This is a genomic window from Microvirga lenta (assembly GCF_020532555.1).
In the GTDB taxonomy this organism is placed as follows: Bacteria; Pseudomonadota; Alphaproteobacteria; order Rhizobiales; family Beijerinckiaceae; genus Microvirga; species Microvirga lenta.
In genome coordinates this window covers 54,950-111,290 of sequence record NZ_JAJBBR010000014.1, presented here as the reverse complement: position 1 = coordinate 111,290, position 56,341 = coordinate 54,950, and the positions used below count along the sequence as shown (strand labels likewise).

The following is a 56,341-nucleotide window of genomic DNA, read 5'->3' as shown; positions in this document are numbered from 1 at the left end:
GGGAGAAGGGGCCGGCCTCGATCATCGCCTGGCGATGGGCCTCCAGCCGGCCCAGGCGCTCCACGTTGCCCTGCATGGCCGCGCCCTGGCGGGTGACGAAGCTGTCCGCATTGTTGCGTAGGCGGAGAATGGCGCTGTCCCGGGTCTCGCCGCTCGCTGCGGCATCCGCATCGAAGCGCGTGACGACCTGCCGGAGCTCGTCCACCGCGCCGCCGAGGCGCTGGCGGTACTGCTGGGAATATTCAGGACCCTGGGAGGCCACGAGCCCGCCCAGCAGGCCGAACCCGAATGCGACAATGCGGACGATCCTGGGCAAACGACACCTCCTCAGAGATCAAGAGCGTCGCTGATGTCTTGTTCCACGACCTCGTCCAGGGCCTTGGCGACCTTGTAGGCGCGGGTTTTCGCACCCGGCTCCATCACGAGGATCACGGTCTCCATGCCCGGGCAGGCGGGGTCGGCGCAGACGATCTCGTTGACGGAAAGGACCGTCTCGGACGACGCCCGAAGGGCCTTGCGGGCCCAGCCTTTGACCCGCTCCACGGCCTCCCGGTCGACCTTCTGCCGACCGAAGGCATTCCGCAGGAGCGCTCCGAAACCCGCCATGGCCGGCCTTTAGGCGGGAAGGGTCAGAATGCCGGCCTGGCCGTCCGCGCAGCCGAAGGCAAGCCGCCTGCCGGCCTTGTCCCAGGCCATGGCGGTGATGCCGCTGTCCTTGACGGCGGGACGCACCAGCAGCTCCGAGGCATCGGCCATGCGGATGAGAAGGATGCAGCCGTCCTCGTAGCCGACCGCCAGCACGTAGGTGTTGGGATGGAAGGCGACGCGGCTGACCTTGGCGTGGCGCACGCCGCATTCCCGCGGCTGCTTGCCCATCGGGCCTTCCTTCGATTCGAAGGGCCACACGATGGCGGCCTCGGCGCCCGAGGTGGCGAGCCACTTGCCGTCATGGGACCAGGAGAAGGAGCGCGTCTTCGACGGGTAGCCGCTCATGCGCATGTGCCCCTTGTCGGGGATCAGGCGCCAGCCGTGCAGGGCGTTCTCCTGCATGGAGGTGACGACGAAGCGGGCATCCGGCGACCAGACGACGTCGAGATGCGAGCCCTTCCATTCCAGCACCTCGGGCTTCGTCTCCACGTTGGGAAACCACAGGGTGGCGCCATTGTAATGCGAGATTGCGAGCCGGTAGCCCTTGGGCGCGAAGGCAAGGCCGCGGGCCGTGGAGGGAACCTCGAGGGTCTTCTCCCGCCCCTTGTCGTCACGGGCGATCACGCGCTTGCCGGCACCGTAGGCGAAGGCGCCGCCCGGGCTGATCGCCAGCGAGTCGATCCAGGCGCCCTTGGTCTCGGCCAGGGTCCTGGTGCTGCCGTCCGCCCCGGTCACCGCCACGCGGCCGTCGTCGCCGCCGGTAACGAAGCGCTCGCCGTCGCTGGCGCCGACCAGCACGCCCGCATCCGGGTGGGCCTCGGCGCGATGGGTCTCGCCGTCCTTGGCAAGCACGACGCCGCCGTCTCCGAGACCGAAGGCGGCGGTGCCTTTCAGCCAGCCGAGGGCGGTGACATGCTCACCCGCATCGACAGGGGTGACGCTTTGGGTCAGTGACGGAGCAGTTCCAGCAGTCATTCGGGCAATCCCTTCGGGGGAGAGCGATAGCACAGGATTGTGGTTCGGCGGCAGTGGGGGGAAACCCACCCGCGTCATTCCGGGGCGGCCCGCAGGGCCGGGCCCGGAACCCATAGCCTCAAACGGCGCGATTCGAAGCGGGACGCCGATCGTCCGATGTTGAAGCGCCGATGTTTATGGGTTCCGGGCTCCGCTGCGCGGCCCCGGAATGACCGAGGTGGTATGTCTTCACGCCGCGCAGGACAGGAAACCTTCGCGAATGGCGTCCTCGTCCAGGTCGCGGCCGATGAACACGACCTTGGAATCGCGCTTCTCGCCCGGCTTCCAGTCGCTCTGGACATCGCCGTCGAGGATCATGTGCACGCCCTGGAAGACGAAGCGCTTCGGCTCGTTCGGAAAGGCCACGATGCCCTTGCAGCGCAGGATGTTCGGCCCCTCGACCTGGGTGAGGTTCGAGATCCACGGCATGAATTTCTCCGGGTCGACCTCGCCGTCGATCTTCACCGCGACGGACTGCATGTCCTCGTCGTGGTGATGATGGTGGCCTTCCTCCAGGAAGTCGGGCTCGAGCTCGATGATCCGGTCGAGGTCGAAGGCCTTGCGGTCGAGCACCTCCGAGATCGGAATGGCGCAGTTCTGCGTCCGGTGGACCTTGGCATAGGGGTTGATGGCGCGGATGCGCGCCTCGACCTCGTCCAGCTCCCGGGGGCTGACCAGATCGATCTTGTTGAGGATGATCACGTCCGCGAACGCGATCTGGTTCTTGGCCTCCGGCGCGTCCTTCAGGCGGTCCGAGAGCCATTTGGCATCCGCCACCGTCACGACCGCGTCGAGGCGGGCGGTGTCGGACACGTCCTGGTCCATGAAGAAGGTCTGGGCGACGGGAGCGGGGTCGGCGAGGCCGGTGGTCTCGACGATGATGGCGTCGAACTTGCCCTTGCGCTTCATGAGGCCGTCGAGGATGCGGATCAGGTCGCCGCGCACGGTGCAGCAGATGCAGCCGTTGTTCATCTCGAACACTTCCTCGTCGGCGCCGACGACGAGTTCGTTGTCGATGCCGATCTCGCCGAACTCGTTGACGATCACGGCATATTTCTTGCCGTGCTGCTCGGTGAGGATCCGGTTGAGAAGTGTCGTCTTGCCGGCGCCGAGATAGCCAGTGAGCACGGTGACGGGGATCTTGTCGGACATCGGATGTTCCAAAAAGGCGAAGTTGCGGGTGTCATTCCCGGCGGCCTGCCTTCAGGCCGGGAAGGGGATCCAGCGTCCGGCGCGAGCCGTATCCGGATTCCCTTCCCCGCGCCGCTCGCCGGGAATGACACGCGACGAGCCCGCGAAGGGGATGATCAGCTCGACAAGGCCGAGCTGAAGGCCCTTATATTGTGTCGCATCATGTCAATGTAAGTCCCGGCCGGTCCGCTCGGCTCCGAAAGGGCATCGGAATAGACCTGGCTGCCGACGGCGGCTCCGGTCTCCTTCGCGATGCGCTCCATCAGACGGGCATCGGAGACGTTCTCCACGAAGACGGCCTTGATCTTCTCCTGCTTGATCTGCCGGATGATCTTCGCCACGTCCTTGGCTGAGGCCTCGGAATCGGTGGAGACGCCCTGCGGCGAGATGAACTCGATTCCGTAGGCATCCTCGAAATAGCGGAAGGCGTCGTGGGAGGTGATGATGCGGCGGCGGTCCGCCGGGATCTTGGACACCAGCCCCTTGATCTCCTCCTCGAGCCCGTCGAGCTGCTTGAGATAGGCGGCGGCGTTGGCCTCGTAGACGGCCTTGCCCTCGGGATCGGCCGCGATGAGGGCGTCGCGGATGTTGGTCACGTAGGTCTTCGCGTTGGCGATGCTCTGCCAGGCATGGGGATCGACGCCCGCATGACTATGACCGTGGCCGTGGCCATGTCCGCCGGCCTCCTCCTTCAAGGGCTTCACGCCCTTGGCGGCTTCGGTCACGGCGGCCTTGGTGCCGGAGGACTTGATGAGCCTGTCGATCCAGCCTTCGAACTTGAGGCCGTTGGTGATGACGACCTTGGCCTCCGTCAGGCGCCGTCCGTCCGCCGGGGTCGGGGAATAGACGTGGGCGTCCCCGTTCGGGCCGACGAGGGTCGTCACCTCGGCCCGGTCGCCGCCGACATTGCGCGCCAGGTCCCCGAGAATGGAGAAGGTGGCGACGACTTTCAGCTTGTCGGCGGCCTGGGCCGCGACCGGCAGGGCGGTTCCTGCCAGGGCAAGGCAGCCCAGGACCAGCGAGAGGGCATGTCTGCGAGTCGTCATCGGCGATGGTCCTTCTGTTGCGAAATCAAAGGAAGCGTCAGGCTTCCAGGTGCCTGCCGGGCCATGCGAGCCACAGGAGCCCGCCCTCCCGGCCGAAGATGAGCGAGCCGGCATAGATGATCCCGGCCGCCAGAATGACCGAGGGGCCGGCCGGGAGCTCCACATGAAACGACAGGAGCAGGCCGGCGAAGCCCGACACCATCCCGATCACCACGGACAGGATCATCATCATGGTGATGTCGCTGCTCCAGAACCGGGAGGCAGCGGCCGGCAGCATCATCATGCCGACCGCGAGAAGGGTGCCGAGCGCGTGGAACCCGCCCACGAGGTTGAGCACCACGAGGCCGAGGAAGATCAGGTGCGTCGGCGTTCCGGCCCGGCTGACCGAGCGCAGGAAGGTGGGATCGACGCATTCCAGCACCAGCGGACGGTAGAGAACCGCGAGCGTCAGCACCGTGGCCGACGAAATGCCCGCAAGCAGCAGGAGGGTGCTGTCGTCGAGGGCCAGCACCGTGCCGAAGAGCACGTGCAGCAGGTCCACGTTGGAGCCCCGGAGCGAGACGATCGTGACGCCGAGCGCGAGGGAGAGGAGATAGAAGGCCGCGAGCGACGCGTCCTCCTTCAGGGAGGTGAGCCGCGAGACGAGGCCCGCCGCGACGGCGACGATCACGCCCGCGAACAGCCCGCCGATGGTCATGGCCGGCAGGGACAGGCCCGCGAGGAGATAACCGATGGCGGCGCCGGGAAGGATCGCGTGGGCCATGGCGTCGCCGGTGAGGCTCATGCGGCGCAGCATCAGGAACACGCCGACGGGGCCGCCGCCGAGCGCGATGGCGATCACGCCGACGAGCGCCCGCTGCATGAAGTCGAACTCGGCGAAGGGGCCGTAGAGCATCTCGAACATGTCTGTAACCGTCACGCGGCACCGCGATGGCAGGGGGCTGCGTGGGGATCGTGCGCCTCGACCATCCGGCGGGCCTTCAGGAGGTTCTCTGGGCTCAGGACGTCGCTGGTCTCGCCCCATGCCACGGGTTCCCGGGCGATCAGGAGCGTCTGCGGGAAGACCCGCTTCACCGTGTCGAGGTCGTGCAGCACGGCCACGACCGTGCGGGATTCGTCGTGCCAGCGGCGCACCACGTCGAGGAGGTCGGCGGTGGTCTTGGCATCGATGGCGGTGAAGGGTTCGTCCAGGAGGATCACGGGGGAATCCTGCAGGAGAAGGCGGGCGAACAGGGCGCGCTGCATTTGTCCGCCGGAGAGGGTGGCGATCGGGCGGCGCTCGAAGCCGACGAGGCCGACCGCGTCCAGGGCCTGCTCGACCCGGGCGCGGTCCTTGGCCCCGATGCTGCCGAACAGGCCGGAGCGGGACCAGAGGCCCATGGCCACGAGGTCGTAGACCGAGAGCGGAAACGTGCGGTCGATCTCGGCCGCCTGGGGCAGATAGGCAATGCGCGCATTGGCCGGGCCGGTGAGCCGGATCCGGCCTTCGAGGGGACGCAGGGTGCCGACGATGCCCTTGAGCAGGGTCGACTTGCCGGCGCCGTTGGGGCCGACCACCGCCGTCAGGCTGCCGGGGGCGATCTCCCCGTGCAGATGATGGACGGCGGGCCGCCGGCCGTAGCCGAGGGTCACTTCGTCGAACTGAATCGATGTGGCGGCTGCGGGCATGGTCCTACCCCAGAACCCAGAAGACCAGAAGCCACAAGCCGGCCAGGAGGATCGCGGCCCCTCCGAGACGCTCCCAGGCCGAGAGGCGCAGCAGCGAGAAAGTCGGAGCGGCGGCAACCGCCCGATGGGCATGATCGTGATGGTGGTGGCTATGCGGCATACCGTTCAGATAGAACGGATTTTGCTCCCGTTCCAGAGGGCGTATAGTATTTTATACGCATTTTTTGATTGCATAGTCCGCCACCCGCAACCTTAAAAGGCGGGGTGGTACTGGTAGAGCCAGGTTTCGCTCAGCACCTCGTCGCCGTTTCGCAGGTAGCCGCGCATCTCGACGGGCTCCGTTCCGGTCACGGTGAGGTCGAACTGGGTGCGCCAATGGCCCGGCACGTTGTTGGGGACGGCCTCTGTCAGGACGTTCGAGAACTCGCCGCGGGATGCGGTGAGAACGGGCTGGGGAATGACGCCGTTCGGGAGCTTGGCCAGGGGCGGCCCCAGGAACTCGACCATGAACTTGCGCACGCCCTTGGGGCGTACGGTCCCGGCCTGGCCGCCATTGCCGAAGCGGGTCGCTACGACGCGCGCCAGAGGGGTCGGGTAGGGCTCCTCCGCCGACCAGGACATGCGGTAGCGGAAATCGAAGGACTGTCCCGCCCTGGCCGGCTCCGCCGGCACCCACATGGCCACGATATTGTCGTGGATCTCGTCGTCGGTCGGGATTTCCACGAGCTGGATCGAACCCTTGCCCCAGTTGCCCTGCGGTTCGATCCAGAGGGACGGGCGCCGGTCGTAATAGACGCCGTCGAGATAGTGGTCGAAATTGCGGTCGCGCTGGAGCAGCCCGAAGCCCTTCGGGTTCTCGTCCACGAAGGCCGAGGTGATGATCCGCGGGGGATTGTTGAGAGGGCGCCAGATGCGCTCGCCGCTGCCGGTCCACATGGCAAGGCCGTCGGAATCGTGGATTTCCGGGCGCCAGTCGATCGCCGTCGTCTTGGCCTTCTCCGAATACCAGTACATGGAGGTGAGGGGGGCGATCCCGAGGCGGCTCACGTCCTGGCGCAGGAAGACGGCGCTCTCGATATCCATGATGACCGCCGCCGCCCGCTGCATGACGAAGCGGTAGGCGCCCGTGACGCTCGGGCCTTCGAGGAGGGCGAAGACCGTGACCGTGTCCGAGCCCGGCTGCGGGGTGTCGAAATAGACATGGGTGAAGTCCGGGAACTCCTCGTTCTTGCCGTGGACCGCCACGTCCACCGCCAGGCCGCGGGCCGACAGGCCGTATTGATAGAGTTCGCCGATGGCCCGGAAATAGGACGCGCCCAGGAAGGCGACCCAGTCGTTCTTGCGCCAGTCGAGCCTGCCGTTGCGCGATTCCTGGAAGCGGAAGCCTGCGAAGCCCGAGTTTTCCGGCAGTTTCCGCGCCGGTGAATCCGCCGGCATGTCGAAATAGGCGCTGTCGTAGATGATCTCCCGCGCCTGCCGGTCGCTCACCACGTGCATCCGCACGGGCTTCTGGAAGAAGCGCCCCATGTGGAAGAACGTCACCGGAAACTGGCTCGGCCCGTCGGCCCAGAGCGCGAGGTCCGTCTTGAAGCGGATCTTGCCGTGGGCATCGTAGTCGATCTGCTCCAGCACCTCCGGCGAGGGGCGGGGCGGGGCGGAATAGGGCTCCTTCGCCATCTCCCGCGCCCGCCTTTTCAGGGCTTCGAACGAAAACGGGACGGGCTCGCCCATCTTCAGGCTCTGCTGGGCCAGGGCCTTGGTGGAGAAGCCGGTGGCGGCCAGACCGGCCGTGGCTGTTGCGACTTGGAGAAACTGACGACGGTTGAACATGGAACGACGTATTGACCTGTGGAGACAAGACCCCTACCCACCAAGGCGGCAGGATTAAGACCCTCATAACCTCTTGAGGTTTCGGCGTCAGCCGCCAAAACTAGGCTCACACACAGGCGCCGGAGAACCCGGCGTCGCAAACAGGGAGCTACGCCTATGCGTTCCACCTTCAAGCGCCGCCTCATCGGCGCCGCGACAGCCCTCGCCCTTGCAGGCGCCAGCGTTCCGGCCCAGGCGCAGGACTTCATCAACATCCTGACCGGAGGCACCTCCGGCGTCTACTATCCTCTCGGCGTCGCCATCTCCAAGGTGTTCACCGACAAGATCCAGGGCAGCCGCCCCTCCGTCCAGGCCACGAAGGCCTCGGTCGAGAACCTGACCCTGCTGCAGCAGGGCAAGGGCGAGCTCGGCTTCACCCTCGGCGACAGCCTCGCCATGGGCTGGGCCGGCGATCAGGAGGCGGGCTTCCGCTCCAAGCTGGACAAGCTGCGCGGCGTGACCGCGATCTACCCCAACTACATCCAGATCGTGGCCTCCAAGGATTCCGGCATCAAGACCCTCGCCGACCTCAAGGGCAAGCGCCTCTCCGTCGGCGCCCCGAAGTCGGGCACCGAGCTCAACGCCCGGGCGATCCTGCAGGGCGCGGGCCTGTCCTATGACGACCTTGCCAAGGTCGAGTACCTGCCCTTCGGCGAGTCCGTCGAGCTCATGAAGAACCGCCAGCTCGACGCGACCCTGCAGTCGGCCGGCCTCGGCGTCTCCTCCATCCGCGACCTCGCCACCTCGGTGCCGATCCAGGTCGTGGAGATCCCGGCGGACGTCGTGCAGAAGGTCGGAACTCCCTACGTGACGGCGACCATCCCGCCGAACACCTACGAGGGCCAGACCGCCGCGGTGCCGACCGCCGCCGTGGTGAACTACCTCGTGACCCATTCGGGCGTGAAGGACGAGACCGTCTATCAGATGACCAAGTCCATCTTCGAGAGCCTGCCGGAACTGGCCGCCGCCCACGCGGCCGCCCGGGACATCAAGCTCGAGAACGCCCTGTCGGGCATGCCGATCCCGGTGCATCCGGGCGCGCAGCGCTATTTCGACGAGAAGGGCGTGAAGAAGCAGGGCTCGTAACGCTTCAATCCATTTGACAAAACGGCCGGGGCGGGTGAACTGCTCCGGCTTTTTCATGTTCATCTACAAAGCCCGAATGGGAGACTGCACGCCATGAGTCACGGTGTGAACGCGTCTGAAGTCGCAGAGTTGGAAGCGCCGTCGACTCCTGCGAACCCTGAGCACGGCCTGCCCGAGAATTTCGGCGAGGGCATGCTCGGCAAGCTCCTCTTCTGGATCGCGGTCTCGTTCTCGACCTTCCAGATCGTCACGGCTTTCGGCATTCCCCTCGACCGCCCCATCCTGGCCGGCCTCTCGCTGATCACGATCATCGGCGGGGTCTTCGTGCTCTGGGCGGCGTGGCTCATCTTCTCCCGCATGCGGGGGAGCGACGTGGTCGACGGAGCCCTGGCCCTCCTGGCGCTCGCCGTCACCTACGGCCTCGTCCTCAAGTTTCCCGGCGGCCTGCCGAGCCAGGTCGTCCGCGCCCTCCATGTGGGCTTCCTCTGCCTGGTCGCGGGCGCCATGCTGGCGAACCACCGGGCCCGGAGCCCCGTGACCTATGCCCTCGGCTGGGTCATCGGCCTCATCGGCTTCGGAATCGGCCTCTATCACTGGGCGCTCTATGACGAACTCGTGATCCGGGCGGGCGAGGTCACGCCGGCCGATCTCGTCGTCGGCATTTCGGCCATCGCGGTCCTGTTCTATCTCGTCTGGCGCGTCATGGGCCCGGCCCTCCCGATCGTGGCGGGGCTGTTCCTGGCCTATTGCCTCTTCGGCAATTACCTGCCGGCGCCGTTCGACCACCGCGGCTATTCGCTGGATCAGGTGATCGAGCACATGTCCTTCGGCACCGAGGGGCTCTACGCCACGCCGACCCTGGTCTCGGCCACCTACATCTTCCTGTTCATCCTGTTCGGGGCCTTCCTCGAGAGGGCGGGCATGATCCAGCTCTTCACGGACGTCGCCATGGGCGCCTTCGGCAGCGCCAAGGGCGGTCCGGCGAAGGTGTCCGTGTTCTCCTCGGCGCTCATGGGCACGATCTCGGGCTCGGGCGTCGCCAACGTGGTCTCGACCGGACAGTTCACCATCCCGCTCATGAAGCGGTACGGCTATCGTCCGGAATTCGCAGGCGGTGTGGAAGCAACGGCTTCCATGGGCGGCCAGATCATGCCGCCCGTGATGGGCGCCGTGGCCTTCATCATGGCCGAGACCATCGACGTGCCTTACGTCGAGGTGGTCAAGGCGGCGATCATCCCGGCCATCCTCTACTACGCCTCGGCCTTCCTGGCGGTGCATCTCGAGGCCGGAAAGTCCGGGCTGCGGGGTCTGGCCAAGCACGAGCTGCCGAGCGCCATGAAGGCCCTGAAGGAGAAGTGGCACCTCATCCTGCCGCTCGCGGTTCTCGTCTATCTGCTCTTCTCGGGATACACGCCGCTCTTCGCCGGCTCCATCGGCCTGGCGCTCACGGTGGTGCTCATCCTGGCGGGATCCATGGCTCTCGGAATCCTGAACCAGACCGTCCGCGTCATCTTCTGGATCGGCCTCGGCCTGATCGCCGCCGCGCTGCTGCGGTTCGACATCACCCTGGTTCTGGCCCTCGTGGCGGTTCTGGTCCTGGTCAGCATCTTCATCCGGGGCGGCCCCGAGACGCTGCAGGCCTGCCGCGACGCGCTGGCGGACGGGGCGCGCCAGGCGCTCCCCGTGGGCCTTGCCTGCGCCGTGGTCGGCATCGTGATCGGCACCATGACCCTGACCGGCATCGGAACGATCTTCGGAAACTGGGTGGTCTCCATCGGCCGCGACTCGCTCATCCTGTCGCTGGTGCTGACCATGTTCGTCAGCCTCATCCTCGGCATGGGCATCCCGACGATCCCGAACTACATCATCACCTCGTCGCTGGCCGCGCCCGCGCTGCTGACCCTCGATGTGCCGCTCATCGTCTCGCACATGTTCGTCTTCTACTTCGGCATCATGGCGGACCTCACGCCCCCGGTGGCGCTGGCGGCCTTCGCGGCCGCGCCCATCGCGAAGGCGTCCGGCTTCCGGATCGGCTTCTCGGCCCTGCGCATCGCCCTGCCGGGCTTCGTGATCCCCTATATGGCGGTCTACGATCCGGCGCTGATGATGCAGCAGGCGGGAGGTCTTGAGGGCTGGGCCTTCTGGCTGAAGGTCGCCTACATGGTGGTCAAGGCCGGCCTCGCGGTCCTCCTGTGGGGTGCCGCCTCCGTCGGATACTTCCGCACGACCATGTACTGGTGGGAGAGGGTGATCGCCGTGGCTGCGGCCGGCACCCTTGTCCTGGCCCTGCCCATCACCGACGAGATCGGCTTCGGGCTCGCGGCGATCGTGATCGGCTACCATCTCTGGCGCAGCCGCGGGACCGGTGCCGCGGCCCCTGCGGCACAGCGGTGATCTGCCTCGTCGCAGGCCAGGTGATCGCGCCCCTCATGGCGGGCGCGCTCACCCTGGCCTGGACGCATTCCGTCGAAAAGATCGCCTGGGAGGAGGACTGGCGTTCCGGTCCGGCCGGGCTCGAACTCGTGGAGGCGCGGGTGCGCGGATCGGGCGCGGGCATGGAGCCGCCGCCGGATGCCCGCTTCGACAACGGCGTCTGGAAATGGCGTCCGGCCGTTCCGCCTCAAAAGGAAATCGTCATGCGGCGCTCGGGCGCCACAGCGGATTGGCGGATCTGCATCTCGGGCCAATGCCGGCCGATGGAGGCCTATGTGCCGGCCGGGGCGGACCCGATCGTGATGAAGGTGTGCGACAGGCCTTAGGCGGCTTCGCTGATCGGCTCCACGACGACGCAGCGCCGCCAGAGGATGAGCATGGTGTAGGCGCCGAGGAGGCTGAACAGGACCATCAGGGCGTAACCGACCGTGTCGCCCAGCTCGAACAGGCCCGCAATCGCCCAGCCCGCCGCAACCGCGACGCCGAACACTTCCGTGCCGATCAGGATCAAGAGGCTGATGACGGTAATGAGATTGCGCCAATTGGTGCGGGTCGGCTGTGCCACGGTCGCGTACTCCATTCTTTGACGGAAGGGACTACCCTAAACGCCCCCTTCGGTGCAAGTTTCTCCACCCTCCTCAAACTGTCGCGTCCATGCCCGAAACACCTGTCTTCTCCACCGCCGCGGTTGCCGCACCCCACACCCTCGCCGCCGAGACCGGCCAGACGATCCTCGCCGCCGGCGGAAACGCCGTCGAGGCGATGGTCGCCATGGCGGCCACCATCGCGGTCGTCTATCCGCATATGAACGGATTGGGCGGCGACGGCTTCTGGCTCGTCCGGGAGCCCGGAGGCCGCGTCCATGCCCTGGATGCCTCGGGGCCGGCGGGGGCACTCGCCACGATCAAGCGCTACCGGGACAAGGGCTACGATGCCATTCCCTCGCGCGGCGCCGATTCCGCCCTCACGGTCGCGGGCGCCATCGGCGGCTGGGGCCTGGCGCTCGAACTCGCCAAGGCCCTGGGCGGCCACCTTCCGCTCGATCTCCTGCTCGGGGATGCCATTCGCCATGCCCGCGCCGGCTATCCGGTCTCGGGCTCGGAGGCGCGCTTCAAGACCAGCGAGGAGGCCGCGCTCTACGCCGTTCCCGGTTTCGCCGAAGCCTTCCTGACGGAGGGCAAGCGTACCCCTCCGGGCACGCTGCGGCAGGTGCCGCGGCTCGCGGACACGCTGGAGCAACTCGTCCATGCGGGCCTTGCCGATTTCTACCGGGGCGATATCGGACGGGAGATCGCGGCCGACCTGGAGCGAATCGGCGCACCGATCCTGCGGCGGGATTTCGAGACCTACCGTGCGCGGGTCGTGCAGCCGCTGGAGCTGCGCGTCGGCAATGCGACCGTCTATAATCTCCCGCCGCCCACCCAGGGGCTGACCACCCTGCTCATCCTCGGCATGTTCGAGCGCCTCGGCGCCATCCGGGCGGAGACGCCGGAGCACCATCATGCGCTGATCGAGGCGTCGAAGCGCGCCTTCACCATCGGCGAGAACGTGGTGGCGGATCCGATGAACATGATCCACGATCCGGCGGCCTTCCTGACGCCTTCGGCGCTGGAGAGGGAGGCCGCGGCCATCGACATGCGCCGGGCCGCGCCCTATCCGCTGCCGCGCTCGCCGGAGGGCGACACGATCTGGATGGGGGCCATCGACAAGGACGGGCTGGCGGTCTCCTACATCCAGTCGGTGTTCTGGGCCTTCGGTTCCGGCTGCGTCCTGCCGGCGACGGGCATTCACTGGCACAACCGGGGCTCGGCCTTCTCCCTCAATCCCGCCAGCCATAACGCGCTCGAACCGGGCCGCAAGCCGTTCCACACCCTCAACCCCCCGATGGCGGCCTTCGACGACGGGCGCGTCCTGTCCTTCGGCACCATGGGCGGCGAGACGCAGCCTCAGATCCTGGCCCAGATCTTCACCCGGTACGTCCTGGGCATGGGGCTCGCCGATGCCGTGGACGCCCCGCGCTGGCTTCTCAACAAGGGCAAGGGGACGTCGCCGGCGATCGTAAGGATGGAGGGACGTTTCGATTCCGGCCTCATCCGTGCGCTGTCGGCCCTCGGTCATGAGATCGACGAGAGCCCCGAGCCCTATACGGACAATTTCGGCCACGGAGGCATGCTGGTGAAGCACCCCCGCAACGGCCGGGTGGAGGCCACCCACGACCCCCGCTCCGACGGCGGAGCGCTGGGATTGTAGGGAGGCTCTAGCTCGCGGCGGCTGACGCCCACATGCCGAACAGCAGGCTCAGGCCCAGCACGAGCACGAAGGCCGCCGCCAGAAGCTCGATCCCCGCAATGGCGACCGCGCCGGAGAGGCCGCGGCCGCCCGCGACCCTGAGGGCCAGCGCCTTGGCGAAGACCGCCAGGGCGGCAATCGCCCCGGTGGTGAGCGCGGTGCCGAGCGCCATGGCGAAGGTGGCGGCGATGCCGGCGGCGAAGAGGCCCTGGGAGAGGGCGAAGACCAGCACCACGAGAGCCCCCGCGCAGGGCCGGATTCCGGCGGCGAGGGCGACGCCGGCCATGTCCCGCCAGCGGGTCAGGCGGCGCAGCTCCTCCGGCGGCGGCATGTGCACATGGTCGCACCCGTCGGCCTGCGGTCCGGCGAGAGGGTTCTTCGACAGGGCCAGCACGCCCGTCACCTTGCCGGCCTTGCGCCAGGTGATGGCCGCGCCGAGAAGCGCCACGGCGGCGAAGCTCATCAGCTCGACGCCCTTCGTGACCTCGTTCATGGTGGCGGCCGTGGCCCTGAAGACGAGCGCGATCACGCTCACGAGAAGAATGGCGACCAGGCCCTGGACCAGAGCGGCCGCGAGGCTCAGGCCGAAGCCCTTCCGGAGGGCGCGTTCGTCCGCCACCAGATAGGCCGCGATCACTCCCTTGCCGTGTCCGGGACCGGCGGCATGGAAGACCCCGTAGGCGAAGCCGATGGCCAGGAGCGGCCAGATCGCCGCTCCTTCGCCCTTCAGGGATGCGACCGCCTGCTGCAGGCTTCTGTAGAAGCCGCTCTGAACCTCGAGGATATAGGCGCCGAAGCTGCCCGAGGGCGTGGCCTCGCGCAGGCCCATGCCGAACGGGTTGCGGACGGGCGGCGCCGCTGCGGGCGCCAGCCACCAGGCCAGGACGGCCATAGCGCCGGCGACGATGGCGATGGCTGCCGCCGCAAGGGCGAGGCGCGGCCACAGCCGCGCCCTGTCCGTGGCGGGGAGGGTTGCGGGACTGGCCGTCACGGACATGCGACGATCACCCGGTTGGCGAACTGCACGCCGAAGCTGGAGGCGGCGGTGAGGGTCTCGAAGAAGGATTCCGTGAGGTTCTGCTGCTGGGCGGCCTCGGCGGCCTTGGCCCGGGAGACGTTGGTGGCGCAGCCCTGGGGCGCGCTCGCCAGCTTCACCGCATCATCGCCTTCCGCCAGCGTGAAGGCCACGAAGAAGGTGGGGTCGTAGATCTCCACCGACATGGTCTTGGCGGTCGTCGATGCCTTCAAGGGCAGGAAATAGCTCAGGGTCGCCGCCTCGTCCTGGTAGGTCATGGCATAGTCGCGGGGAGAGGCGAAATCCTGCTTCTTCCCGTTCGCCTTCAGCACGGTGAAATAGTCGAACTCGACCAGGGATTCGGTGTTCTCCTTGGCGAGGTCCCGTAATTCCTCCGCCGTGAGCTTGCCGTCGCCGTTCTTGTCGAGACCCTGGGTCACATAGGCCGAATAGGCCTTGTCGAAGGTCCAGGCATGGCGGACCCCCGTCACCCTTCCCTCCGGATCGTAGATCACCTCCGCCTTGGCGGTCACCCAAACGTGAGGATGGGCGAGGGCGGGCGCGGCCCATATTCCGAGAAGGGCGGCGAGAAGCGAAATGGGACCAAGGCGATGTGTCATGCGTTTATCTCTTATGGCAACGCTGTGAGGAGGCACCGAACCGGCCATCCATCGAGTATGACCCATCATGGTTAATGGAGGCAAAAGAGAGGCCCAGTTGATTGACGTTCTAAACTACATATGTCAGCATTACTGACGTAATCACAAAAGAAGACCGGCCAACCGGCAGCGGGGCGAGGGCTCCAAGGAGGATATCGGCAATGGCCGTAGGTCATGTAGCGCTCCGTGACGTTACTCTCGACGACAAGTACGATCTGACGAAGGACCGTGTCTTCATCACGGGAACCCAGGCCGTGATCCGCATGCTGATGATGCAGCATGAGCGGGACAGGCTGGCGGGATTGAACACGGCAGGTTTCGTGTCCGGCTACCGCGGTTCGCCCATCGGCGGGCTCGACCAGAATCTCTGGCGGGCCAGGAAGTGGCTCGACGCCTCCAACATCGTTTTCCAGCCGGGCCTCAACGAGGAGCTCGCCGCCACGGCGGTCTGGGGCTCGCAGCAGGCCGAGATCCGGGGCGACGGCAAGTATGACGGCGTCTTCGGCCTCTGGTACGGCAAGGGTCCGGGCGTCGACCGCTCGGGCGACGTGTTCCGCCATGCGAACATGGCCGGCTCCTCGAAGCACGGCGGCGTGCTCGCCCTCATGGGCGACGACCACACGGCGGAATCCTCCACGGTCGCCCACCAGTCCGAATTCCACTTCGTCGACGTGATGATCCCGATCCTGAACCCGGCAGGCGTTCAGGAAATCCTCGATTACGGCCTCTACGGCTACGCCATGAGCCGCTTCTGCGGCACCTGGGTCGCCTTCAAGTGCGTGAAGGACAACATCGAATCGACGGCCTCGGTCGACGGCTCCCTCGACCGGGTGAAGATCATCATGCCCGATGACTTCGTCATGCCGCCCGGCGGCCTCAACATCCGCCCGCGCGACGGCGTGCTCGACCAGGAGGCGCGCCTCCAGGACTACAAGCGCGACGCCATGATGGCGTTCGTGCGCGCCAACAATCTCAACCGGATCGTGCTCTCCGGCGGGCGCAGCCCGAAGATCGGCGTCATCACGGTCGGCAAGTCCTATCTCGACGTGCGCCAGGCGATGGACGAGCTCGGCCTCGACGAGGTCAAGGCCAACGACATGGGGCTTCGCCTCTACAAAGTCGCCTGCCCCTGGCCGCTCTCGCAGCGCGAGCTCCTGCAGTTCGCCGACGGCCTCGACCTCATCATCGTGGTCGAGGAGAAGCGCTCCCTCATCGAGGTGCAGGTGCGCGAGGAGCTCTACGGCACGGCGAACCAGCCGCTCTGCATCGGCAAGAAGGACGAGCAGGGCAACTGGCTCTTCCCGGTCAAGGGCGCGCTCGATCCCAACGACATCGCCATCGTCATCGGCGAGCGGCTCCTGAAGTACCACAACAACGACGATCTGCGCGGACGCGTCGCACGCCTGCGCCATGCGCAGGAGGTGCTCGCCATCACCAGCGACGTGGCGACCCGCGTGCCGCATTTCTGCTCCGGCTGCCCGCACAACACCTCCACCAAGGTGCCCGAGGGCATGCGCGCCTATGCGGGCATCGGCTGCCATTACATGGTCCAATGGATGGACCGCTCCACCGACGGCTTCACGCAGATGGGCGGCGAGGGCGCGAACTGGATCGGCGAGGCGCCGTTCTCCAAGCGCGGCCACGTGTTCCAGAATCTCGGCGACGGCACCTACAACCATTCCGGCGTTCTGGCCCTGCGTTGGTCCATCGCGACCAAGACCAACGTCACCTACAAGATCCTCTACAACGACGCCGTCGCCATGACCGGCGGCCAGAAGCACGAGGGCGGCCTCACGGTCGACATGATCGCCCGGCAGGTGCGGGAGGAGGGCGTGGAGCGCATCGCCCTCGTCACCGACGAGCCGGACAAGTATCCGAAGTCGATCCGCTGGCCGTCCGGCATGACGATCCACCATCGCGACGACCTGGACGCGGTGCAGCGCGAGCTCGCCGAGATCCCCGGCGTCACGGTCATGATCTACGACCAGACCTGCGCCTCCGAGAAGCGCCGCCGCCGCAAGCGGGGCGAATTCCCGGATCCGGACAAGCGCGTCATCATCAACGATCTCGTCTGCGAGGCCTGCGGCGATTGCTCGGTGCAGTCGAACTGCGTCGCGGTGCAGCCGGTTCAGACCGAGTTCGGCCGCAAGCGGCAGATCGACCAGTCGAACTGCAACAAGGACTTCTCCTGCGTGAAGGGCTTCTGCCCGTCCTTCGTGACGGTGCACGGCGCCAAGATCAAGAAGGCCGTTCCCGAGACGGTCTCGACCGACGGCATGACGTTCAAGCCGCTGCCCGACCCGGTGATCCCGGCCATCGACCGCACCTTCAACGTCATCGTCACGGGCGTGGGCGGAACGGGCGTCGTGACCATCGGGGCGATTCTCGGCATGGCCGCCCATCTCGAGGGCAAGGGCCTCGGCATGATCGACATGGCGGGCCTCGCCCAGAAGGGCGGCGCGGTCTACAGCCACGTGCGCCTCGCCAACTCGCAGGACGACATCCACTCCATCCGCGTCACCGCGGAGGCGGCCCATCTCGTGCTCGGCTGCGATCTCGTCGTGACCGGCACCAAGAAGGTTCTGGCCTCGGTGAAGAAGGGGCAGACGGCCCTCGTGGTGAACACGGCCGAGGTGATGCCGGGCGAGTTCACCCGCAACGCCGATTTCTCGCTGCCCACGGAGCGTCTGCGGCGCGCGATCACCTCCGCAGCGGGGCCCGAGGGCGTCGCCTTCGTCGATGCGACGGCGATTGCCACGGCGCTTCTCGGCAATGCCATCGCGGCCAATATGTTCACGCTCGGCTACGCCTATCAGACCGGCCATGTGCCGCTAACGGCGGCGGCCATCGAAAAGGCCATCGAGCTGAACGGCGAGGCGGTGAAGATGAACCTCTCCGCCTTCAACTGGGGCCGGCGCGCCGCCGCCGAGCCCGAGGTGGTGGCAAGGCTCATGAACGAGCTGAAGGCGCCGGGCGACGAGTTCACGCTCTCCCAGACCCTGGACGAGGTGATCGACCGCCGCACCGCCTTCCTCGAAGACTACCAGAGCAAGGCCTATGCCCGGCGCTACCGCAACTTCGTCGAGAAGGTGCGTGCGGTCGAGGCGAAGGCCGTTCCGAACGCCACCGCGCTGACCGAGGCGGTGGCCCGTTCGCTGTTCAAGCTCATGTCTTACAAGGACGAGTACGAGGTGGCGCGCCTCTACACGGACGGCCATTTCGAGCGTCAGGTCGCCTCTGCGTTCGAGGGTGAGAACCTCACCTACGAATTCCACCTCGCGCCGCCGCTCTTCGCCCGCAAGGACCCGGTCACCGGCGTTCCGCGCAAGATGAGCTTCGGTCCGTGGATGATGAAGGCCTTCCGGGCGCTCGCGCCGCTGAAGGTCCTGCGCGGCACGCCGCTCGACGTGTTCGGCTACACCCACGAGCGGCGGACAGAGCGCCAGCTGATCCGCGACTTCGAGGCCCTGATCCAGGAGATCCTGGGCAAGCTGACGCCGGAGAACCACGCGACCGCCGTCGGCCTCGCCAACATCCCGCAGAAGATCCGCGGCTTCGGCCACATCAAGGAGCGGAACCTGAAGACGGCAAAGGCCGAGGAGGCGGAACTCCTCGCCCGCTTCCGTCAGCCGGAGCAGCCGCTCCCGATCGCGGCGGAGTAAGTTGCCCACTGTCGTTCCGGAGCCGCATCGCGGCTTCCGGAACGGCCGCCGTGACTAGTCCAGCGGCCAGTCGATGGGCTCCAGCCCCTTTTGCGCGAGCCAGGCATTGGCGCGGCTGAAGGGCCGCGTGCCCCTGAAGTCCCGCAGCCGGTTGAGCGGGGAGGGGTGGCCCGCCTCGATCACGAGGTGCTTGTCCCCGTCGATGAGAGAGACCCGCTTGCGCGCCGGGCCTCCCCAGAGCAGGAAAGCCACGGCCGGCTGGTTGTCGGACACGGCCGTGACCGCCTGATCGACCAGATCCGACCATCCGAATCTCAGATGCGCCCCCGCCTTTCCGGCTTCCACCGTCAGGGCCGTGTTGAGCAGGAGGACGCCCTGCTTCGCCCAGTGGGTGAGATCGCCGGCCTTCGGCATGGGCTGGCCCAGATCCTCGGCCATCTCGGCCAGGATCGTGCGCAGGGAGGCGGGCAGACGCCGCGAACCGCGATAGGAAAAGGCGAGGCCGTGAGCGTCGCCCGGCGTAGGGTAGGGGTCCTGGCCCAGGATCACCGCCTTCACCTCCTCCAGAGGCGTCAGCGTCAGGGCATTGAAGACGGCCTCGGGCGGAGGCAACACCTCGGCTCCGCCCGCGATGGCGTCGTCGACCCGCGCGGCGACCCGCTCCGCAGCGCCGGACGAAAAGAAGGGGAGCCGGCGCCACGCCGCGGTCCTGCCATCGGCGCGAAAGGCCTCGAGAGCCTTGGTGACGGGGCCTGTCATGGGAGCGGTCGCCTTTTCGAAAACGGTGAATTCATGCGCTGGCTAACGGAATGCTTTCCGCGGCTAAGGATCGGTTTTCGGGCGGCGCCGCGACCGCCCGAATACAGGGGCGGTCAAGGCACCGATCCCGTGGCCGGAGGGCGTCGACAGGATGTTACTTCTGTGACACGTTGATGGTCTAGGTTCACCCTTTCCAGATGTGAACCAATCTGATGCGAGGATATTCGACCATGCTGCAAAGCCGCCCCTTCGCCCTGTGGCGCGCCGGCTTCCTGGGCCTCTCCCTGATGATCTCGGGCTCGGCGCTGGCGCAGGAAGCCGTGACGATCCGGTTCGTCCAGACCAACGACATCGATCGCATGGGCCCGGAAAAGGGCCGCGGCGGCTTCGCCCGACTGGCCACGGTGGTGAAGGAGGAGCGCGCCAAGGGCAATGCCTTCTTCCTCCATGCGGGCGACACCATCTCGCCCTCGCTCCTGTCCGGGTTCGACAAGGGCGCCCACGTCATCGACATCCTCAACAAGATCGGCGTCGACGCCATGACGCCGGGCAATCACGAATTCGATCTCGGGCCCGACGCCTTCCGGGCCCGCATGGCCGAGGCGAAGTTCGACGTTCTGGCGACGAACATCATCGACGGCAACGGCCTGCCGAACAACACCAAGCCCGATAAGATCGTGGACGTGCAGGGGGTCAAGGTCGGCTTCTTCGGTCTGACGACCGAGGATACGCCCATCGCCTCCAGCCCCGGCGACATCAAGTTCCGCTCCACCATCGACACGGCCCGGGCCAAGGCCAAGGAGCTGCGCGAGAAGGGCGCCGACATCGTCGTCGCCATCGCCCATACGCCTCTCGAAGTGGACATGATCATCGCCCGCTCGGCCGGCGTGGACGTGATCATCGGCGGTCACGACGAGCACCTCCTCGCCTTCTACGACGGCAAGGTGGCCCTCACGGAGGCCGAGTCCCAGGCCAATTTCGTCGTCGTCACCGAACTCTCGGTGAAGAAGGCCGAGAAGGACGGCAAGACCACCGTCTCCTGGTCGCCCAACTTCCGCATCGTCGACACCGCGACCGTCAAGCCGGATCCGGAGATCGAGGCGGTGGTGAAGGGCTACGAGGACAAGCTCTCCAAGGAGCTCGATGTGGAGATCGGGGTGACCGAAACCCCGCTCGACAGCCGACGGGCGACGGTTCGCGGCGGCGAGGCCGCCATCGGCAATCTCGTCGCCGATGCCATGAGGGCGGCCGTCGGCGCCGACGTGGCCATCACCAATGGCGGCGGCCTGCGCGCGGACAAGCAGTATCAGGCCGGCCAGAAGCTCACCCGGCGCGACCTGCTCTCCGAAATGCCCTTCGGCAACACGACCGTGCTCCTGGAGGTGACGGGCGAGCAGCTCAAGGCGGCATTGGAGAACGGCGTCAGCCAGGTGCGCGAGCTGGGCGGCCGCTTCCCGCAGGTCTCCGGGCTCACCGCCGAGGTCGATCCGAAGGAGCCCGTCGGCAGCCGCGTGAAGTCGGTCAAGGTCAATGGTCAGCCTCTCGACCCGGCCAAGACCTACAAACTCGCCACCAACGACTTCATGGCCCGCGGCGGCGACGGCTACAAGGCGTTCGCCGAAGCCAAGCCGCTGATCGACGCCTCGGCCAGCCAGCTCATGGCGAGCCAGGTGATCGATTACGTCGCGAAGGCCGGAAAGGTGGCGCCCAAGGTCGAGGGACGCGTCGTCCTGCGCTGAGCCACCGTCATGCCTGCCGGGGCTCGCCCTGAGCCCCGGCGCCTCGCGGCGCACCTTTGGTCCAATGTGACTCTGGGGCGCATCGAGTTCGAAACCCGGAAAGGATATGCCCCGGACCGGGTCCGGCTCGCCCAAAGCCTCTCCCGATCCCGGCTTCATACATTCATGGATAATCTCTGCCGTCCCTGATCGGGCGGCATGGCTCCGAGAACCCAGAGCGACCTCCCTTTGCAGGCCACAACGCGTCCGGTTCCCTCAGATTTCGTGAAGAAGCGGCAGCGCCGGTCGGCTTCGCGCGGCCGGTTTTCCGTCATCCTGGGCCTGTTCGGCGTCGCATTCATCTTCCTCACCTTCGGCTACATCGCCTGGGAGCAGCGCAGCCGCCTGCTGCAGCGCCATGAGGAGGATACGAGGAGCAACGCCTTCTTCCTGGCGGACCACGCCGCGCGCCTCTTCGAAGTCACCGATCTGACCCTCAAGCAGACGGCAGCCCTGGTCGAGGACGAGAGCTGGTACACCATCGAGCCTTCGCGGAGGCTGTGGGAGCAGATCCGGGCGATCAAGGAAGCGCTCCCCTACATCGACAACATCTGGCTGAACGACGCGACCGGACGGTTGCGGATGACGTCGGCGCAGTTCCCGACGCCGGAATCCAACGTGGCGGACCGGGATGCGTTCTACGCCCAGTACGCCACGGACAAGGGACTGTTCGTGGGCGAGCCGATCATCGGGCGGGTCACGAAGGAGCCGACCTTCATGGTCAGCCGCCGCCTGCAATACCCGGCGGGCTCCTTCCGCGGCATCGTGTCGGTGACGGTGTCCCTGTCCTATTTCAGCAATTACTGGGGAACGCTGCGCCTGCCGAAGGGAAGCCGGATCACCCTGCTGCGCGGCGACGATTCGAAGGTTCTCGCCCAGTTCCCGGCCCCTAAGGATCTGGCATTCGTCGCCAGCGACAGGGAGGCATTCGAGAACGCGCTCGTCCGCAACAGCCGTGCGGGCACCTACACCTTCCTCAGCGAGGGGAGGGAGCGCATCGGCTCCTATCACCGGGTCGGGGACCTTCCGCTCTACATCCGGGTCAGCATTCCACAGGACGCCTACTGGGCGCCCTGGATCGCGCAGACGCGCCTTTACGGCGCCTTCGCGCTGATCGCCCTCCTGGCGCTTCTGGCGCTGACGGCCCTTGCCTCGCAGCAGTTCCGGGAGCAGGCGGCGAGCGCCGCCTTTCTGGAAAAGGAGGTGGCGGAGCGGACCCGGGACCTCCAGTCGGAGACCAACGCGCTCGAAATCCTCAACCGGACCGGTGCGGCCCTGTCGGCCGAGCTCGACCTCGACCGCGTGGTGCAGAGCATCACGGATGCGGGCGTGGTGCTGACCGGCGCCCAGTTCGGGGCGCTGTTCTACAACGTGGTCGATCCGGGCAACGACCGATATACGCTCTACGCCCTCTCCGGCGCGCCGCGCGAGAAGTTCTCGCAGTTTCCCATGCCGCGCAACACCAAGGTCTTCGGGCCCACCTTCGAAGGGTCCGGCATCGTGCGGTCCGACGACATCACGACGGATCCCCGCTACGGCCAGAACGAACCTCACAAGGGAATGCCCGAGGGGCATCTGCCGGTCAGGAGCTACCTCGCCATTCCGGTGGTCTCGCGCACGGGCGAGGTCTATGGCGGCCTCTTCTTCGGGCACGAGAAGCCGGGCGTCTTCACGGAGCGCGCCGAGCGTCTCATGGTGGGCCTTGCGGCCCAGGCCGCCATCGCCATCGACAACGGCCGCCTGTACCAGGCGGCGCAGCATGAGATCGAGGAGCGCAAGCAGGCCCAGACGCAGCAATCCCTTCTCATCCGCGAACTGCATCACCGGGTGAAGAACACCCTCGCGACCGTTCAGGCGGTGGTCGGCGCCACCGCCCGCTCGACCTCCAACATCGACGAGTTCTACGAGGCCTTCGTCGGCCGCATCATTTCCCTCGCCAACACCCATTCCCTCCTCACCGAGGCGGTGTGGCAGACCGCGTCCCTGCGGGAGATCCTTGAAAAGGAGCTCAGCCCCTACCGGCACGATTCGGGCGAACGCATCGTCCTGGAGGGGCCTGCCGTCGAGCTGCCGTCCGAGGCGGCCGTGCCCATCGGCATGGCGATTCACGAACTGACCACGAACGCCGCGAAATACGGCGCCCTGTCGGTGAGTTCCGGGCGCGTCACGGTGCGCTGGATGTCGGAGCCGCAGGCGGAGGGCGTGCGGTTGAAGCTCTGCTGGACCGAGAGCGGCGGTCCTCCCGTCCAGCCGCCGAAGCGCCAGGGTTTCGGCTCGCGTCTGCTGCACCGGGTGCTCACGACGCAGCTCAATGCCAAGGTCGATATGGAATTCGAGCAGGCCGGGCTGCGGGTGTCCATCGACACCATCCTTAAGGAAGCGACCCTTCTCGATCCGGCCGCGTGACGCCCGAAGATTTCCCATTGCCGTGACACGCCATCACGTTGGCGGAAACAAGCGAAACGATTATCTAGAAATCCTGCAATGAGCGCCGCCGGGTGTCCGGGCCGGCCAAGGGGTGTCCGATGAACGAAACAGTGAAGCTGGCCGATCTCCGGCAGGGCGTGCGCCCGGTGGATCATCCCACCGTCAAAACGGGGCGGGTCGGCGTGCTGCTTCTCAATCTCGGGACGCCCGAGGGGACCAGCTACTGGCCCATGCGGCGCTACCTGAAGGAGTTCCTCTCGGACCGGCGCGTCATCGAAACCCCGCGCCTCCTGTGGTGGCCGATCCTGAACCTGATCATCCTGACGAAGCGCCCCGGCCCCAAGGGCCGCGACTACGCGTCGATCTGGAACAACGAGCGCAACGAAGGCCCCCTCAAGACGATCACCCGAGGCCAGGCCGAGCAGCTCGCGGAGCATCTCAAGGGCATCGCCGGCGACAAGATCACGGTCGACTGGGCCATGCGCTACGGCAAGCCGGAGGTGCGCGAGCGCATTCAGGCCCTGCTCGACCAGGGCTGCGACCGCATTCTCCTCGTGCCGCTCTACCCGCAATACTCGGCCGCCACCTCGGCGACCGCCTGCGATCAGGCCTTCCGGGCCCTGATGGAGATGCGCTGGCAGCCGACCATCCGGGTCTCGCCGCCCTACTACGACGACCCGGCCTATATCGACGCGGTGGTCTCCTCGATGAAGCGGGATCTGGCGAAGCTGCCCTTCGAGCCGGAGGTGATCCTGGTCTCCTTCCACGGCGTGCCGAAGGAGTACCTGCTCAAGGGCGACCCCTACCACTGCCACTGCGTGAAGACCTGGCGCCTGATGCGCGAGGCTTTCGGCTGGCCGGCGGACAAGTTCCGCATGAGCTTCCAGTCCCGCTTCGGCACGGCCGAATGGCTACAGCCCTACACCGACAAGACCGTGCAGGCGCTGGCCGAGAGCGGCGTGAAGCGCATGGCCATCGTGGCGCCGGGCTTCTCGGCCGACTGCCTGGAAACCCTGGAGGAGCTCGACGGCGAGAACCGCGAGATCTTCATGCATCACGGCGGTGAGGAATTCGCCTATCTGCCCTGCCTCAACGACAGCGAGGACGGCATGCGGGTGATCCGACACGTTGTGGAGCGGGAACTGCAGGGCTGGCTCTAGCCCTAGGCGTCGCCGCAGCTTTCGGATAAATCTGGGCTTCGCGCAACAAGGTGGCGTTGCCCGGAGGCCTCATGCCGTTTGGTTTCGATCTTTTCGTGGTGGCCTTCGTGATCGTGGTGATCGTGACGGTCGCCATGGGCGTGAGGACCGTGCCGCAGGGCTATGCCTATACGGTCGAGCGGTTCGGGCGCTACTCGCGAACCCTCGGTCCCGGTCTCGGCCTGATCCTTCCCTATGTCGAGCAGATCGGCAAGAAGGTGAACGTCATGGAGCAGGTGCTCGACGTTCCGAGCCAGGAGGCCTTCACCCGCGACAATGCGGGCGTCACCATCGACGCGGTGGCGTTCTTCCAGGTGCTGGATGCCGCCCGCGCATCCTACGAGGTTTCGAACCTCAATCAGGCTCTCCTCACCCTGACCATGACCAATATCCGCACGGTGGTCGGCTCCATGGACCTCGACGAGCTTCTGTCCCACCGGGACGAGATCAACGAGCGCCTCCTGCGCGTCGTCGATGCGGCCGCGTCGCCCTGGGGCGCCAAGGTCACCCGGGTCGAGATCAAGGATATCGTCCCGCCGGCGGATCTGGCCGGTGCCATGGCGCGGCAGATGAAGGCGGAGCGCGAAAAACGCGCCGCCGTGCTGGAAGCCGAGGGACTTCGTCAGGCCGAGATCCTGCGTGCCGAGGGTGAGAAGCAGTCCCAGATCCTGTCCGCCGAGGGGCGCAAGGAGGCGGCCTTCCGGGACGCCGAGGCCCGGGAGCGTCTGGCCGAAGCCGAGGCCAGGGCGACCGCGATGGTGAGCGAGGCCATCACCCGGGGCGACCTGGCGGCCGCCAACTTCATCGTGGCGGAGAAATACATCGATGCCATTCGCACCCTGGCCTCGGCGCCGAACCAGAAGGTGGTGATCGTTCCCATCGAGGCCGCAGGCCTTGCCGGAACGCTCGGAGGCATTGCGGAACTCACCAGATCGGTCTTCGGCGAGGGAGCGGCCTCCCCGAAACAACCGCGTAGCGTCCCGAGCGTCGCCGGCCCGTCGGAGCGCCCATGATCGCGGATGCCGTCGCCGGGCTCGGAGCCTGGATCTGGATCATCCTCGGGCTCGTCCTGATCGGCCTCGAGCTCCTGCTGCCGGCCAGCTTCTTTATCTGGCTCGGCCTCGCAGCCATCCTGACCGGGCTGCTCGATGCCGCCCTGTCCCTCTCCTGGCAGGCTTGCGCGCTGGTCTTCGCGGCCCTGTCCCTGGCGGCCGCCATCCTGGGGCGGATGATCATGCGTCCCGGCACTCAGCCGGACACGCAGGCGGACCGGCTCAACCAGCGGGGGCAGTCCCTCGTGGGGCAGGTCTTTACGCTGGAGACGCCGATCAAGGGCGGGGAGGGGCGCATCAGGGTCGGCGACAGCTCCTGGCGCGTCACCGGCGCCGACCGGTTCGCGGGCGCAAGGGTGCGCGTCGTCCGGATCGAGGGGACGACGCTCGTGGTGGACGATCCCTGATTGCAGCCGTCTTGAACACATGGCCGGGAAATTGCGAGACCCGGCGCAAGGGCTTGTGTGCTCTTCGAAAATCGTCCCGGTTCGATGACCTTGCGTAACATCCCTTTAAGAATACTGGTCTAGTTCGGCCCACCAGCGGGATGCGCCGTCTTTTGCGGCATAAGGCATCTCATATGGGTGGGCGTAAAACATGAAATTTCTCCGGAATCTCTCGATTCGAACCAAACTCATCGGCGCCTTCGCGTTCCTGGCCCTGCTTCTTGCAGGGCTCGGCGGCCTCGGCCTGCGCGGGCTCCACCAGATCAACAAGCAGACGCACGAGATCGCCGACAACTGGCTCGTGGCCGTGCGGGAAATCGGCGCCCTCAACAACGAAGTGACGACGTTCCGGACTCTCGTCCTCAGGCACGTGATCGCCTCGGCCGACGAGGCGACGGCGATCGAGGGGCAGATCGATAAAAGCCTCAAGACGATTGCGGACGCTGAAGGCGCTTACGCGAAAACCATCGTTCAGGACGAGGATCGGAAGCAGTTCGAACAGTTCGATGCCTTGTGGCAGGCCTACGTGAAGGAAGCCAAGGCGATCCTCGCCCTTTCCAGCAACGGCGAGACCGTCGCGGCGCGCGAGCTCATCTCCGGGAAGGCTGTCCCGCTGGCCCAGCAGATCGACGAGGTTCTGACCAGGCTCGTGAAGTGGAACAGCAGCGAGGCCGATGAAGCCCGGCAGAACGCAGCCAATGTCTATTCCTCGACCTGGAACCTGACGATCGGCGTTCTTGCCGCGGGCCTGGCGCTCGCCGTCGCCCTTGCATTCCTGATCGTGCGCTCCGTGTCGAGCGGGATCTCGTCGGTGGTGGCGCCGATGCGGGCTCTGGCGGCCGGAGATCTCGCCGCCGAGGTGCCGCACCGGGGCGAAAGGAACGAGATCGGCACCATTGCGGATGCGGTCCAGGTGTTCAAGGAGGCGATGATCGCCAAGCGCGAGGCCGACGAGGCGGCGGCGCTCGAAGCCGATGCCAAGATGCGCCGGGCGCAGCGCCTGGACGAGCTCACCAAGCGCTTCGAGGCCAATGTCTCCGCCCTGACGCAAGGGCTTGCCTCCGCCGCCACCGAGATGGAGGTGACCGCCCAGGGCATGACCGGCATCGCCGACCAGACCACCCGCCAGTCCGTGAGCGTGGCCTCGGCCGCCGAGCAGACCTCGGCCAACGTGCAGACGGTGGCGGCCGCCACCGAGGAGATGTCGATCTCGATCCGCGAGATCGCCGCCCAGGTGAACCAGTCGTCGCAGATCGCCGAGCGGGCGGTGCAGGGGGCGCAGCGCACCAACGCCACGGTTCAGGCCCTGGCCGGGACCGCCGAGAAGATCGGCAACGTGATCGCGCTCATCAACACCATTGCGGGCCAGACCAACCTGCTGGCGCTCAACGCCACCATCGAGGCGGCCCGCGCGGGCGAAGCCGGCAAGGGCTTCGCCGTGGTGGCGAGCGAGGTCAAGGAGCTGGCGACCCAGACCTCGAAGGCGACGGACGAGATCGGCAGCCAGATCGCCAGCGTGCAGCAAGCGACCCAGGAGGTGGTGGCGGCGATCCACGAGATCGCGCAGACCATCGGGGAGATGTCGCAGATCTCCACCACCATCGCGGCCGCGATGGAGGAGCAGGGGGCGGCGACGCAGGAGATCTCCCGCAATGTGCAGGAGGCGGCCCGCGGCACCGAGGCGGTGACGGGCAATATCGGCGAGGTGCGTCAGGGCGCGGGCGAGACCGGGGCCGCCGCATCCCAGGTTCTGGGAGCGGCGCAGGAACTGGCGCGCCACTCCGAGGAGCTCGGCCACGAGGTCGCCAGCTTCCTCGCCGGCGTCAAGGCCGCCTGAACCCCACCAATCAGGCATGAAACGCGAGCGGCCGCCGGAGATACCCTCCGGCGGCCGCTCGTATTCCGGAGGCGGGGTTTCTTACGCCGCCCCGGCGCGCAGAAGGTCGAGATAGTGCACGAGGCCGATGGGCCGCCGGTTCTCGACCACGATCAGGGCGGTGATCTTCGAGGTTTCCTGGATTTCGAGCGCCGTCGCGACGAGTTCGTCCGGTGCGATGGTGCGCGGCGTCCGGGTCATGATGTCGGAGACGGGGAGCGTCCGCAGGTCGGGGCGCAGGTTACGGCGCAGGTCGCCGTCCGTGACGATGCCGGCGAGGGTTCCGTCGGCATTGACGACGATCACCGAGCCGAAGCCTTTCCGGCCGATCTCGTCGATGGCCTCGTCCATGCGCGCGTCGATCCCGACGATCGGCAGGCGCTCGTTCTTGTGCATGATGTCGCGGACGAGCTTGAGCCGCGCCCCGAGCTTGCCGCCCGGATGGAAGACCCGGAAATGCTCCGCCGTGAAGCCCCGCTTTTCCAGAAGGGCGATGGCAAGGGCGTCGCCCAGGGCCAGCTGCATGGTGGTGGAGGTGGTGGGCGCCAGCCCGTTGGGGCAGGCCTCCTTCGCCTTGGGCAGGGTCAGGCACAGGTCGGCCGCATGGCCCAGGGTCGAATCGGCGTTCGACGTCAGGGCGATGAGGGGCACCCGGAAGCGCTTGGCATAGCCGATGAGGTCGGCGAGCTCCGCGGTCTCGCCCGACCAGGACAGGGCGATGATCACGTCGTCCGGCTGGACCATGCCGAGGTCCCCGTGGCTGGCTTCGGCCGGATGGACATAGTGCGAGGGGGTGCCGGTGGAGGCGAGGGTGGCCGCGATCTTGCGGGCCACATGGCCCGACTTGCCCATTCCGGAGACGATGATTCGGCCCGGGGCCGCGGCAATCCGGTCGACGGCGGCCGTGAAGACGGGCCCGAGCCCGTCGCCGATGGCGGCCATCAGGATGGTCAGCCCGTCCCGCTCGGTGGCGAGGGTCCGCAGGGCCGATGAGACGGCCTGGTCGGGGGAGGGGTTCGTCGGTTGTGCAAGTGCCATGGCCGCCCTCTAGCACAGAGCGGCGGCCACGCGGAACCCGGAAAACCGGCTTACTTCTGTCGCAGGAACGCCTCGAGCTCCTGGCGAAAGGCGGGGCCGAGGTCCTCGCGCTCTAGGGCATAGGCCACGTTCGCCATCAGGAAGCCCACCTTCGAGCCGGTGTCGTAGGTGCGGCCCTGATACTTCATGCCGTAGAATTTCTGGTCCTTCATCAGGCGGATCATGGAATCCGTGAGCTGGATCTCGTTGCCGGCGCCGCGCTGCTGGTTGGACAAAAGATCGAAGATCTCGGGCTGGAGGATGTAGCGGCCGGAGATGATGTAGTTGGAGGGCGCGCTGCCCTTCGGGGGCTTTTCCACCATGCCGGTGATCTCGAAGGTCTGGCCGAATTCCTCGCCCACGGACACGATGCCGTATTGATGGGTCTGGTCCTCGGGGACCTCCTCGACCGCGATGACGTTGCCGCCATGCCTGTCGTAGGCGGCGATCATCTGTTCCATGGAGCCCCGGCTCAGCATGTCGGGGAGGAGAACCGCGAAGGGCTCGTCGCCCACGAGATCCCGGGCGCACCAAACCGCGTGGCCGAGCCCGAGGGGCTCCTGCTGGCGGGTGAAGCTGGTCTGGCCCGCCTGCGGCTGGTCCCTCATCAGGGATTCGAGCTCCTTCGTCTTGTTCCGCTCCGCCAGGGTGCGGTTCAATTCGTAGGCGATGTCGAAATGGTCCTCGATCACCGCCTTGTTGCGGCCGGTGACGAAGATGAAATGCTCGATTCCGGCGGCACGGGCCTCGTCCACCACATGCTGGACCACGGGACGGTCGACGACGCAGAGCATCTCCTTGGGAACGGCCTTGGTGGCCGGAAGAAACCGGGTCCCGAGACCGGCGACAGGAAGGACTGCTTTGCGGATGCGCTTCATTGAGGGAGCCATGGTGAGCAGGAACTTTGGATACTGAAGGAAGGTGGGGATGCAGAAACTGTCAAGGTTCGATCTCTATAACGCTTGAAGGCCGGCCTTGTTGCATTGCATCAGTCTCAACCTAGCGGGTATGGACCTGAATTGAAGCTGAAGCGTTGTGGTTAGCTGCTCGGAAGCGGCGGTTCAGGAGGACATGGGAAATGGCGGTACTGGTGACGGGTGGGGCTGGCTATATCGGCAGCCATATGGTTCTCGAACTCCTCGATGCCGGCGAGAAGGTGGTCGTCCTCGACGATCTGTCCACCGGGTTCCGCTGGTCGGTCCCGCCCGAGGCGACCCTGGTCGTAGGGGATGTGGGCGATCAGGCTCTCGTCTCCCGCATCGTCGACGAGCACGGGATCGAGAGCATCCTTCATTTCGCGGCCAAGATCGTCGTGCCGGAATCGGTTGCGGATCCGCTGACCTACTACCTGAACAATACCGTCAAATCCCGGGCCCTGATCGAGGCCGCGGTCACGACCGGCGTGAAGAACTTCATCTTCTCCTCCACGGCCGCCGTCTACGGCAACGCGGAGGCCGAGCTTCTGTCGGAGGACGTGCCCGTCTCCCCCATCAATCCCTACGGGCGCACGAAGCTGATGACCGAATGGATGCTGGAGGATGCGTCCCGGGCCCATGGCCTGCGCTATGCGGTCCTGCGCTACTTCAACGTGGCCGGCGCCGACCCGAAGGGCCGCTCGGGCCAGTCCACGCCCCAGGCCACGCACCTGATCAAGGTGGCGGCTCAGGCGGCCCTGGGCCAGCGCCCCCATCTCGAGGTGTTCGGGACGGATTACGACACGAAGGACGGCACCTGCGTGCGGGACTACATCCAGGTCACCGATCTCGCCCGCGCCCATCTGGCGGCCCTGCGTCATATCCGCCACGGCGGCGACTGCATCACCATGAATTGCGGCTACGGCCACGGCGCCTCCGTCCTCGACGTGATCAACGTGGTCAAGAAGGTCTCAGGAAGCGATTTCGAGGTCCGCTACAGCCCGCGCCGCCCGGGCGATCCCGCGGCCCTCGTGGCCAAGGTGAGCCGGATCCGCAGCCTCGGCTGGGAGCCGCAGCACGACGATCTCGAGGAAATCGTGGATCAGGCCCTGCGCTGGGAGCGGTCCCTGGCGGAACGGAAAGCCGCATAGACCCCCCTCTATCAACGGCCTGTTAACCCTCTTAATGTCGCATGGCAGGACGAAAACCCTGTCCTGTCCATGAGCGACCCATATGCAGCAGCCGATTCGATTGGCGCGCAGCCTCTGCAGCGCCCTCATTCTTGGTCTGAGCCTCAATCTTGGTTTGGGTGCCGGCACTTCGCCCGCTCAGGCCCAAGGGACCTCCCAGGCCGACTTCCAAAGCTTCGTCCAGAGCCTCTGGCCGGCGGCCAAGGCGCGGGGGGTCTCGCGCGGAACCTTCGACGAGGCGTTCCGCGGGGTCACTCCTGACCCGAAGATCATCGCCCTCACGAAGAAGCAGTCCGAATTCGTCCGGCCGATCTGGGATTACATCAACGGCGCCATCTCGGCCCAGAGGCTCGACCGGGGCCGGAAGATGGCGGCCGAATGGTCCAAGACCCTGGCGGCGGTGGAGCGCACCTACGGCGTTCCCCGCTCCATCGTGCTCGGGGTCTGGGGCATGGAGACGAATTTCGGCAGCTTCACCGGCTCGATCTATGCGGTCCGGGCGCTGGCGACCCTGGCCCATACGGGCTATCGGGGCGAATTCTTCCAGGAGGAGCTGCTGACGGCGCTGCAGATCCTGGAGCAGGAGCATGTGAGCCGCGACAAGATGCTCGGGTCCTGGGCCGGCGCCATGGGGCACACGCAGTTCATGCCGTCGAGCTACATGAAGCACGCGGTCGACGGCAACCGGGACGGGGTGCGCGACATCTGGACCTCGGTGCCGGATGCGCTGGCCTCGACGGCCAATTACCTGCGCCAGCACGGCTGGCAGCCCGGGCTTCCCTGGGGCTTCGAGGTCAAGATCCCGCAAGGGTTCGACTTCCGCAACCTGCGGCAGGGCTTCGCCAGCTGGCAGGGCCTGGGGCTGCGCCGCATGGACGGCAAACCCATGCCCCGCTCGGGAGAGGCGACCCTGTACCTGCCGGGCGGCGCCGGCGGACCGGCCTTCCTGGTCACGGACAACTACAACGTGATCAAGGCCTACAACTCGTCGGACGCCTATGCCATGGGCGTGGCCTATCTCGGCGACCGCCTCATGGGCGGGATGCCGATTCAGGGCTCCTGGCCCAAGAACGAGCCCATGCTGGACAAGGACCAGCGGCAGGAGCTGCAGAAGCGGCTGGCGGGGCTCGGGTTCTACGACGGCGAGGCGGACGGGAAGTTCGGCTCCAAGACCCGCGAGGCGGTGAGGAACTTCCAGCTCAGGCGCGGCTTGATCCCGGACGGCTATGCCGATTTCGCGGTGCTGCGAGAATTGCGTTCAGCCCGCTGACTAAATTCCGGCACAACTCTATTGTAGGGCCAGTCGGGACGAAGTGGAGTTTCCCATGCGCTTGACGCTGATCCTACGCTCGCTCTTGTTGGCCTTGCTGTTCCTGGCAGGCGGCGGCGCCTCCGTACTGGCGCAGCCGGGCTACTATCAGCAGCGGCCGCAATATGGCTATTCGCAGCCGCAGGGGTATCGCAATCCCCAGGCCTATCCGCCTGGCTACTATCCCGGAAAGCTGGTCCAGCCGGCGCAGCCGCAGCAGGGCTTCAGCATCCGCCGGTTGTTCGGCGCGCCGGAGGAGCCGCCGCCGCCGTCCCGCAAGCCGGTCGCCAAGCCGCGCAAGCGGGCTCCGCCGCCGGTGGCCACGGCCAAGCAGGAAAAGCCCAAGACGAACCCGACCGTCCACGTGGTCGTGTTCGGGGACGTGCTGGCCGACTTCGCCGGCCAGGGCCTCGACGACATGTTCTCCGATGATCCGGACGTCGCGGTCGTCCGCAAGGTCAAGGCGGAGGGCGGCCTTGCCCGGGGCGAGGCCGACGACTGGCCGGCCTTCATCAGGGAAACCCTCGACGGAGGCCAGAAGGCGACCGTGGCCGTGGTGATGTTCGGGGCCAACGACCGGCAGGCCATCAGGAACGGGGAGCAGAACCTCGAACTTCTCTCCGAACGGTGGAAGGACGCCTACCGGCAGCGGGTCGACGGCGTCCTGCGCACGCTCCAGGAGCGCGCCGTTCCCGTGGTCTGGATCGGCCTTCCGCCCATGAAGAACAGCAAGCTCACGGAAGATCTGCTCGCCATGAACGAGATCTACCGGGAGAGCGTGCAGCGCCACGGATCCGCCTATGTGGACGTCTGGCCCGGATTCGTGGACGAGGACAACCGCTACACCGCGACGGGACCGGACGTGGATGGGGAGCCTGCGAGGCTGCGGACGAACGACGGCGTCCTGTTCACCAAGGCGGGCGCCCGCAAGCTCGCCCATTTCGCCGGGACGGACATCAAGCGCATCATCGCGAACGGCCCGCCCGCCGTAGCAGCCCAGCCTCCGCCGGCGAACGGCGCCGTCGATCAGGCATCCATCGAGGCCGCGCTTCCGGCACCGCCCGACCCGGCGACTCCGGCCTCGTTGCCGTCGAAGCCGCTGGTCGGGCCCGTGCTTCCGCTGACCCGGCCCGAGGTCGCGCCCGGAGGCGCGCTCGTATCCGGTGCACCGAAGCTGAGCGGCGACCATGCCTATCCGGTGCAGCGCGCCTACCGGGCCGGAATCGCGCCGAGCGCGAGGCCGGGACGGGCGGACGACTTCCGCTGGCCGGCGTCCCAGTCCCAGTAGGGCAGGGCGGCGCCGGTCAGACCGGCAGCGTGCTCGAGCCCATCAGGTAGGTGTCGATGGACCGGGCCGCCTGCCGGCCTTCGCGGATGGCCCAGACCACGAGGGACTGGCCGCGACGCATGTCGCCCGCTGCGAAGACCTTCTCGCTCGAAGCCCGGTAGTCCCTGTCGTTGGCGACCACGTTGCCGCGCCGGTCCATGGCGACGCCCGACTGCTCGAGCAGCCCTTCCTTCACCGAACCGGCGAACCCGATGGCGAGGAAGACGAGATCGGCCTTGAGCATGAATTCGGTGCCGGGGATGGGCTGGCGCTTCTCGTCGACCCGGGCGCATTGCACGCCCACGACGCGGCCCTTCTTGCCCTCGATGCCCAGGGTCGCGGCCTGGAACTCGCGCTCCGCACCCTCGGCCTGGCTCGACGACGTGCGCATCTTGGTCGGCCAGTACGGCCACACGGTGAGCTTGTCCTCCTGCTCCGGCGGCTTGGGCCGGATGTCGAGCTGGGTGACCGAGAGGGCGCCCTGGCGGAAGGCGGTGCCGACGCAGTCCGACGCGGTGTCGCCGCCGCCGATCACGACCACATGCTTGCCCCCGGCCAGGATCGGCTCGTCCGTCACCTCTTCGCTGCCGACGCGCTTGTTGGACTGGGTCAGATAGGGCATCGCGTAATGCACGCCGGCCAGATCCTGGCCCGGCAGGTTCGGATTGCGCGGGTCCTCCGCGCCGCCGGCGAAGAGCACGGCGTCGAACTCGTTGTGCAGGGACGCGAAGGACTTGGTCACGCCCACGTTGACCCCGCAATGGAAGGTGACGCCCTCGGCCTCCATCTGCTTCACGCGGCGGTCGATGTGGTACTTCTCCATCTTGAAGTCCGGGATGCCGTAGCGCAGCAGCCCGCCGGGCTTGGCCTGGCGCTCGAACACGTGCACCTCGTGGCCCACCCGGGCGAGCTGCTGGGCCGCCGCCATGCCGGCGGGGCCCGCCCCGATGATGGCGACGCGCTTGCCCGTGGTCACCGAGGCCGGTTCCGGCTTGACGAAGCCCATCTCCCAGGCCTTGTCGGCAATCGCCTGCTCGATGGTCTTGATGGTGACCGGCTGGTTCTCGAGGTTGAGCGTGCACGCCTCCTCGCACGGAGCCGGGCAGATGCGGCCGGTGAATTCCGGGAAATTGTTGGTGGAGTGCAGGTTGCGCGCCGCCTCCTCCCAATCGCCCTGCCAGACCAGATCGTTCCAGTCCGGAATCTGGTTGTGCACCGGACAGCCGGTCGGCCCGTGGCAGAAGGGGATGCCGCAATCCATGCAGCGCCCCGCCTGCTTCTTCAGGTCGTTGTCGTCGAGCGGCAGCGTGAACTCGCGGAAGTGGCGAACGCGTTCGCCCGCGAGCTGATACTTCTGCTCCTGGCGGTCGTATTCGAGAAAGCCTGTGACCTTGCCCATGGATCTGCCCCTTTGTCCTTACTCTGCCGCCTGCAGGGTTCTCAGGCGGTCCATTTCCTGGAGCGCCCGGCGATACTCGACCGGCATGACCTTCACGAACTTCGTCCTGTAGGCCGCCCAGTTGTCGAGGATCTCCTTGGCGCGCGTGGAACCCGTATAAGTGTGGTGGTTGGTGATGAGCTGCATCAGGCGCTCTTCATCGGGACCGGACATGTTGGCCAGGATGTCGATGCGGCCCTTGGTCTCCAGATCGCCGCCATGGTGGTGGAGGCGGCGCATCAGGTCCTCCTCCTCCTCGACGGGCTCCAGATCGACCATGGACAGGTTGCAGCGCTTGGCGAAGGTGCCGTCCTCGTCGAGCACGTAGGCGATGCCGCCCGACATGCCGGCCGCGAAGTTGCGGCCGGTCTGGCCGAGCACGACCACGAGGCCGCCGGTCATGTATTCGCAGCCGTGGTCGCCCGTGCCCTCGACGACCGCGATGGCGCCGGAATTGCGCACGGCGAAGCGCTCGCCCGCGACGCCGCGGAAATAGGCCTCGCCCGCGATGGCGCCGTACATCACCGTGTTGCCGACGACGATGGAATGCTCCGGAACGGCCCGGGAATCCGCCGACGGCCTGATGATGAGCTTGCCGCCCGACAGGCCCTTGCCGACATAGTCGTTGGCCTCGCCCTCGAGGGTGAGCGTCACGCCCGCGGCGAGCCATGCGCCGAAGCTCTGGCCGGCGGTGCCCTTCAGGTTCACCGTGATGGTGTCGTCGGGCAGGCCCTCGTGGCCGTAGCGCTTGGCGACCTCGCCGGAGAGCATCGCGCCCACCGTGCGGTCGGCGCTGCGCACCCCGGCCTCGATCGTGACCGGCTCGCCCTGCTCCAGGGCCGGTCCGGCCTGGGCGATCAGGGTGTGGTCGAGCACGTCCGCGATGGGATGGACCTGGCGCTCCACGTGGCGGACCGGCACGTCCGGACCGACCTCCGGCTTGTGGAACAGCTTGGTGAAGTCGAGCCCCTTGGCCTTCCAGTGGTCGATGGCCTCGTTCTTGTCGAGGAGCTGGGACTGGCCGATCATCTCGTCGATGGTCCGGAAGCCCATCAGGGCCATCATCTCGCGCACTTCCTCGGCGACGAAGAAGAAGTAGTTGATGACGTGCTCAGGGAGTCCCTTGAAGCGCTTGCGCAGCACCGGGTCCTGGGTCGCGACGCCGACCGGGCAGGTGTTCAGGTGGCACTTGCGCATCATGATGCAGCCGGCCGCGATCAGCGGAGCGGTCGAGAAGCCGAACTCGTCGGCGCCGAGCAGCGCCGCGATCACCACGTCGCGTCCCGTGCGAAGGCCCCCGTCCGCCTGAAGGGCCACGCGGCCGCGCAGGCGGTTGAGCACCAGGGTCTGCTGGGTCTCGGCGAGGCCGAGCTCCCAGGGCGAGCCCGCATGCTTGAGGGACGTGAGCGGCGAAGCGCCCGTGCCGCCCTCGAAGCCGGAGATCGTGATGTGGTCCGCCCGCGCCTTGGCGACGCCCGCCGCGACGGTGCCGACGCCGACCTCGGAGACGAGCTTCACCGACACGTCGGCCGCCGGGTTCACGTTCTTGAGGTCGAAGATGAGCTGGGCCAGATCCTCGATGGAGTAGATGTCGTGGTGCGGCGGCGGCGAGATCAGGCCGACGCCCGGCGTGGAGTGACGCACGCGCGCGATCTTCGCATCGACCTTGTGACCGGGCAGCTGGCCGCCCTCGCCGGGCTTGGCGCCCTGCGCGACCTTGATCTGCATCATGTCCGCGTTGACGAGGTACTCCGTCGTCACGCCGAAGCGGCCGGAAGCGACCTGCTTGATGGCGGAACGCTTGGAGCGTCCGTCGGGGAGCGGGCGGAACCGGTCCGGCTCCTCGCCGCCCTCGCCGGTGTTCGACTTGCCGCCGATGGCGTTCATGGCGAGCGCCAGGGTCTCGTGCGCCTCGCGGGAGATCGAGCCGAAGGACATGGCGCCGGTCGAGAACCGCTTCACGATCTCGTTCGCCGGCTCCACCTCGTCCAGGGCGACCGGCGCGCGGCCGGCTTCCTCGGCGAGTTTGATGCGGAACATGCCGCGGATGGTCTTGAGCTCGTTCTCCTGGTCGTTCACGAGCCGGGCATATTCGCGGTAGCGCTCCTGGGCGTTGAGGCGCACCGCGTGCTGCAGGGTTGCGACCGTGTCCGGGTTCCAGGCATGGGCCTCGCCGCGCAGGCGGTAGGCATATTCGCCGCCCACGTCGAGCGCGGTGCGATAGACCGGCGCATCGCCGAAGGCGTCCCGGTGGCGGCGCACGGTCTCCTCGGCGACCTCGTCCATGCCGATGCCCTCGATGATCGTGGCGGTGCCGAAGAAGTCCCGGTTCACGAAGTCGGAGCGCAGGCCCACGGCGTCGAAGATCTGCGCGCCGCAATAGGATTGGTAGGTCGAGATGCCCATCTTCGACATGACCTTGAGCAGGCCCTTGCCGATGGACTTGATGTAGCGCTTGATCGCCTCGCCCTCGTCGACCTCGCCGGGCAGTTCGCCCGCCTCGTGCATGGCCGCGATGGTCTCGAAGGCGAGGTAGGGGTTGATCGCTTCCGCGCCGTAGCCGGCAAGGCACGCGAAATGGTGGATCTCACGCGGCTCGCCGGATTCCACCACGAGGCCGACCGAGGTGCGAAGCCCCTTGCGGATCAGGTAGTTGTGCACGGCGGCGGTGGCGAGCAGCGCCGGGATCGGGATGCGGTCCGGGCCGACCATGCGGTCGGACAGGATGATGATGTTGTAGCCGCCATGGACCGCCGCCTCGGCGCGGTCGCACAGGCGGTCGAGGGCGCCGTCGAGCGCCGCGGCGCCCAGCTCCGACGCATAGGTGATGTCGAGCGTCTTGGTGTCGAACCGGTCCTCGAAATGGCCGATGCAGCGGATCTTCTCCAGGTCCTCGTTGGTGAGGATCGGCTGGCGCACCTCCAGGCGCTTGCGGCGCGAGGTGCCCTCCAAGTCGAGGATGTTCGGGCGCGGGCCGATGAACGACACCAGGCTCATGACGAGCTCCTCGCGGATCGGGTCGATCGGCGGGTTCGTCACCTGGGCGAAGTTCTGCTTGAAGTAGGTGTAGAGCAGCTTCGACTTGTCGGAGAGGGCCGAGATGGGGGTGTCGGAGCCCATGGAGCCGACCGCCTCCTGGCCCGTCACCGCCATGGGCTGCATGAGGAGCTTGAGGTCCTCGGCCGTGTAGCCGAAGGCCTGCTGGCGGTCGAGCAGGGACACGTCGGTGCGGGACTCGCGCGCCTGGACGGGCTTGAGGTCCTCGAGCACGATCTGGGTGCGCTTGAGCCACTCCTTGTAGGGGTGGGCCTGGGACAGCTGCTGCTTGATCTCGTCGTCGGAGACGATGCGGCCTTCCTCGAGGTCGATGAGGAGCATCTTGCCCGGCTGCAGGCGCCACTTCTCGACGATCCTCTCCTCCGGGATCGGCAGCACGCCCATCTCGGAGGCGAGCACTACGAGGCCGTCGTCGGTCACGAGGTAGCGGGCCGGGCGAAGGCCATTGCGGTCGAGGGTCGCGCCGATCTGCTTGCCGTCGGTGAAGCACACGGCCGCGGGGCCGTCCCACGGCTCCATGAGGGCGGCGTGATACTCGTAGAAGGCGCGCCGGTCCTCGTCCATGAGCGGGTTGCCCGCCCAGGCTTCGGGGATCAGCATCATCATGGCGTGCGAGAGCGTGTAGCCGCCGCGCACGAGGAATTCGAGGGCGTTGTCGAAGCAGGCGGTATCGGACTGGCCTTCGTAGGAGATCGGCCAGATCTTCGAGATGTCGTTGCCGAAGAGCTCCGAATCCACGGAGGCTTGGCGCGCCGCCATCCAGTTCACGTTGCCGCGCAGCGTGTTGATCTCGCCGTTATGGGCGACCATGCGGTAGGGATGCGCGAGCTGCCAGGTCGGGAAGGTGTTGGTGGCGAAGCGCTGGTGAACGAGGGCGATGGCGCTCTCGAAGCGCGGGTCCTGGAGATCCTTGTAGTAGCCGCCGAGCTGGCCCACGAGGACCATGCCCTTGTAGACGACGGTGCGCGAGGACAGGCAGACCGGGTAATAGCCGGCCGTGCGCGGGTCCTTCATGTCGTAGACCGCGTTGGAGATGACCTTGCGGGCGAGGAACAGGCGACGCTCGAACGTCTCCTGGTCGTCCATGCCCTTACCCTTGCCGACGAAGATCTGCCGGTGCTGGGGCTCCGAGGCCTTCACGCTCTCGCCGAGGTCGCTCGAATCCACCGGCACGTCGCGCCAGCCGAGAAGCTGCAGGCCCTCGTCCGCGATGGCCTTCGTGACGATCTCCTCGACGAGGGCGAAACCCTCGGGTTCGCGCGGCATGAAGAGGTGGCCGACGCCGTACTCGCCCTCGTTGGGGAGCCAGATGCCGAGCTTGGCGCATTCGGCGGCGAAGAACTTGTGCGGGATCTGGACCAGGATGCCGCAGCCGTCGCCGGTCTTCGGATCGGCGCCGACCGCGCCGCGATGGTCCAGGTTCAGGAGGATCTGCAGGCCCTGCTCGACGATGGCGTGGGTCTTGCGGTTCTTCATGTCGGCGATGAAGCCGACGCCGCAGGAATCCTTCTCATGGGACGGATCGTAGAGGCCCTGAGGCGCGGGAAGGGCCGGATCGCGCACGATCCTCACCGTATCCGCCTTGGCGGCCGTGCGGGTCGAGGCTTCGATTTCCAGGCTCTTTTTCGACACGTCGCTCATGCCAGATCCTCACATCCATTCGAACACGTCATCAGGGTTCATTGAGGCGGCTTTTGGGTCCGCCGGATGATCGGATCGTCCGGATGCCCACCGCTTCTTGGTTTTTGAGGCTCGGGTCCTGTCGGGAGCCCGCTCCTCGCGGGCATCCTCGGCTGAAGTTCAGCCGCGATAAGCCCGCTCCGCCCACGTTTTGCGGGCAGGTTTTTTGGTATCTCGTTTCGTTCGCGTCTGGCGAAGCATCAAGAAAACCTCGGGCCGGGGGTGCGGGCACCCCAAATGGGACAGCATCGCTGTCCTAATGCGGGCAAACTGCCAGAGAATAGCTCCCCACACAAGGGGGATTAGAAAGATTTTAGACAAAAGTTTCACGGCGGAGCGTCCGTCGGCAACAAAGCTATGTTTTGCCGCAGCGGAGACGAAAGTCTTCTCCGATAGGTCAATGACCTTGACATGAGCGCTCCGGTCGGGAGGCTGCACGCCAAGGAGATGATTCATGAATTTTGCGAGCGACAACATCGTGGGCGCCAGCGCCCCGGTCCTGCAGGCCATCGTCGATGCCAACAGCGGCGCGCTGCCGGCCTACGGCAACGACGAGATCACGAAGCGCATCAAGGCGCGCTTCGCGGAGATCTTCGAGCACGAGGTATCGGTCTTTCTGGTGACGACCGGAACGGCCGCCAATGCGCTCGCGCTCTCGTCGGCGGTTCCCCCGTGGGGTCTGTGCGTGTGCCACCAGGAGGCCCACGTGATCGACGACGAGTGCGGCGCGCCGGAATTCTTCATGCACGGGGCCAAGCTCGCGGGTCTTCCGGGCGTGGGAGGCAAGCTCGCCGCGCAGGACGTTTCCGCCTATCTCCGCAGCCTGCCCAAGGCGGTGAAGCAGATGCCGCCCAAGGCGCTTTCGATCTCGCAGGTCACCGAGTGCGGCACGGTCTACAGCCTGGACGAGATCGCCTCCTTGAGCGCGGTCTGCCGCGAGCACGGCCTGTCGCTGCACATGGACGGGGCCCGCTTCGTGAACGCGCTCGTGTCCCTGGGTTGCACGCCCGCCGAGATGACCTGGAAGCAGGGCGTCGATATTCTCTCCTTCGGGGCCACCAAGAACGGCTGCCTGATGGCCGAAGCCATCGTGGTGTTCAAGCCGGAGCTCGCTGAGGCGCTGGACTACCGGGCGAAGCGCGCCGGGCAGATCATCTCCAAGGGGCGTCTCATCGCGGCGCAGCTCGAAGGCTACTTCGCCAACGACCATTGGTACGACAATGCCCGCCACGCCAACCGCATGGCGAAGCTTCTCTCGGAGGGGCTGCTGGGGCTTCCGGGCGTGCGGATGGCATGGCCGACCCAGGCCAACGAGGTCTTCCCGATCGTCCCGAAGGCCGTGGACCAGGCCCTGAAGGCGGCCGGGCTCCAGTACCTCCACTGGACGGAGGCGAGCCTTCCCGAGGGTGAGGCCGTCGGGCCGGACGAAGCCCTGATTCGCCTCGTCGTCTCCTTCGCCACAAAGGAGGAGGAGATCCGGCAGGCCCTGGAAATCGCCCGTTCGGCGCTGTCCCGGCAGGCGGCAGAGTGAAATTAGCGGCGGCTTTGCCCTATCCGTGCCGCATTCTCCCCCGATCTATCCCTCGAGACCGTTGACCAAAGGGGTGTCCTCCAAGCCCCCGCGGGACTTCAAGGGACCAGGTTTCAAACAATAAGAAAGCGCCCCGGACGAACCGGGGCGCTCTTTTTTTGCTCTCGAAGACGGGTTACGCGGCCTTCTTGGCCTCGATCGTCCGAGCGCTGTCGGTGGAAATCGGGATCAGCTTCGGCTTCTTCGTCTCAGGGATCTCGCGCACGAGGTCCACGTGGAGAAGGCCGTTCTCGAGGCTCGCGCCGACCACCTGGACACCGTCCGCGAGCTGGAAGCGACGCTCGAAGGTGCGCGCTGCGATGCCCTGATACAGGACGTCGGACTTGCGCTCTTCGGCATTCTGCTTCTCGCCGCGGACGGAGAGGGTGTTTTCCTTCACCTCGATGGTGAGATCACGGTCGGTAAAGCCGGCGACGGCGACGGAGATGCGATAGGCATTCTCGCCGGTGCGCTCGATGTTGTAGGGTGGGTAGCTGGGGGCCGCATCGACGCCGACGAACTGGTCGAGCATCGAGAAAAGGCGGTCGAAACCGACCGTATTGCGGTACAGGGGAGCAAGATCGTACTGACGCATGGCATATCCTCCGAGTGAAGCAACATGCAGAAGGTCCACCTCGACAGGCTGGACCGTTGGGTTCGTACCGCCGTCATGGCCGGTACCAACTTGATGTGGGAACGGGCATTTTTACTGTCAAGGGACGCATGGCAACGGCCGTGAATGCCCTATAAAGGGCATGAAGTCCGTTCGATCGAGATCCAGTTCCGTGCAGCTCTACGAGACCGCCGACAACCCCATCCCCGCCGAACCGACGCTCAAGAGCGTGACGACGGAGGACGGCCTGACCCTGCGGGCGGCCTACTGGCTGCCCGACGGCGAGACGCCGAAGGGCACCGTCTGCATCCTCCAGGGCCGGGCGGAGTTCATCGAGAAATATTTCGAGGTGGTCGGGGAGCTGCTCGGGCGCGGCTTTGCCGTGGTGGCCTTCGACTGGCGGGGGCAGGGGTTATCCAGCCGACAGGTGCGCAATGCGCGCAAAGGGCATGTCCGGCGCTTCTCCGATTACCGGCGCGACCTGGACGCCATCCGCGACCAGATCCTCGTTCCGCACATGCCGGAGCCCCATTTCGGCCTGGCCCATTCCATGGGCGGGGCCATCGCCCTGAGCGCGGCTCATGAAGGCTGGCTCCCGTTCAGGCGCCTCGTCACCACCACGCCCATGATCGGCCTGTGCATCGTCAGTCATTCGCTCGCCGTCGTGGGGACGGTGCGGATCCTGAAATATCTCGGCTTCGGCAAGTCCTTCGTGCCGGGCGGCGGCGAAACCTCGATTTCGACCCTGCCCTTCAAGGGCAACCGGCTGACGAGCGATCCGGTGCGCTACGCGCGCAACGCCCAGGTCGCCCACACCATCGGGGAAGGGGCCGTCGGCGCGCCGACGGTGTCCTGGCTCGATTCCGCCTTCCGCTTCATGAAGCGCTTCACCGATCCGCGCTATGCGCTGAGGATCCGCCTGCCGACCCTGGTCCTCGCCGCCGGGGCGGACCCGGTCTGCGCGACCCCGGTCACCGAGCGCTTCGCCGCGCGTCTGAAGGCCGGGCACGCCATCGTCATCCCGGGCGCCCGCCACGAGATCCTGATGGAGACGGATGCGATCCGCGAGCAGTTCTGGGCCGCCTTCGACGCCTTCGTCCCCGGCAGCCCCGACCGGAGCCCCCGGGAGGAGCCGGAGGCCGCGAAGCCGGAATCAGCGGCTGAGCAGCTCGACGGCGGCGGCGTGGACACGGCGGTCGCCCGCAGCGACGATGCGCCCGCCCTCAGCGGCTGAACCGCCGTCCCAGGCGGTGACGATGCCGCCCGCTCCCTCGATGATCGGGATCAGGGCCACGATGTCGTAGGGCTTGAGGCCCGATTCGACGACGAGGTCGATATGGCCTGCGGCCAGCATGCAGTAGGCATAGCAGTCGCAGCCGTAGCGGGCGAGGCGGGCGACGCTCTCCACCCGGTCGTAGGCCCGCAGGTCCTCGCCGGCGAAAAGCTTCGGGCTCGTGGTGGAAATGACCGCATCCCTGAGGGAGGCGCAGCGGCGCGTCATGAGCTTGCGCTCGCCGCCGGGCCCCCTGTAGGTGGCGCTGCCGCCATCCCCGAAGAAGCGCTCGCCGGTGAAGGGCTGGTGCATCATGCCGAAGACGGGCCGGCCGTTGCGGGTCAGGCCGATGAGGGTGCCCCAGGTGGGAAGCCCGGCGATGAAGGCCCGGGTCCCGTCGATGGGATCGAGCACCCAGACATATTCCGCGTCGGTGCGCTCGGACCCGAATTCCTCGCCGACGATGCCGTGGGTCGGGAAGGTGCGCTTGATGAGCTGGCGCATGGTCGCCTCGCCCGCGCGGTCCGCTTCCGTCACCGGATCGAAGGCGCCGCCGCGGGACTTGTCCTCGGTGGCGATGCTGGTGCGGAAGAAGGGGAGAATCGCCTGGCCCGACAGGGTCGCGAGCTCGTTGACGAAATGCTTGAAGTCGATGAGCCCCATACCGTCTGATATCCTCTGTCATTCTTGCGGGCGGTCTTGGCGACCCGTTCCCGATCCGCTTTTATCAACCGCTCTTCGCGCGGCAAGCGATTCCAGCACAAGACGCCGCTTTCGCCTGATCGGACATCGCACGGCATGAATTCTTCCTCCAGCGTCGCCCCGGCCCGCTCCGAAACCGCTCTCCTGTTGATCCTGGCGCTCATCGCGATCTATGCCGTGAGCCAGTTCCTTCGGAACTCCATCGGCGTGATCGCGCACGATCTGGCCCGGCAGCTCAACCTTACGGCAACCCAGATCGGCCTTCTCTCCAGCACCTTCTTCTTCTCCTTCGCCGCCGCTCAGATCCCCGTGGGCATCGCCATCGACCGCTACGGGCCGAAGCGGACGATGCTGGCGACGGCGGTCCTGGCGGTGGTCGGAACCGCGCTCTTCGCCATGGCGCCCTCCGCCGCCACCCTGATCGCCTCCCGGGCCGTCATGGGGCTCGGCTGCTCCACTTTCTTCATGGCGCCGCTCGTGATCTACGCCCGCCGCTTTCCGCCGGAGCGTTTCGCCGGGCTGACGAGCCTGCAGATGGGCTTTGCCAATATCGGCACCCTGTCCGCCACGGCGCCGCTCGCCGCCTCGGCGGCGCTGTTCGGCTGGCGCGCCTCCTTCCTCGGGGTCGCCGTCCTGACCGCCCTCGTGGCCCTGGCCATCGTCTGGGCGGTGCCGAAGGACACGGTTGCGGGCCGCGGCGAGCAGGAGAGCTGGGCCTCGACCTTCCGCGGCGTGGGCAAGGCCCTCAGGGTGCGCTCGTTCTGGCCGGTCTTCTTCGTGCACCTGACCGCCTATTCCTGCTTCGCGACCATGGTCGGCCTGTGGGGCGGCCCGTGGCTGACGGACGTGCACGGGGCCGATCTCACGGCCCGGGGCAACATCCTCCTCATCGGCGCGGCGGCGCAGATGATCGGCCTCCTCCTGTGGGGCGTCATGGACCGCTATTGGGGGAGCTACAAGCGGCCCGTGCTGTTCGGCGGCGGCGCCACGGTCCTCCTGCTGGCCATCGTGACCCTTTTCCCCCTCGACAGGACGTCGGCCACGGTCTGGTTCGGCCTGTTCGGCCTGTTCGTGGCCTTCACGCCGATCCTGACCGCGCACGGCAAGTCCCTGTTCCCGCCGGAACTGACGGGGCGGGGCATCACGCTCATGAATATCGGCTCGATCGGCGGAGCCTTCCTGTCCCAGAGCGTGACCGGCCTTCTCATGGATGCGGTCGGCCGGGCGGAGAACGGGGTCTATCTGCCGGAGGGGTATCGCGTGGTCTTTGCCTCTTTGGGAGGCTGGCTGCTTCTCAGCCTGCTCTTCTACAGGGGCGCCATCGATCCACATCCGAGCAGGCATGCAGCGTGAGCATGACAAAAAGCCGGATTTACTGTTGCAAATTGTGCGGCGCGGTGTAATTGTTGCAGTGCGATATGGCGATGGCGTCGCCGTATCGCTGCCCTTCTTGGGCGTTTCCTCCCTAAACTTTGGGCCGCTGGCAACAGCGGCCTTTTTTCTTATCTAGGGCACGGCGGACCGTTTCAAGGTTACTCGGCGGCGATCTGGCGGGGCATGAGATCGCCGGAGAGTTCCGCGATCACCTGGGCGAAGGTCTCGGTCATGTCCGCCGCGACCGTAGCGAAGCGCGGCTTCTTCTGCAGGGTGCGCTCGTCCATGTAGATGGCCCGGTTGATCTCGATCTGCAGCGCATGCCGCCCCAGGGCCGGCTCCCCGTAATGCTCGGTGATGAAGCCGCCCGCATAGGGCTTGTTGCGCACCACCGTATAGCCGCGGCCGCGCAGGGCCGCCTCCACCAGATCGATCAGGATAACGGCGCAGCTGGTGCCGTAGCGGTCGCCGAGAACGATGTCGGCCTTGGCGCCGTCCTCGCGGCTCACGCTGCTCGAGGGCATGGAATGGCAGTCGATCAGGATGGCGTGGCCGAAGCTCTGCGAGGTCCGGCGGATCATCTGGCGCAGCACGCGATGATAGGGCTTGTACAGCCATTCGATGCGGTGCAGGGCCTCCTCGACCGGGAGGCGTCCGCGGTAGATCTCCTGTCCGTCCGCCACGATGCGCGGAATCGTCCCCAGCCCGCCGGCCACCCGCATGGAGCGGGTATTGGCGAAGGGCGGCAGCCTTCCATCGAACATGCGGGAATCGAGTTCGTAGGGTTCGCGGTTCAGGTCGAGATAGGCGCGCGGGAAGCGCGCCGTCATGAGAGGGGCCCCGAGCTCCACCGTGGAGGCGAACAGCTCGTCCACGAATGCATCCTCGGAGCGGCGCAGCGCCATGGCGTCGAGGCGCGATTCCGCCAGGAAGGAGGCCGGGTAGACCGCGCCCGCATGGGGCACGTTGAACACGAAGGGAGCCGTCTGCCCCGAGGGCTCGACAACGATGTAGGGGGGATCGAACTCGTCAGCGATAACTGGCCGCATCAAGCTTCAAATTCTGCCGGAGAGTGGAAAACAAGAGACCGGAGCAGTGTAAGGCAGCCCTTGCGTGTGTCCATGACTATATCGCCTATAATCTGCGTCCTTCTTTCACGGCTTATTTACCGTATGGGCGCATGAAGGCTCACAGACATCCGCCACGATTCGGGGTTGGCAACCGATGAAGATTCTTCTCGCCGAAGACGACAACGACATGCGGCGCTTTCTTGTGAAGGCGCTGCAGAACGCAGGCTACGACGTGGCCTCGTTCGACAACGGCCTCTCGGCCTACAACCGCCTGCGGGAGGAACCGTTCGAGCTCCTGCTGACGGACATCGTCATGCCGGAGATGGACGGCATCGAGCTGGCCCGTCGGGCCACCGAGCTCGATCCGGACATCAAGGTGATGTTCATCACCGGCTTTGCCGCGGTTGCGCTGAACCCGGATTCGCAGGCCCCTCGCGACGCGAAGGTCCTGTCGAAGCCGTTCCACCTGCGCGATCTCGTCAACGAGGTCGAGAAAATGATGGCAGCCTGAAAAAGGTTGTCATCACGGCTTGCGTCCTGGGGCACTTGCCGGTATATCGCCCTCCACACCGAAGCGAGACCTCAAAAATCATCGTTTCTAGGGCGCGTAGCTCAGCGGGAGAGCACTACGTTGACATCGTAGGGGTCGCTGGTTCGATCCCAGCCGCGCCCACCATTTGCTTTTTTCCGGCCTTCCCGAAGGGCCGCAGGAGACCGGATATGAAGATCCGTAACTCGTTGAAGTCGATCCGCGGCCGTCACCGCGACAACCAGCTGGTTCGTCGCAAGGGCCGGGTCTACATCATCAACAAGACCCAGAAGCGCTACAAGGCTCGTCAGGGCTAAGCCGCGCTGCGGCAATGCCGCACACACTTTTATGAATTGACGCCGCATGCCGGGATCCTAGAATCCCGGCATGCGCTTTTTTGCGAGCCTTCTGACCGTATCGCTGAGCTTCGCCGCCGCGCTCCCCCTGGGGGCGCAGGAAAACGCGCAGCCCAAGGATCCCGCACCGTCCGCCCGTCCCGCACCGCGCGCGTCGAATCTGGACGATCTGTTCGACCGCCTGTCCAAGGCCGAGTCGGAAACGGAAGCCGAGGGCGTCGTTAGGCTCATCGAGCGCCGGCTCTCCCGCTCCGGGTCTGACACGGCCGACCTCCTCCTGAGCCGGGCGACGGAGGCTTTCCAGAAAAAGGATTATCCGCTCGCCGTCGAGCTTCTCGATCGCATCCTTGCGCTCGAGCCCGATTGGGCCGAGGCATGGTATCGGCGGGCGACGCTGTTCTACCAGCTCGACGACCCGGTCGGCGCCATGGCCGACCTGCACCGCGCCCTGACCCTCGAACCCCGCCATTTCAGCGCCTGGACGGGCCTGGGCCACATTCTCATGTCGTCCGAGGACAAGCCGCGCGCCCTCGAAGCCTTCCGCCGGGCGCTCGCGATCAATCCGCAGATCTCCAAGCTTCAGACCATCGTCACCCGTCTCGACACCGAGGTCGGCGGGCAGGATCTCTGACGGGCCAAGCTTCCATTGATGCAAGGAAGACCGTTCGGGCCGGCGACGTCGCCACCGGCCCGACGGGATGTCGTCACGCCTGTGCGGCGTGTTCCTGGTTCACGAAGGCGATGCGCACCATGTTGGTGGCCCCCGGCGTGCCGAAGGGAACGCCCGCCACGATGATGATGCGGTCGCTGACCTGGGAATAGCCCTCGCGCACGGCGAACTTGCAGGCGCGGAACGCCATGTCGTCGAGGTCGCTGGCGTCCTTCGTGCGAATCGGATGCACGCCCCAGACGAGGGCGAGGCGCCGCGCCGTGTCCATGCTCGGCGTCAGGGCGATCACGGTCGAGTTCGGCCGCTCGCGGGCGATGCGGAAGGCGGTCGAGCCGGAGAAGGTCCAGGCGGCGATGGCCTTCAGGTTGAGCGTGTCGGCGATCTGGTGCGCGCCGGCCGCGATGGCGTCCGAGCCGGTCGCCTCCGGTTCGGCGTTCAGGGTCCGCATGATCGACCAGTAGCTCTGATCCTGCTCCACCTCTTCCGCGATCCGGTTCATGGTCGAGACCGCCTCCACCGGGTACTGGCCCGAGGCGCTCTCGGCCGAGAGCATCACCGCGTCGGCGCCGTCATAGACGGCGGTCGCCACGTCGGAGACCTCGGCCCGGGTCGGCACCGGCGAGGTGATCATGGATTCCAGCATCTGGGTCGCGACCACCACCGGCTTGCCGAGGCGCCGCGCCGCGCGGATGATGCGCTTCTGGATGCCCGGCACCTTTTCCAGCGGCATCTCCACGCCGAGGTCGCCGCGGGCGACCATGACCGCGTCCGAGATTTCCATGATCTCGTCGAGGCGGGTGATGGCCTGGGGCTTTTCCAGCTTCGCCATCACGAGGGCGCGGCCGCGCGCCACCTTCTTCACCTCGGCCACGTCCTCCGGACGCTGCACGAAGGAGAGGGCGATCCAGTCCACGCCGGCATCGAGCGCGGCTTCCAGGTCGGAGCGGTCCTTGTCGGTCATGGCCGCGACCGGGATCACCGTGTCCGGCAGGCTCACGCCCTTGCGGTTGGAGATCTTGCCCGCGACCTCGACCTCCGTGGTGGCCGAGCCCTTCTTCACGCTCTTGACGCGCAGCCGCAGCTTGCCGTCGTCGATGAGGACCGTGTGGCCCGGCTCCAGGGAGGAGAGGATTTCCGGATGGGGCAGGTGGACGCGGTCGGTGCCGCCGGAAGCCTGATCCGCATCGAGGGTGAAGCTCTGCCCCTTCACCAGCATGGCGCTGTCGCCTTCGAACATGCCGACGCGCAGCTTCGGGCCCTGGAGATCCGCCAGGATGGCGATGGGGCGCTTGAACTTGGCCTCGACGGCGCGGATCATGTCGACGCGCTCCTTCAGCCGCTCCCGCGACAGGTGGCTCATGTTCAGCCGGAAGACGTCCGCGCCCGCCTGGAACAGCTTGGCGATCATCTCCGGATTTTCGGAGGCCGGACCTAAGGTTGCGAGGATCTTCGTGCGCCGTGCGCGTCTCATGGTGTCATTGCCCCCCTGGGCGGTTCGAATCGGTCAGCTGGATCGTCCAGCTCTTCTGTTCGCCTGTATCGACTTCGAAGAAGCCGCTGCGGTCGAAGCCGCGGGCCAGGCAATCCTCGGTCCCGCGAATCGTGAATTCGCGCTCGCGGGTGCACATGAAGGAGCGTCCGCTCCATTCTCCGCCCCGGTCATAGTCGATCGCGTAGATATAATAGAAGCGACCCACGAGCTGGCCGGTGAGAAGCGTCTCGCAGCCGCGGGCGTTCAGGTTCCACCAGCCTTCCGTGACCCAGCCCTGCCCGTCGCGGTAGCCGAGGGCGATGCCCACCCGGCTCGGAGTCATGTTGCACAGGCGCAGGTCGGCCCATGCAGGGGAGGAGGACAGAAATCCTGCGCCGAGAACGGCGATTGCGAGCCCAAGGCTTCGCCGCCGGCTGGGAGCGGATAGGAAAGATGCGGCCTTCATGGATGTTGGTTCGGGTCGATTCGGTATGAACGAGATCGCACAATGCTTCGAGAAGTATGTCGAATCGTTGTCGGCCAGAAGCGCCGCCGCATCAAGCCCCGGCTGCGGGATTGATGCGAATTTAGCCTGCTAAGGTTGCGTTTCCGTGGCGCGAAAAGACCTGTCGCGGGCGCTTTCCTGTCTGTTCAGGTAGGAAAACAAGGCTCGGGATCCGCTATCCGATCGGCGCTTCCGGCTTGGGCCTCGCCGCCCAGATGCCGATCAGGATCAGCGCGCCGCCGAGGCTCTGGACGAGCGTGAGGGCCTCGTTGAGAATCAGCCAGCCGAACACGGCCGCGGCCACCGCTTCGAGAAAGATCACCAGGGACGAGAACACCGCCGGCAGACGCCCGAGGGCGATCACGAGGAGGCCTTGCCCGCCCGCCTGGCTGATGAAGGCCATGGCGGCCAGCGCCATGGCGCCCTCCCAGGTATGGGGCACCACCCGGCTGTCGAAGAGCACCGCGATGACGAGCAGCACGGCGCTGGTGACCACCCCGGCCTCGAACGTCACCTGGGCGGCGCCGGCCGTCTTCCGCGCCTCGCCCACGGTGAGGAAGTAAAGGCCGAAGAAGAAGGCGGTGACGACCCCGAAGAGGTCGCCCTGGATGCGGGCGGGATCGACCTGCAGGCTCTGCCCGATCAGGGCCGCGCCGCCGAGGAGGCAAAACAGCAGGCCGACGACGGTGCCCCGCGACACCCGCTGCTTCAGAACGAGCCAGGTGATCAGGATGACGAAGAGCGGCGCCATGGTCGCGAAGAAGGTGGCGTTGGCGACTGTCGTGCTGAGGATCGACAGGTGCCAGAAGAAGAGGTCTCCCGCGAAGGCGAGGCCCGCCAGGATGGAGGCCTTCCCGAAGGAGGAGCGGGGCGCGCCGGCCGGGGCCCTCGCAATCTCGACCCGCATCCAGGCATAGAGGATCGGCAGGGACAGGGCGACGCGCCAGAACGCGCTGGCGAAGGGGCCCACATCGGCGGCCGCGAAGCGCACGAAGATGGGCGAAATGCCCATGGCGACCGCTCCCAGGCAGAGCGCCGCGAAGGCCGAAGCGAAGCCCGTCTCCAGGCGCGCCGTTGTCGAAGGGGAGGACATGGATGTTGTATAATGTTGCGCGAATGGTCGCGTTGTCTTGCTTACGGGGCCAGTTTAAGGCTTTTCTTCAACTCTCCAACCATTCTCTTCCCAGCCCATGTCTCCTTCCGCCGCGCTGAAGCTCGCCGATCCCGCCCTTGAGCCCTGTCCCGTCGAAACCATCGACGGAGCCGTCGATTCCGGGGTGCTGATCCTGTGCGATCACGCCTCGAACGCGGTGCCGCCGGATCTCGGCGACCTCGGCCTGCCCGCGGCGGAGTTCGAGCGTCACATCGCCTACGACATCGGCGCCGCGGCGGTCACGCGGTCGCTCGCCCGCCGCCTCGGAGCGCCGGCGATCCTGACCCGGTTCTCCCGGCTGATCATCGATCCGAACCGGGGCCGGGACGACCCGACCCTGGTGATGCGCCTCTCGGACGGCGCCGTGGTGCCGGGCAACGCCCATGTGGACGAGGCCGAGGTCGCCCGGCGTATCGAGCGTTTCTACGACCCCTACGACGCCGCCATCGCGGCCGCGATCGGGCGGGCCATGGCAGCCGGGCACCCGCCCGTCATCGTGACCGTCCACAGCTTCACCCCGATCTGGCGCGGCTGGCCGCGCCCGTGGCATGTGGGCATCCTGTGGGATGCGGACGCTCGCTTCGCGAAGCCGCTCCTCGAAGGGCTGCAGGCGGAGGAAGGACTCGTCGTCGGCGACAACGAACCCTATGATGGGGCGCTGGCCGGCGACACCATCGACCGCCACGCGACCGAGCGGGGGCTCGCCAACGCCCTGATCGAGATCCGGCAGGACCTGATCGCCTCGGACGAGGGTGCCGAGGAGTGGGCGGAGCGCTTCGCCCGTCTCCTGAAGCCTCTCGCCGCCCGGGAGGGCCTCCGCACGCCCCAGGTCCACGCCTCGCGCACCCGCGACCGGCTGCGCCGCCACTGAGGAAGAAGGCCATGAACGATTTCGACGCCGCGACCCGGACCGAGCTGGAGGCCGCCGCCTTCCGCAGGCTCCTCGAACATCTGCGCCAGCGCACCGACGTGCAGAACATCGACCTGATGAACATGGCGGGCTTCTGCCGCAACTGCCTGTCGAACTGGCTCAAGGATGCCGCCGACGAGCGCGGCCTCGCGCTCTCGAAGGACGAGAGCCGGACATATGTCTACGGCATGCCCTACGAGGAGTGGAAGGCGCGCCACCAGCGCGAGGCCACCGCGTCGCAGCTCGAGAGCTTTGAGGAATCGAAGCCGTCGCATTAAAGCGGCCTCAACCAAATGGACGTAACCCTGGCTCCAATGCCACCAATCAAAGGCTAGTTTCATGGACGACGCAGCATTTCAAACCGAATCGGTCGCGGCCGACCAGCTCAAGGCCTTCATCGAGCGCATCGAGCGCCTGGAGGAGGAGAAGGCGGGAATCGCAGGCGACATCAAGGACGTCTACGCCGAGGCCAAGGGCAACGGTTTCGACACCAAGGTGCTCCGCAAGATCATCGCCCTGCGCAAGCGCGACTACGCCGAGCGCCAGGAGGAGGAGGCCATCCTCGAACTCTACATGCAGGCCCTGGGAATGGTCGGCTGATCCTTCGACGCCGCGCCGGGACCGATCCGGCGCGGCGCTTTTCCGGGCGATTCCGCCCGAAAACACGCCTCGCTCCGGCATGAGGCCCGATAGTCCGGCTAGGATAGCGCCCGATCGTCCGCGCCCGCCGATACCGTCTCCCAGATTCTGCAAGAACGCCCGCCGTCTCCGCCTGACGCGCCGAAGGCGAGTTCCGCCATGGGCCCGCGCCGACCTTGGAACTCGGTACGGTGGAGGTCCGGCCTTGTCCTAGGATAACGACAGCCGCTGTTTACCGCTGCGTGATGAGGCTCTAGGCTCCCGGCAAAGCAATTTGGAGAGTGGAGTTGTCGCGGCTGGTTGTGGTTTCTAATCGGGTAGCCGTTCCGGATCCTACGGGAAAAGGGGCTGCCGGTGGTTTGGCTGTTGCGTTGCGTGAGGCCTTCGAGGCCTATCAGGGCATCTGGTTCGGATGGAGCGGGAAGGTGGCGGCTCAGCCGTCCACCCAGCCGAAGATCGTGAACAGGGAGCGCGTGCAGTATGCGCTCATGGACCTGACGTCCCTCGACCGTCAGGAATACTACAACGGGTTCGCCAACCGGGCCCTCTGGCCCATCATGCATTACCGGATCGGCCTGTCGGAGTTCTCGCGGGCGGATTACGCGGGCTACCTGCGGGTCAACCGCAGTTTCGCCAATGCCCTCGCCCAGATGGTGCAGCCCGACGATCTCGTGTGGGTGCACGATTACCACCTCATTCCCCTGGCGGCGGAGCTGCGGGCCTTAGGGATCACCAACCGGATCGGGTATTTCCACCACATCCCCTGGCCCGCTCCCGAGGTGCTGGGCACCTTGCCGGGCAGCCGTGAACTCCTGCGGGCGATCACCGACTACAACCTCATCGGCGTGCAGACGGAGCGGGATGCCGATAATCTCAGGCGCTGCCTCGTGCAGGAACTCGGCGCCGTCCACCGCAAGGGCGACGTGGTGGAGCTCGGCAACCACCAGACCCGGGTGAAGGGTTTCCCCATCGGCATCGACGTCCGCGGATTCGAGCAGGCCGCCCTGCGCTCCAGCTCGCACCGGCTCGTGCGCCAGACGACGGCGGGGCTGGGCTCCCGCCGCCTCATCATCGGCGTGGACCGTCTGGACTACTCGAAGGGCATTCCCGAGCGCATGGAATCGTTCGAGCGCTTCCTCGTGGGCAATCCTGACCAGCGCGGGCAGGTCACCTATCTCCAGATCACTCCCACGAGCCGCAGCGAGGTGCCCGAATACGCCACCCTGAGCCGGGAGGTGAACGAAACCCTCGGGCGGATCAACGGCTCCCTCGGCGAGCCCGGCTGGGTTCCGATCCACTACGTGAACAGCACCTATCCCCGGTCCGTCCTGGCCGGCCTCCACCGCCTGTCGCGGGTCGGCCTCGTCACGCCCATGCGCGACGGCATGAACCTCGTGGCCAAGGAATATGTCGCGGCTCAGAACCCGGACGATCCGGGCGTCCTCGTCCTGTCAAAGTTCGCCGGCGCCGCCGAGCAGCTCACCGATGCCCTCCTCGTCAACCCGAACGACAAGTTCGAAGTGGCCGAAGCCATCCGCGACGCCCTCTATATGGGCCGCGACGAGCGCATCGCCCGGTGGACGCGGATGATGGGCACCATCCGGCAGACGGACGTGTCGTGGTGGGCCTCCACGTTCCTGAAGGATCTGGCGGGCGGAAAGAACGCGGGCCGCCCCCGCATCCAGGTCGGCGTCTGACGAAAGGGCCCTCGGACCTGTCGAACGGCAAAAAGGCGGGGTCGAAGCCCCGCCTTTTCTCATCGCAGCACCCGGAGCGGCTTGACCGCAGGACCCGTGAAGCGGTTCGTCGCGAGGTCGCCCAAGGGCTTGTCGGAAAAGCCCATGCTCAGGCTCGGCTGCGCCGAAAGCAGGGCGCTCAAGGCGGTCACCGGCGGGTTCTTCGCCGCCTGGGGAGGCTTCTCCGCCGCCGCGGGCTGAGGTTTCGGCTTTTCCGCCTTGGGCGGATTGCGGCCCGTCGATCCCGTGGTCACGGGGATGTCGACCGGGGCCGCCGCCGCGACCACAACCGGCTGCAGCTCCGGCCGCGGCGGAGGCAGCGGGTGGGGCGCCGGCGAGAGGCTCGCCACGTCGGTCGAGCCGCGCAGCTCCGGAATGCCGGGAATGGGGTTCGTCTCCGCGAGGATGCTCGGGCGGGCCGGCGGGAGGGGCGCATAGGCGAGCGCCGCCGTCTCCGCGACCACGTCCGCATCGGGCCGCGGCGGCGGCATCGGAGCGAACGCCACCTCCTTGCCGATGCCGAACTCCGACCGGGTCGGCATCTGGCCCGCCGGTCCCTGCTGCCAGTTGAGCGTCGGGCCGGTGGGGGTCTGGACCGTGCTCGGCAGGCCGGCGATCCGGGTCGGCGGAAGCGGGGGAGGCGAGAGGTCCTCACGCAGGGCCGGGGCAATGGAGGCGGGCACCGGCGGTGCGGGCTGCGGAATCGGCTCCGGCCGCGGCTGCACGACGGCGACCTGGCGCGCCACGGGCTGCGCCGGGGCCTGGCCCGGGGCGGCCGTGCGCATGGCGGCATAGACCGAGGCGTTGGAGTCGCTCGCATAGTAGTCGTTGGGCGCGCTCGGAGCGCGGCCGGCTGCGACGAGGCGCTGGCCGGGACGGGAGGCGACGCGGATCTCCTCCTCGTCCTCGTCCTCGTCGCTGCCTCCGAACAGGGTGGCCCACAGGCTCTTGCGGCGGCTCGGAGCGGCAACGGCATCGTCCTCGCCATAGGCCACCGCCGTGTAGCCCGCCACGGTGCCGCCTTTGGCCAGGACCTCGGCCCGCGCCTCCTCGTACCGGGGGAGCGGACTGCCGTCGGCCGGGATGTGCACGGTCTTGCCGTCGGGGAAGATCCGGGCGAGCTGGTCGCGGGTCATGCGCGGCCAGGCGCGCACGCTACCCACGTCGAGATGGACGAAGGGCGTGTAGGCGTTGGGATAATAGCCGACGCCGCCGTTCTGCAGGCGCATGCCGATGGCACGCAGGCGCGCGGCCGGAACGTCGGGCAGGTAGAAGTCGAGCGCCTTGCCGAGCATGTGCTGGCTGTTCTTGGCCACCGCCCGCGAGCGGCGGCGGAGCATGGAATTGGTGTGGGGGGAGCGGTAGGCCGAGTTCACATGCACCGGCGCGCTCGATCCGACCTCGCGATAGACCTCCCACACCGTGTCGAAGAGGCGGGGATCCATGCGGGTCGCTTCGCCGCGCCGCCAGTCGCGCAGGAACCAGTTGAGCTGCTGCAGCGCCCCGGAATCGTACTGCCCGTTGCGCCGGAAGGTGACCGTGAGGCTCTCCTTCGTGTTGTTGTGGTAGAAGGTGAGGGTGCGCGTGTCGCCATTGGCGACGGCATCCTGCGTGCCGCGGGTTCCTCCGGCCATCACCGCCAGAAAAACCGCCAGGCCGAG

Annotated in this window: 47 protein-coding genes, 1 tRNA gene and 1 pseudogene (2 of these 49 cut by a window edge); 25 read left to right on the top strand and 24 right to left on the bottom strand. The window is 66.8% G+C overall.

The features are described from left to right. The 9 genes from LGR44_RS19265 to LGR44_RS19225 form a co-directional block, all read right to left on the bottom strand. A protein-coding gene (locus LGR44_RS19265) for a DUF2937 family protein (protein ID WP_226742335.1) crosses the window boundary here: on the bottom strand, positions 1–316 show its 5' portion. 206 nt of this gene lie to the left of the window's left edge; only the first 316 of its 522 coding nucleotides appear in the window; its start codon is at positions 314–316; its stop codon lies beyond the left edge, outside the window. 11 nt (positions 317–327) lie between these two features. After that, complete coding sequence (locus LGR44_RS19260; protein WP_226742334.1) at positions 328–606, bottom strand: hypothetical protein; 279 nt, start codon at positions 604–606, stop codon at positions 328–330. A gap of 9 nt (positions 607–615) precedes the next feature. Further along, a complete protein-coding gene (locus tag LGR44_RS19255) occupies positions 616–1,623 on the bottom strand; it encodes a WD40 repeat domain-containing protein (protein ID WP_226742333.1) in 1,008 nt (335 codons plus the stop codon). Between the two features lie 228 nt (positions 1,624–1,851). Next, complete coding sequence (locus LGR44_RS19250; RefSeq protein ID WP_226742332.1) at positions 1,852–2,814, bottom strand: CobW family GTP-binding protein; 963 nt, start codon at positions 2,812–2,814, stop codon at positions 1,852–1,854. A 155-nt stretch (positions 2,815–2,969) separates the two neighbouring features. Continuing rightward, the gene (locus tag LGR44_RS19245; RefSeq protein WP_226742331.1) at positions 2,970–3,899 is read right to left on the bottom strand and encodes a metal ABC transporter substrate-binding protein; all 930 of its coding nucleotides are present in this window, start codon (positions 3,897–3,899) and stop codon (positions 2,970–2,972) included. A gap of 37 nt (positions 3,900–3,936) precedes the next feature. Beyond that, positions 3,937–4,803, bottom strand: coding sequence for a metal ABC transporter permease (locus LGR44_RS19240; protein ID WP_226742368.1), 867 nt, complete (start codon positions 4,801–4,803; stop codon positions 3,937–3,939). A gap of 11 nt (positions 4,804–4,814) precedes the next feature. Continuing rightward, positions 4,815–5,567 carry a zinc ABC transporter ATP-binding protein AztA gene (aztA, locus tag LGR44_RS19235; protein ID WP_226742330.1) on the bottom strand — a complete coding sequence of 251 codons (753 nt, stop codon included), beginning with the start codon at positions 5,565–5,567 and terminating at the stop codon, positions 4,815–4,817. Between the two features lie 4 nt (positions 5,568–5,571). Next, on the bottom strand, positions 5,572–5,727 hold the full coding sequence (locus LGR44_RS19230) for a hypothetical protein (protein WP_226742329.1): 156 nt from the start codon (positions 5,725–5,727) through the stop codon (positions 5,572–5,574). 92 nt (positions 5,728–5,819) lie between these two features. Further along, positions 5,820–7,397: a glucan biosynthesis protein gene (locus tag LGR44_RS19225; protein ID WP_226742328.1), complete on the bottom strand. Its 1,578-nt coding sequence runs from the start codon at positions 7,395–7,397 to the stop codon at positions 5,820–5,822. Between the two features lie 156 nt (positions 7,398–7,553). Between LGR44_RS19225 and LGR44_RS19220 the strand changes: the two genes are divergently transcribed. The 3 genes from LGR44_RS19220 (at position 7,554) to LGR44_RS19210 (ending at position 11,281) form a co-directional block, all read left to right on the top strand. Then, entirely contained in the window at positions 7,554–8,522 is a 969-nt protein-coding gene (locus LGR44_RS19220; protein ID WP_226742327.1) for a TAXI family TRAP transporter solute-binding subunit, read from the top strand. A 93-nt stretch (positions 8,523–8,615) separates the two neighbouring features. Continuing rightward, complete coding sequence (locus LGR44_RS19215; RefSeq protein WP_226742326.1) at positions 8,616–10,916, top strand: TRAP transporter permease; 2,301 nt, start codon at positions 8,616–8,618, stop codon at positions 10,914–10,916. Positions 10,917–10,936: 20 nt separating this feature from the next. Next, positions 10,937–11,281 carry a DUF1850 domain-containing protein gene (locus tag LGR44_RS19210; protein WP_226742325.1) on the top strand — a complete coding sequence of 115 codons (345 nt, stop codon included), beginning with the start codon at positions 10,937–10,939 and terminating at the stop codon, positions 11,279–11,281. On the opposite strand, the gene LGR44_RS19205 is transcribed toward LGR44_RS19210, so the two are convergent. Next, complete coding sequence (locus LGR44_RS19205; RefSeq protein WP_226742324.1) at positions 11,278–11,535, bottom strand: hypothetical protein; 258 nt, start codon at positions 11,533–11,535, stop codon at positions 11,278–11,280. The two genes, LGR44_RS19210 and LGR44_RS19205, sit on opposite strands and share 4 nt — an antisense overlap. Positions 11,536–11,609: 74 nt before the next feature. Here LGR44_RS19205 and LGR44_RS19200 point away from each other — a divergent pair, with 74 nt between their 5' ends. Then, complete coding sequence (locus LGR44_RS19200) at positions 11,610–13,205, top strand: gamma-glutamyltransferase family protein (protein WP_226742323.1); 1,596 nt, start codon at positions 11,610–11,612, stop codon at positions 13,203–13,205. Between the two features lie 7 nt (positions 13,206–13,212). Here LGR44_RS19200 and LGR44_RS19195 read toward each other — a convergent pair whose 3' ends face one another. Both LGR44_RS19195 and LGR44_RS19190 read right to left on the bottom strand, forming a co-directional pair. Then, positions 13,213–14,241, bottom strand: a complete 1,029-nt coding sequence (locus LGR44_RS19195) for a nickel/cobalt transporter (RefSeq protein ID WP_226742322.1) — start codon at positions 14,239–14,241, stop codon at positions 13,213–13,215. After that, positions 14,232–14,879: a DUF1007 family protein gene (locus LGR44_RS19190; protein ID WP_226742321.1), complete on the bottom strand. Its 648-nt coding sequence runs from the start codon at positions 14,877–14,879 to the stop codon at positions 14,232–14,234. Before LGR44_RS19190 ends, LGR44_RS19195 begins: the two co-directional genes overlap by 10 nt. A 200-nt stretch (positions 14,880–15,079) precedes the next feature. On the opposite strand from LGR44_RS19190, the gene LGR44_RS19185 reads away from it, so the two are divergent. Next, positions 15,080–18,580, top strand: coding sequence for an indolepyruvate ferredoxin oxidoreductase family protein (locus LGR44_RS19185; RefSeq protein ID WP_226742320.1), 3,501 nt, complete (start codon positions 15,080–15,082; stop codon positions 18,578–18,580). A 54-nt stretch (positions 18,581–18,634) separates the two neighbouring features. Here LGR44_RS19185 and ung read toward each other — a convergent pair whose 3' ends face one another. Further along, on the bottom strand, positions 18,635–19,339 hold the full coding sequence (gene ung, locus LGR44_RS19180; protein WP_226742319.1) for a uracil-DNA glycosylase: 705 nt from the start codon (positions 19,337–19,339) through the stop codon (positions 18,635–18,637). 230 nt (positions 19,340–19,569) lie between these two features. Between ung and LGR44_RS19175 the strand changes: the two genes are divergently transcribed. The 6 genes from LGR44_RS19175 (at position 19,570) to LGR44_RS19150 (ending at position 28,078) form a co-directional block, all read left to right on the top strand. Beyond that, a complete protein-coding gene (locus LGR44_RS19175) occupies positions 19,570–21,078 on the top strand; it encodes a bifunctional metallophosphatase/5'-nucleotidase (protein ID WP_226742318.1) in 1,509 nt (502 codons plus the stop codon). Between the two features lie 264 nt (positions 21,079–21,342). Beyond that, a complete protein-coding gene (locus tag LGR44_RS19170; RefSeq protein ID WP_226742317.1) occupies positions 21,343–23,523 on the top strand; it encodes a sensor histidine kinase in 2,181 nt (726 codons plus the stop codon). A 119-nt stretch (positions 23,524–23,642) separates the two neighbouring features. Beyond that, positions 23,643–24,704 carry a ferrochelatase gene (gene hemH, locus LGR44_RS19165; RefSeq protein WP_226742316.1) on the top strand — a complete coding sequence of 354 codons (1,062 nt, stop codon included), beginning with the start codon at positions 23,643–23,645 and terminating at the stop codon, positions 24,702–24,704. 71 nt (positions 24,705–24,775) lie between these two features. Next, entirely contained in the window at positions 24,776–25,756 is a 981-nt protein-coding gene (locus LGR44_RS19160; protein WP_226742315.1) for an SPFH domain-containing protein, read from the top strand. Next, positions 25,753–26,202 (top strand): NfeD family protein, encoded by a 450-nt coding sequence (locus LGR44_RS19155; protein WP_226742314.1) that lies wholly within the window; start codon positions 25,753–25,755, stop codon positions 26,200–26,202. The genes LGR44_RS19160 and LGR44_RS19155 overlap by 4 nt, the downstream gene beginning before the upstream one ends. Before the next feature lie 190 nt (positions 26,203–26,392). Further along, the gene (locus tag LGR44_RS19150; RefSeq protein WP_226742313.1) at positions 26,393–28,078 is read left to right on the top strand and encodes a methyl-accepting chemotaxis protein; all 1,686 of its coding nucleotides are present in this window, start codon (positions 26,393–26,395) and stop codon (positions 28,076–28,078) included. Between the two features lie 81 nt (positions 28,079–28,159). Here LGR44_RS19150 and LGR44_RS19145 read toward each other — a convergent pair whose 3' ends face one another. Beyond that, positions 28,160–29,155: a KpsF/GutQ family sugar-phosphate isomerase gene (locus LGR44_RS19145; protein ID WP_226742312.1), complete on the bottom strand. Its 996-nt coding sequence runs from the start codon at positions 29,153–29,155 to the stop codon at positions 28,160–28,162. 50 nt (positions 29,156–29,205) lie between these two features. Next, complete coding sequence (gene galU / locus LGR44_RS19140; RefSeq protein WP_226742311.1) at positions 29,206–30,072, bottom strand: UTP--glucose-1-phosphate uridylyltransferase GalU; 867 nt, start codon at positions 30,070–30,072, stop codon at positions 29,206–29,208. A 200-nt stretch (positions 30,073–30,272) separates the two neighbouring features. Between galU and galE the strand changes: the two genes are divergently transcribed. The 3 genes from galE (at position 30,273) to LGR44_RS19125 (ending at position 33,895) form a co-directional block, all read left to right on the top strand. Then, a complete protein-coding gene (galE, locus tag LGR44_RS19135; RefSeq protein ID WP_226742310.1) occupies positions 30,273–31,259 on the top strand; it encodes a UDP-glucose 4-epimerase GalE in 987 nt (328 codons plus the stop codon). An 82-nt stretch (positions 31,260–31,341) separates the two neighbouring features. Beyond that, positions 31,342–32,568: a lytic murein transglycosylase gene (locus LGR44_RS19130; protein WP_226742309.1), complete on the top strand. Its 1,227-nt coding sequence runs from the start codon at positions 31,342–31,344 to the stop codon at positions 32,566–32,568. Positions 32,569–32,623: 55 nt separating this feature from the next. Then, positions 32,624–33,895 carry an SGNH/GDSL hydrolase family protein gene (locus LGR44_RS19125; RefSeq protein WP_226742308.1) on the top strand — a complete coding sequence of 424 codons (1,272 nt, stop codon included), beginning with the start codon at positions 32,624–32,626 and terminating at the stop codon, positions 33,893–33,895. Positions 33,896–33,911: 16 nt separating this feature from the next. Here LGR44_RS19125 and LGR44_RS19120 read toward each other — a convergent pair whose 3' ends face one another. Then, positions 33,912–35,333, bottom strand: a complete 1,422-nt coding sequence (locus LGR44_RS19120) for a glutamate synthase subunit beta (protein WP_226742307.1) — start codon at positions 35,331–35,333, stop codon at positions 33,912–33,914. A gap of 18 nt (positions 35,334–35,351) precedes the next feature. Beyond that, positions 35,352–40,070 (bottom strand): glutamate synthase large subunit, encoded by a 4,719-nt coding sequence (gene gltB / locus LGR44_RS19115; RefSeq protein ID WP_226742306.1) that lies wholly within the window; start codon positions 40,068–40,070, stop codon positions 35,352–35,354. A 493-nt stretch (positions 40,071–40,563) separates the two neighbouring features. Between gltB and LGR44_RS19110 the strand changes: the two genes are divergently transcribed. Beyond that, positions 40,564–41,640: a threonine aldolase family protein gene (locus LGR44_RS19110; protein WP_226742305.1), complete on the top strand. Its 1,077-nt coding sequence runs from the start codon at positions 40,564–40,566 to the stop codon at positions 41,638–41,640. Positions 41,641–41,815: 175 nt separating this feature from the next. Here LGR44_RS19110 and LGR44_RS19105 read toward each other — a convergent pair whose 3' ends face one another. After that, positions 41,816–42,274 (bottom strand): Hsp20 family protein, encoded by a 459-nt coding sequence (locus LGR44_RS19105; protein ID WP_226742304.1) that lies wholly within the window; start codon positions 42,272–42,274, stop codon positions 41,816–41,818. A gap of 160 nt (positions 42,275–42,434) precedes the next feature. Here LGR44_RS19105 and LGR44_RS19100 point away from each other — a divergent pair, with 160 nt between their 5' ends. Further along, positions 42,435–43,526 carry an alpha/beta fold hydrolase gene (locus LGR44_RS19100; protein ID WP_264196639.1) on the top strand — a complete coding sequence of 364 codons (1,092 nt, stop codon included), beginning with the start codon at positions 42,435–42,437 and terminating at the stop codon, positions 43,524–43,526. Here LGR44_RS19100 and hisN read toward each other — a convergent pair. After that, positions 43,446–44,228, bottom strand: a complete 783-nt coding sequence (gene hisN / locus LGR44_RS19095) for a histidinol-phosphatase (RefSeq protein ID WP_226742302.1) — start codon at positions 44,226–44,228, stop codon at positions 43,446–43,448. The genes LGR44_RS19100 and hisN overlap by 81 nt on opposite strands. Positions 44,229–44,363: 135 nt before the next feature. Between hisN and LGR44_RS19090 the strand changes: the two genes are divergently transcribed. Beyond that, a complete protein-coding gene (locus LGR44_RS19090) occupies positions 44,364–45,620 on the top strand; it encodes an MFS transporter (protein WP_226742301.1) in 1,257 nt (418 codons plus the stop codon). A 179-nt stretch (positions 45,621–45,799) separates the two neighbouring features. Here the strand turns inward: LGR44_RS19090 and LGR44_RS19085 are convergent, their stop codons facing one another. Further along, positions 45,800–46,690, bottom strand: a complete 891-nt coding sequence (locus LGR44_RS19085; RefSeq protein WP_226742367.1) for an N-formylglutamate amidohydrolase — start codon at positions 46,688–46,690, stop codon at positions 45,800–45,802. Between the two features lie 175 nt (positions 46,691–46,865). On the opposite strand from LGR44_RS19085, the gene cpdR reads away from it, so the two are divergent. The 4 genes from cpdR to LGR44_RS19065 all read left to right on the top strand — a co-directional run bounded on the left by cpdR (position 46,866) and on the right by LGR44_RS19065 (position 48,227). Beyond that, positions 46,866–47,222, top strand: a complete 357-nt coding sequence (gene cpdR, locus LGR44_RS19080) for a cell cycle two-component system response regulator CpdR (RefSeq protein ID WP_114771384.1) — start codon at positions 46,866–46,868, stop codon at positions 47,220–47,222. 90 nt (positions 47,223–47,312) lie between these two features. Next, a tRNA-Val gene (locus LGR44_RS19075) sits at positions 47,313–47,387 on the top strand. 44 nt (positions 47,388–47,431) lie between these two features. Next, on the top strand, positions 47,432–47,557 hold the full coding sequence (gene ykgO, locus LGR44_RS19070; protein ID WP_009763379.1) for a type B 50S ribosomal protein L36: 126 nt from the start codon (positions 47,432–47,434) through the stop codon (positions 47,555–47,557). 70 nt (positions 47,558–47,627) lie between these two features. Continuing rightward, positions 47,628–48,227, top strand: a complete 600-nt coding sequence (locus tag LGR44_RS19065; RefSeq protein WP_226742300.1) for a tetratricopeptide repeat protein — start codon at positions 47,628–47,630, stop codon at positions 48,225–48,227. A gap of 73 nt (positions 48,228–48,300) precedes the next feature. Here LGR44_RS19065 and pyk read toward each other — a convergent pair whose 3' ends face one another. The 3 genes and pseudogenes from pyk to LGR44_RS19050 all read right to left on the bottom strand — a co-directional run bounded on the left by pyk (position 48,301) and on the right by LGR44_RS19050 (position 51,335). After that, complete coding sequence (gene pyk / locus LGR44_RS19060; protein WP_226742299.1) at positions 48,301–49,737, bottom strand: pyruvate kinase; 1,437 nt, start codon at positions 49,735–49,737, stop codon at positions 48,301–48,303. Between the two features lie 7 nt (positions 49,738–49,744). Then, positions 49,745–50,203: pseudogene (locus LGR44_RS19055) on the bottom strand (DUF1036 domain-containing protein); the annotation flags it as partial. Between the two features lie 214 nt (positions 50,204–50,417). Further along, positions 50,418–51,335: a DMT family transporter gene (locus tag LGR44_RS19050; RefSeq protein WP_226742297.1), complete on the bottom strand. Its 918-nt coding sequence runs from the start codon at positions 51,333–51,335 to the stop codon at positions 50,418–50,420. Positions 51,336–51,432: 97 nt separating this feature from the next. On the opposite strand from LGR44_RS19050, the gene LGR44_RS19045 reads away from it, so the two are divergent. The 4 genes from LGR44_RS19045 to otsA all read left to right on the top strand — a co-directional run bounded on the left by LGR44_RS19045 (position 51,433) and on the right by otsA (position 54,641). Then, positions 51,433–52,266, top strand: a complete 834-nt coding sequence (locus LGR44_RS19045; RefSeq protein ID WP_226742296.1) for an N-formylglutamate amidohydrolase — start codon at positions 51,433–51,435, stop codon at positions 52,264–52,266. Between the two features lie 11 nt (positions 52,267–52,277). Further along, positions 52,278–52,583 carry a DUF1244 domain-containing protein gene (locus LGR44_RS19040; protein ID WP_226742295.1) on the top strand — a complete coding sequence of 102 codons (306 nt, stop codon included), beginning with the start codon at positions 52,278–52,280 and terminating at the stop codon, positions 52,581–52,583. 61 nt (positions 52,584–52,644) lie between these two features. After that, positions 52,645–52,905: a DUF2312 domain-containing protein gene (locus LGR44_RS19035; RefSeq protein ID WP_114184860.1), complete on the top strand. Its 261-nt coding sequence runs from the start codon at positions 52,645–52,647 to the stop codon at positions 52,903–52,905. Between the two features lie 326 nt (positions 52,906–53,231). Continuing rightward, positions 53,232–54,641 (top strand): alpha,alpha-trehalose-phosphate synthase (UDP-forming), encoded by a 1,410-nt coding sequence (gene otsA, locus LGR44_RS19030; RefSeq protein WP_226742294.1) that lies wholly within the window; start codon positions 53,232–53,234, stop codon positions 54,639–54,641. Positions 54,642–54,700: 59 nt separating this feature from the next. Here the strand turns inward: otsA and LGR44_RS19025 are convergent, their stop codons facing one another. Continuing rightward, a protein-coding gene (locus tag LGR44_RS19025) for a DUF882 domain-containing protein (RefSeq protein ID WP_404809956.1) crosses the window boundary here: on the bottom strand, positions 54,701–56,341 show its 3' portion. The gene runs 60 nt beyond the window's last position; only the last 1,641 of its 1,701 coding nucleotides appear in the window; the start codon falls outside the window, past its right edge; it ends in the stop codon at positions 54,701–54,703.

Bases quoted from the DNA above. Each gene is read 5' to 3' on its own strand.
- LGR44_RS19255 (WP_226742333.1), bottom strand. From the start codon at position 1,623: ATGACTGCTGGAACTGCTCCGTCACTGACCCAAAGCGTCACCCCTGTC.
- LGR44_RS19190 (WP_226742321.1), bottom strand. From the start codon at position 14,879: ATGACACATCGCCTTGGTCCCATTTCGCTTCTCGCCGCCCTTCTCGGA.
- LGR44_RS19085 (WP_226742367.1), bottom strand. From the start codon at position 46,690: ATGCGGCCAGTTATCGCTGACGAGTTCGATCCCCCCTACATCGTTGTC.
- ung (WP_226742319.1), bottom strand. From the start codon at position 19,339: ATGACAGGCCCCGTCACCAAGGCTCTCGAGGCCTTTCGCGCCGATGGC.
- aztA (WP_226742330.1), bottom strand. From the start codon at position 5,567: ATGCCCGCAGCCGCCACATCGATTCAGTTCGACGAAGTGACCCTCGGC.
- LGR44_RS19065 (WP_226742300.1), top strand. From the start codon at position 47,628: ATGCGCTTTTTTGCGAGCCTTCTGACCGTATCGCTGAGCTTCGCCGCC.
- LGR44_RS19155 (WP_226742314.1), top strand. From the start codon at position 25,753: ATGATCGCGGATGCCGTCGCCGGGCTCGGAGCCTGGATCTGGATCATC.
- LGR44_RS19220 (WP_226742327.1), top strand. From the start codon at position 7,554: ATGCGTTCCACCTTCAAGCGCCGCCTCATCGGCGCCGCGACAGCCCTC.
- galU (WP_226742311.1), bottom strand. From the start codon at position 30,072: ATGAAGCGCATCCGCAAAGCAGTCCTTCCTGTCGCCGGTCTCGGGACC.
- ykgO (WP_009763379.1), top strand. From the start codon at position 47,432: ATGAAGATCCGTAACTCGTTGAAGTCGATCCGCGGCCGTCACCGCGAC.
- LGR44_RS19205 (WP_226742324.1), bottom strand. From the start codon at position 11,535: ATGGAGTACGCGACCGTGGCACAGCCGACCCGCACCAATTGGCGCAAT.
- LGR44_RS19225 (WP_226742328.1), bottom strand. From the start codon at position 7,397: ATGTTCAACCGTCGTCAGTTTCTCCAAGTCGCAACAGCCACGGCCGGT.
- LGR44_RS19090 (WP_226742301.1), top strand. From the start codon at position 44,364: ATGAATTCTTCCTCCAGCGTCGCCCCGGCCCGCTCCGAAACCGCTCTC.
- cpdR (WP_114771384.1), top strand. From the start codon at position 46,866: ATGAAGATTCTTCTCGCCGAAGACGACAACGACATGCGGCGCTTTCTT.
- LGR44_RS19125 (WP_226742308.1), top strand. From the start codon at position 32,624: ATGCGCTTGACGCTGATCCTACGCTCGCTCTTGTTGGCCTTGCTGTTC.
- LGR44_RS19185 (WP_226742320.1), top strand. From the start codon at position 15,080: ATGGCCGTAGGTCATGTAGCGCTCCGTGACGTTACTCTCGACGACAAG.
- hisN (WP_226742302.1), bottom strand. From the start codon at position 44,228: ATGGGGCTCATCGACTTCAAGCATTTCGTCAACGAGCTCGCGACCCTG.
- LGR44_RS19230 (WP_226742329.1), bottom strand. From the start codon at position 5,727: ATGCCGCATAGCCACCACCATCACGATCATGCCCATCGGGCGGTTGCC.
- LGR44_RS19050 (WP_226742297.1), bottom strand. From the start codon at position 51,335: ATGTCCTCCCCTTCGACAACGGCGCGCCTGGAGACGGGCTTCGCTTCG.
- LGR44_RS19130 (WP_226742309.1), top strand. From the start codon at position 31,342: ATGCAGCAGCCGATTCGATTGGCGCGCAGCCTCTGCAGCGCCCTCATT.
- LGR44_RS19215 (WP_226742326.1), top strand. From the start codon at position 8,616: ATGAGTCACGGTGTGAACGCGTCTGAAGTCGCAGAGTTGGAAGCGCCG.
- LGR44_RS19200 (WP_226742323.1), top strand. From the start codon at position 11,610: ATGCCCGAAACACCTGTCTTCTCCACCGCCGCGGTTGCCGCACCCCAC.
- hemH (WP_226742316.1), top strand. From the start codon at position 23,643: ATGAACGAAACAGTGAAGCTGGCCGATCTCCGGCAGGGCGTGCGCCCG.
- LGR44_RS19195 (WP_226742322.1), bottom strand. From the start codon at position 14,241: ATGTCCGTGACGGCCAGTCCCGCAACCCTCCCCGCCACGGACAGGGCG.
- gltB (WP_226742306.1), bottom strand. From the start codon at position 40,070: ATGAGCGACGTGTCGAAAAAGAGCCTGGAAATCGAAGCCTCGACCCGC.
- galE (WP_226742310.1), top strand. From the start codon at position 30,273: ATGGCGGTACTGGTGACGGGTGGGGCTGGCTATATCGGCAGCCATATG.
- pyk (WP_226742299.1), bottom strand. From the start codon at position 49,737: ATGAGACGCGCACGGCGCACGAAGATCCTCGCAACCTTAGGTCCGGCC.
- LGR44_RS19040 (WP_226742295.1), top strand. From the start codon at position 52,278: ATGAACGATTTCGACGCCGCGACCCGGACCGAGCTGGAGGCCGCCGCC.
- LGR44_RS19110 (WP_226742305.1), top strand. From the start codon at position 40,564: ATGAATTTTGCGAGCGACAACATCGTGGGCGCCAGCGCCCCGGTCCTG.
- LGR44_RS19045 (WP_226742296.1), top strand. From the start codon at position 51,433: ATGTCTCCTTCCGCCGCGCTGAAGCTCGCCGATCCCGCCCTTGAGCCC.
- LGR44_RS19150 (WP_226742313.1), top strand. From the start codon at position 26,393: ATGAAATTTCTCCGGAATCTCTCGATTCGAACCAAACTCATCGGCGCC.
- LGR44_RS19145 (WP_226742312.1), bottom strand. From the start codon at position 29,155: ATGGCACTTGCACAACCGACGAACCCCTCCCCCGACCAGGCCGTCTCA.
- LGR44_RS19120 (WP_226742307.1), bottom strand. From the start codon at position 35,333: ATGGGCAAGGTCACAGGCTTTCTCGAATACGACCGCCAGGAGCAGAAG.
- LGR44_RS19035 (WP_114184860.1), top strand. From the start codon at position 52,645: ATGGACGACGCAGCATTTCAAACCGAATCGGTCGCGGCCGACCAGCTC.
- LGR44_RS19250 (WP_226742332.1), bottom strand. From the start codon at position 2,814: ATGTCCGACAAGATCCCCGTCACCGTGCTCACTGGCTATCTCGGCGCC.
- LGR44_RS19245 (WP_226742331.1), bottom strand. From the start codon at position 3,899: ATGACGACTCGCAGACATGCCCTCTCGCTGGTCCTGGGCTGCCTTGCC.
- LGR44_RS19105 (WP_226742304.1), bottom strand. From the start codon at position 42,274: ATGCGTCAGTACGATCTTGCTCCCCTGTACCGCAATACGGTCGGTTTC.
- LGR44_RS19260 (WP_226742334.1), bottom strand. From the start codon at position 606: ATGGCGGGTTTCGGAGCGCTCCTGCGGAATGCCTTCGGTCGGCAGAAG.
- LGR44_RS19240 (WP_226742368.1), bottom strand. From the start codon at position 4,803: ATGTTCGAGATGCTCTACGGCCCCTTCGCCGAGTTCGACTTCATGCAG.
- LGR44_RS19100 (WP_264196639.1), top strand. From the start codon at position 42,435: ATGAAGTCCGTTCGATCGAGATCCAGTTCCGTGCAGCTCTACGAGACC.
- LGR44_RS19175 (WP_226742318.1), top strand. From the start codon at position 19,570: ATGCTGCAAAGCCGCCCCTTCGCCCTGTGGCGCGCCGGCTTCCTGGGC.
- LGR44_RS19160 (WP_226742315.1), top strand. From the start codon at position 24,776: ATGCCGTTTGGTTTCGATCTTTTCGTGGTGGCCTTCGTGATCGTGGTG.